Genomic DNA, 55197 nt, shown 5'->3' on the forward strand with positions numbered 1-55197 from the left:
ACCAGCGCATCGTCGAACTCCTCGAACAGGATCTGCACCACCCGCTCAAGCTCGCGGTGCTTGGCTGGCGGTAGATGATCGATATCGCTGCGCATGGTCTCCTCACCCTGTAGGGCTTGATCGTGGATGGCAAGTCATTGGCATGGCTCATCATGGCCAGAAACTTCGCCAGAACGGATCGGGTTCGCGTTCTGCCTCGCCGAGATGGTGGGGCGGCAGGACCAGGTCAGCTAGCCCCGCCGCCTGGGCGGGGCTAGCAGCTAGCGACGCTCAACGGCATTTCGGCATGACAAAGGCGGAACAGCGTCGGCACGATGGGCGCGTCACGGTTGATACCCGCAACGCCCCCTAGTGCACCGATCGCGTCGAAACGGCCTGCGACAACGGCGAGAAAGTGTGCGTCGCGTTCTCCCCAGCCTGCTGCGATTGCAAAGCGATGGGCGTCGTTGCTACCCCTGCCGGCATATCTGCCGACGATGTGCGCGATCTAATGACCGCTACCGCCGAGCATCGCTTCAGCCGCTTGAACCGCTTGCCTGCCACTATCGGATGGCTGACGGATAATGGCAGCTGCTACACCGCCAGAGCGACCCGCCCCTTCGCCCGCGAGATCAACCTCAGGCTCCGGCAACACCTATGGAAATCCCGCAATCCAACGGCATTGCCGAGGCGTTCGTGCGTACCATAAAGCGGGACAACATCCGCGTCGCCGAAAAGTCCAACGCCCGAGCCGTGATTAGCCAACTGCCCAGCTGGTTTCACCATCACAACACCGTCCACTAGGATCGGAATGGCGGCGACCGCACCCATGAACGCGCGCTGCAGGTGGAGATCGAGGCGTATGATACGCTGAAGGGATCGGCAGTGTTTGCTTGAGGGGTTGGGTCAGGGTGCAAGGCAGCGGCTCTGCTTCCGACCCCTTTTCGGACATCGGACGAGAGCCCATACTGGTCGCTAATGATGAACAGTGAAGCAGCAGACAGTCTCTTAGAGTAGCTTTCTCGATGGTCTAATGCCTCTTTGTTGCACAACAAAAGGCAACCGCTGCAGAACTGCCACCAATTACAGCGCGGAACCTACGCCTAGCTACATTGTCTATACGCTGGGCTGGGTGACACGGATATTGCCAGAATGGGAGAACCATTGAATTGCCCTATCCCTCCCAAGCTATACGAGCTCTACCACGAAACCAATGGAGTGAGGCTTTTTTGAGGGTTAAGTTAGTGTCGGTAGTTTGGTCAACTAACTCTGCCGCGATCCCGCGAAAGCGGCACCCATTTTCATTGAATAGCACAATCTGACCTTCCGGTCAGTGCACCCGGACTAGCATGATAAAGGATACTTCCGGATAGGTGGGGTGTCGTTCCTTCGGCAGGACTAAATGATATGCGGGCTTAATGATCAGATTGCCAATTTATACGCAGAGACGGGAATGCCTCTGCGGCACTTCCGGGACATCTTTGATTGCCTATAGAGCTTCGCGCGGGAGATGGGGCAGTTCTGGACGGCAGAAGGTGACTGTATCGGCGAGTGGGAAACCATTGACCATTTGCTGCTGGGGACGGGCGGAACGGTTCAGTGACCGTTTCCCATTCAGTGGCTGTCTAACCGGGTTGCTCGCTAAACGGGGAGGGTTCGGTTCCGGTAGGGAAGTACTCTTTTCTTTCTGCGGCTGACGCCGCTCCCTCCCTCTCCGGGAGGCTGGAGACGGAAGGGGCGCGCCGCGAGGGGGTGGGGCGGGTGAGGGGTCAGCCCTCCGCCGCGATCCGCTTTGCCACGGCTTCCAATTGTTCGGCGACCTTGCCCCAGCCGGCTTCGAATCCCATTGCCTCGTGCTGCGCCTTTGCCTCCTTGGTCCAGTGGCGGGCCCAGCCGCGATAGCGGGTGCGTTCGCCATCGGGTTCAAACTCGAATCCCCCGACCATGAACGGCCCCTGTGGCTGCCAGTCGGTCGTCAGCGCGTCGGTAAAGACGATGCGGCGTTCGGGCACGACCTCCAGATAGATGCCGTCGTTCGGCATCACCTCGCCATCCGGGCCATACATGGTGATGGCGGAGCGGCCGCCGGGGCGCAGGTCCATTTCGACCACCTCTGCCCGCCAAGGTGGCGGGCAGAACCATTCGTTCAGATGATGGGTATAGGCGCGCCACAGGGCGGCCACGGGCGCGTCGAGCACGCGTTCGATGCTGAGTTCGTTCGACATGGGGTCGCTCCTATTTCGCGCCGACGATCGAAAAGGCCGCGCCCTGCGGGTCGGTGCCGATCAGGATGTAATCGCCGCCGGGAATCTCGCTGGGGCCGAACAGGACCGTGCCGCCGCCAGCCTTTACCCGTTCCTGTGCCGCGTCGATGCCCGTTACATGGATGTAGTGGCTCCAGACGGGGCGGGGGGTGGCCGGCTGAACCGGCATGATCGCGCCCATTGGCTTGCCGGCGACAGGGCCGATCATTTCGTACAGCCCGGCCGGTCCCATATCCATGGTGTCGAGCACGACCCAGCCGAACAGCGCGCCGTAAAAGGCGAGCGACCGCGCGGGATCGGCGGCGGCCAGTTCGTTCCAGGCGAAATGCCCGGCCGGGCCGTCATGCCCGCCGAACGCCTTGCTCACGCCGCCCTCCACGCTGCCGCGCATGATGTAGAACATTGCGCCGTCGGGATCGGCGCAAAAGGCGAAGCGGCCGACGCCCGGAATATCCTGTGGTCCCATATGCACCGCGCCGCCATGCTGCCGGACCAGCGCAGCGGTGGCATCGACATCATCGACGCTGATATAGCCCAGCCAGCATAGCGGCATGGGATTGCCCGGCATCGCCATGAACCCGCCGACATCCTCTCCGTTCATGGCGAACAGCCGGTAATCCATGCCCTCCTGACCCGCAGGCCGTGCCTGCCAGCCGATCAGATCGCCGTAAAAGGCCGAAGCGCCGTCGGCGTCGGTGGTAATCAACTCGTACCAGAGCCAGCTTCCGTGCGGGTTGGTCATGCTTCCCTCCTGTGCTTCGGTTCAGCCCCGGTTATCGACGAACGGGGTAAATCCGCCCCAGAACATCCGTTTGCCGTCGAACGGCATGTCCGTGGTGGCATTCCCCTGCGACTCCTCGTCCGCCATCACGGCGGCCCATCCGGCATCGCGCGTCGCCTTGTCCGGCCAGACGATCCACGAAAAGACGACGGTTTCACCCTCCACCGCCTTGACCGCCATCCAGAAATCGGTGTGCTCGCCCCTGGGCACATCCTCTGCCCATGCCTCGACCACGTGCAGCGCGCCGTGGCGGCGGAACACGCCGCTCATCCGGGTGGCCAGTTCCTCATATTCCTGCCGCCGCGCCTCTGGAACGGGCAGCACGAAGCCGTCGATATAGGTCATCCATCCTCTCCTTGTCCGTCGTGTCCGCGACCCGGTCCGCGATCCGTCGGTGGCGCCCCCCCGTCACCGACCGAAACCCTCCGTTTCATGACAGATCGAATCGCTTGCTTGATGACTGTGCGCCCATAAGTTAGATAAAACAACCATGAAGTTAGAAAAACAAACTAATCTGCCGCCTCCAGGCCAGAAGCGATGGTATGACGATGGCTGTGGCACCGCATTGGGGCTTGAGCTGATTGGCGAGCGATGGTCGCTGCTCATCGTCCGGGAACTGATGTTCGGGGGACGGCGATTTTCCGAACTGCGCGCCGGTTTGCCGGGGATCAGCGCCAATGTGTTGACCCAGCGGCTGGAGGGGCTGGAACGGGTCGGCATCGTGACGCGCCGCAAACTGCCGCCGCCTGCGTCGGTGCAGGTCTATGAACTGACGCCCTGGGGGCTGGAGGCGGAAACGCTGATCCAGGAACTGGGTCGATGGGCGGTGCGATCCCCGCTGCATGACCCCACGCTGCCGCTGTCGGCGGCATCGATCATGATGAGTTTCCGCACCATGTACGACGCGGACCGGGCGCGGGGCGAGGCGGCAAGGATCGGCTTTCGCATCGGCGCGGAGGCGTTTGTCGTCAGCTTTGACGGCGCAGGCCCGATGACGCAGCGGGCGGAGCCGGAGGGGTGCGATCTGGTCCTGATCGCGCCCGACGCCATGGCGCTGGCCGCGATCGTTTATGGCGACGTGCCGGTTGCGGATGCGGAGGGTGCGGGCATGGTGGCGGTGAACGGCGACCGCGACTTGTTGGCCCGGTTTATCGGCTGGTTTCCGCTGCCGGCCAAGATCGACGCTTGACCTTGGCCGCCCGGCTTCCCACTGACAGCGGGCAACAACGGAATGATCATGGCCAGCATCCCCAACACCCAGCCCGACAGCCGCGACACGATCCTGATGAGCGCCCCCGACAAGATGGTGAAGGCGCGGGACGTATTCGGCATCGACAGCGACATGGAAGTGCCCGCGTTCAGCGAAGCGGACGAGCGGGTGCCCGATCTCGATCCCGCTTATGTGTTCGATCCCGACACCACGCTGGCGGTGCTGGCCGGTTTTGCCCACAATCGCCGCGTGATGGTTCAGGGCTATCACGGCACCGGCAAATCGAGCCACATCGAACAGGTAGCCGCCCGCCTGAACTGGCCGTGCATTCGCATCAACCTGGACGCGCATATCAGCCGCATCGACCTGATCGGGCGCGACGCCATCGTGCTGAAGGACGGGCAGCAGATTACCGAGTTTCGTGAAGGGCTGCTCCCCTGGGCGCTGCAGACCCCGACCGCGCTCGTCTTTGACGAATATGATGCGGGGCGCCCCGACGTGATGTTCGTCATTCAGCGCGTGCTGGAGACGGAGGGCAAGCTGACCCTGCTCGACCAGAACCGGGTGATTCGCCCGAACCCCTGGTTCCGCCTGTTCGCCACCGCGAATACCGTCGGCCTTGGCGATACCAGCGGCCTGTATCATGGCACGCAGCAGATCAATCAGGGCCAGATGGACCGGTGGAACATCGTCGTCACCCTGAACTACCTGCCCGCCGCAACAGAGGCACAGATCGTGCTCGCCAAATCGGGCGAATATGACAAGCCCGGTGGCAAGGAAGTGGTCGAGAACATGGTCCGCGTGGCCGACTTGACCCGCCGCGGATTCGTGAACGGGGACATTTCCACCGTGATGAGCCCGCGCACGGTCATTACCTGGGCACAGAATGCGCTGATCTTTGGCGATGTCGGTTTCGCCTTCCGCCTCAGCTTCCTGAACAAATGCGACGAGGCGGAACGCCCGCTGGTGGCGGAATATTATCAGCGCGTGTTCGGCAAGGACCTGCCCGAAAGCGTGGTCGGCAAGAGCTGACGTGCGGCCGAGCGAACCGCTTGGCGACCACCGCATGACACCCTATGCCTGATGGCATGGTGCAGCGTTCGATCCTGATCGTCGGCGGCGGCGCGGCGGGCTGGCTGACCGCCGCCTATCTGGCCCGGCATTTCGATCTGGCGCGTAATCCGCGCGTTGCCATCACCGTGCTGGAATCGCCCGATATCGGCATCATCGGGGTGGGTGAGGGCAGCTTTCCCACCATCCGCAACACGTTGCGCTTTCTGGGCGTAGACGAGGCCGCGTTTGTCCGCCGGTCCAGCGCGACGTTCAAGCAGGGGATCCGGTTCGACAACTGGCTGCACGCCCCGGCGGGGGGACGCCAGCACAGCTATCTCCACCCGTTCGAAGCGCCGTTCGATGCGGAGGGCAATCAGAGCCTGGTCGAATACTGGCTGTTGGAGGACGCGGGCACGCGCCCGCCCTTTGCCGAGGCCATGACGATCCAGAACCGCGTGGCCGCCGCCCAGCGTGCGCCCAAACAGGCGGGCGAGGGGGATTTCGAAGGGCCGCTCAGCTACGCCTATCATTTCGACGCCCATCGCCTGGCCGAGGTGCTGGCCGACCGTGCGCGCGAACTGGGCGTCCGTCACTTGAGCGGTGCACTGGCACAGGTGGTGCAGGACAGCGAAAGCGGTGCGATCGACCATGTGGTGTGTGACGCCAACGGTCGGCTGTCGGCGGACCTCTATGTCGATTGTACCGGATTTCGGGCCGAGCTGATCGGCCGGGCGATGGACGCCCCGTTCCGCAGCGTTCGCGACACCCTGTTCGCCAACCGCGCGCTGGCGTGCAAGCTGCCGCACGGGCACCCGGGCGAGCCGCTGGACAGCTATACCATCGCCGCTGCCCATGCGGGCGGCTGGATCTGGAATATCGGCCTTGCCGGCGCGCGCGGGCTTGGCTGCGTCTATTCCGGCGACCATCTGGACGAGGATGCGGCGGCGGCCGTGCTGGCGACCTATACCGGCGGGCGCAGCCGCGATGTGGAAGTGCGCAGCATCGGATTCGATGCCGGTTACCGGACGACGCCCTGGGTAAGGAACTGCGTTGCGGTCGGCCTGGCCGGCGGGTTCCTGGAGCCGCTGGAATCGACCGGCATGGTGATGATCGAAACCGCCGCCGCGATGATTGCGGAGCTGCTACCGCTCAACGGCCCGGTGGCCGGTCCCGCCCGCCGGTTCAACGAACGGATGCAGGCGCGATACGACAATACGGTCGCGTTCCTGAAGCTGCATTATTGCCTGGGCCAGCGGCAGGAGCCGTTCTGGCGCGATAATGTCGATCCGTCATCGGTGCCCGAACGGCTGCGCGAATTGCTGGACGAATGGCGTTACCGGCCGCCCGGCCGGTTCGACTTCATCCTCGACCTCGATAGCTTTGCCTGGTTCAACTATCAGTACATCCTGTACGGCATGGGCTTTGCGACGGATCTGTCGCCGCTGAGCGGGGACTATGCGGATCAGGAGGGCGCACGGCGGCAGTTTGAGCGGATCGCGCGCTATGGCGCCCGTGCCGCCCGCGAACTGCCCGGCCATCGCGAATTGATCGACAGTTTTCACGCCGCCTGACGGCTGGACCGACGGCGCATCCGGTTCAGGATGCGGGCATCGGTGCCCGATCGTCGCCATCGCCAAGGCTGCCCAGTTCCCCGCTGGCGCGGGCCTGGCGGCCATAGACCAGTTCGAACAGCGGCCCTGCCATCACGGTCGTGACGATCGCCATCAGGACCATCATGGCGAACAGGGTGGGGCCGATAATCCCCTTTTGCAGGCCGATATTGATGATGATCAGCTCCATCAGGCCGCGCGCGTTCATCAGCGCGCCGATCCCCATGGCGGTTCGGTTGTCCTCCCCCGCCAGCCGCGCGGCCAGCCAGCACGCGCCGAATTTTGCCGCGATGGAAACGGCCAGGATGCCAAGCGCGATGAGCAGCAGCGTGGTGTTGTTCACCATGTCCAGCCGCGTGTTCAGCCCCGAATAGGTAAAGAACATCGGCAGCAGGAACACCACGGTCATGGGTTCGACCTTGCGCTTCAACTCCTCGACAAACCGGCCCCGCGGCATGCATGCGCCCAGCAGGAATCCACCGAACACGGCATGGATACCGGCCGCATCCATGACGAAAGCGGACAGGGCATAGAGCATCAGCGTGACGGACAGGATGCCGTGGCTCATCTGCCCCTGCCGCTCGATAATGGTGCCCAGCGGGGCAAGCAGCCGGCGCCCGAACAGCAGCATGAACGCGGCGAAGCTGACACCGCCGATGATGGCCAGCAGGGCAACGCCCGGCCCGCCGCCAAAGGTCGCCAGCACGATGGCCAGGATGCACCAGGACGCGGCATCGTCGAACGCGCCCGCGGTCAGCGACAGGGTGCCGAGCGAGCTGTTGGCCAGCCCGCGTTCGTTGATGATCCGAGCCAGCATGGGGAAGGCGGTCAGCGCGATGCATGCGCCCATGAACAGCGTGGCGTTCAGCCTGCTGATCCCGTCGGCGAACAGGCCGGGCACGGTCAACAGGAACGGCGTGATCAGGAACGCGAACAGGAACGGTGCCCCGATCCCTGCCGCCGAAACCCCGGCGGCGCTTTTCGCCTTGGACTGGAAATGGTCAAGCCGCAGCGTCGTGCCGACCAGAAACATGTACAGGCCGACCCCGAACTGCGCGCCGACATACAGGACGTTTCGCGTCTCCTTTGGAAACAGCGCGCCCTGAATGTCGGGAAAGAGAAGGCCGAACAGCGACGGGCCAAGAATGACGCCCGCGATCATTTCGCCCACCACCTGTGGCTGGCCGAACAGCCGCCGGGCCAGCCAGCCGACGATGCGGCAGGTGGCGAGGATGACCGCGATCTGCAGGAAGAAGTGGATGGAATAGTCGGAAGGTGCAAAGCTCTTGGCCGCATCGACCGCAGGACCGTGCGCGTTCAGCACATCCCCCGCAACCCGCCACAAATCCGCGAACCAGTCCGCGATCATGCTCCCTCCCAAGCCTTGTATCCGAGCCGCCCGACCCCTGCCGGGCCGGTGCGCCGATGCTTGGGCCATGCCCGGGGTTAACCTGCAAGACGGAAAGTTCGCTGCACAGGCCGGCGGAGGAACGATTTCGGGTGATGGATGATGCTTTGTTGCCGGGCCGCCACATTGTAGTAATGTAGGTTCAATTTATCGCTATCATCAGGATCGCCGGATCAATGAAGCTGATCACAGCACGCGCGTTCAATCAGGATGTGACCGCCGCCAAGCGACTCGCCCTGGCCGAGCCGGTGTTCGTCACCGATCGCGGCCGGCCGACCCATGTCCTGCTGTCCATCGCCGCCTATCGCCGGATGGCGGGGGAGGAGGACATCGTCACCGATCTGCTGGCGGCAGATCCGGGCGCGGCGGCGCTGGACGCTGCCCATCTGGCCGCAGCAATGCGCCCCGCGGGCTGACCGGTCATGTTCCTGATCGATGCGCCGATCCTGCTCGCCCTGCGCGAAGCCCGGCGGGGCGGGTCGTCCGCAGTTTCCGCCTGGGCTGGCCGGACGCCGCGGCACCGCATGTTCGTGTCAGCAGTGACGCTGATGACGCTGTATCGCGCGGCGGCAATTGCGGGCGACCGGTCGGCGGCAGAGGGCGTGGCCTGGCGCGAATGGCTGGACGGGCCCGTGTGCACCGCTTTCGATGGCCGCATCCTGCCGGTGGACCCGGCCGTTGCCCGGCGGCGGGCCCGGCTGGCGCTGAGTGATGATGCCGACGCCCTGATTGCGGCAACCGCGCTGGAACACGGATTGACCCTCGTGACCGGACGGACGGCCGCATTTCGGGGCGCGCGCCTGAAACTCCTCGATCCGGCGCGTCAGGACATGGAGGGCGATGGCGACGAGGGCGACTGGCAACAGGCCGCGCGCAGCGGCTCCCGCTGGCTGAAAACCCTGTTCGTGCGGGGATGACCGGCGGCGTCGACGCCCCCGTCTGGTCGGTCCTTGCCGGTCGACATCAGACCGGCCTGCGGTTAGCCGTGCCATCCTTGGGAGGCAGGAGCGCACATGATCAGAGCCGTCATCGCCGCAATGTCATGGCTGGTGCTGGCTGCGCTGGCGACCGATGATGCAGCCGCGGAGCATGCCGTCCCCAAATCGCCCGGATGGCAAATAGCCTATGAGGAGGACATGTGCCTGTTGTCGCGCGCCTATGCGACAAAATCGGGCGAGTTGGTGTTTGGTATCCAGTCGACCATGCCGGGTACGGAAATGGTCGGGCTGCAAATCGCCACTGAAGGCATGAACAGCCGGCAAAAGGCACGCCAGCTGGCCACAATCAGCGTCCCGGGCCAAGATCAGGTCTGGCAGGGAGAGATCACGATATGGCCTGTGCCAAAGCTCAAACAGACCCTGATCATGGGCACTGTACCGCGAACCTTGTTGACGCAGATTGCGGCGGCACAGGAGGTGACACTTGCCGTCGCTGGTCAGGAGCGAGTCACGCTCCCCATTTCGGCTGCCAGCCAGGCACTGAAGGCGCTGGCGGCTTGCGAGGCCGATTTTGCAAAGATGCTGGGCATTGACGCGACCCAATATCTGAATGTCAAAACGCCTGCAGAGCCGGTCAAGTCTGTCGGCGACTGGATCCGGTTCGAGGATTATCCGAAGTCCGCCCTGCAAGCCGGCGTGGGCGGAGCAGTCTCGATCCTTTGGGAAATCGATAAAGAGGGCAAAATTGCCTCGTGCCGGACGATCAGGACATCCGGGCGCGAAGACCTGGACAAGGCCGCCTGCGATGCGCTTATGAGGCGGGCGCGGTTCAGCCGGCCGGCACTGGATGCCGCCGGCAATCCGGTGGCAAGTTATGGCACGCGCCAGGTTGTCTGGACGATGCCCTGAAATCCGAAATCTGCTCATCGCTCGTTCAGTTGTTCCAATCCATCGTCGAATGGAGAGGAGAGGTGGGATGATGGCACGGTTGGCGATGGGCGTTTGGATCGCACCGGCGGCAATGCTGCTGACGGGGTGCACCTTTCCGGACATGGAGCCGCAGGGTTATGCCCCGCCCCCGGCTGTCGGCGAGTTCGGGCAGGATGCGGCGGACTATGCCTGGATCGACCGGGCGGATGCGCTGTGGGATGCGATCGGTCAGGCGCCGCCGGATTTCACGCTGGCCAGCGGCGATGGCGACGATCAGTGGGTCTGGGTCACGGCCGACGGCTATTGGGTGATTACCGAGCCGGTGGGACGCGATGGCGTGCGCGGCTATTATTTCGAACCCGGCGCAACCCTGCCGTTTCTGGTCCGCGATGTGGATACCAGCTATGGGTTTACCGGCGATCGTCTGGCAGTGGTGTACGGCCGGGACGGCCGCGTTTCCGATGCCATTCCCTCACCGGTGGAACGGGCGGACGCGATCGGCCTGTTGCGGCGCGGTGCGATGCTGCGCGAGGCGGCTGACGGGCAGGGGCGGCGTGGCCGGGTGCAGCCGGAGCTGTGGGCCGGCAGCGCGCCGATCCTGTGGAACAGCTTTGCCACCTGGGACTTTGGCTATGCCGCTGATCCGCTGTGGGGCAGCTATCGCAATTCGCCCCGCAGCCGCGCCGACCGCGAACGCTGGCGGTTCGAACGTGAGGAGCGCCGCGCCCGTGCCGAGGCGTTCCGCGAGTGGCGCGGGCGTCAGTTCATGGGCGATCCGCCGCCAATTCTGGCCCGGCCGGGCCGGCCGCGTCCCGACGGTCGGCCGCCCCGGCCCGGCGATGGCGCCGGTGCCGGATCGCCGCCGCCGCCGCTTTATGCCAATCCCGACCCGGTGCGTCGCCCCGTGCGGCGCGAGGATGCGCTGCGCCCCGACCGGCCGGAACGTGCTCCGATCATCCGGCCGGCCCGGCCGGTGACCCAGCCGGGCGCGGCAGATGCCATTCAGCGGCAACCGCGTCAGGAACTGCCGGGCCGCCGCCCCGCGCCGGTTGCCGGACAGCCCCAGCGCCAGCAATGGAATGCGCCGCCGCCCGCCGCCGCCACAGGCCGGGCGCAGCCGACCCGGCCGCTTTATTCGCCGGATCGGGCGGCCGGGCGCGCGACCGGGCGGCCAACGACACCCATGGTCCGTCCCGTCGCTCCGTCGCAGAGCGCATCGCCACCACCACCACCCCCGCCGCACGCGGCTCCCCCGCCGCCACCGCCGCCGCCCAAGATCATGGAAGCGCCCACCCTGTCGCCGGAATTGCGGGCGGACTGAACGGGCCCGACGGGGCGACACCATTTCGGGGCATCCCGGCGGTTCCTCCGTCAAAAAGGCAGGATGCCGCGATATTGTTCCAGCGGCGGCGCGCCGGGGACGGCGATACCCTGGTTCAGCAGGAAGATGTGGCGGACAATCTCCGCCTGTTGTTCGATGCCGTACCGGTCCAGCGTCCAACCAGGTTTCAAGGTGTAGCTGTACCGGCAGAACGGATGGCGGCGCAGGGGCAGGAACATGCCCTGCTGATGCTGCCACACATGTACCAGTTCGTGGACGAACAAGCCCTGCAGATGCGGGGCCGCACAGCCGAAATCCTCGCAATAAAGCCCGCCGCCGGGATGGAAATGGATCGTGCCCAGCGGCGCCATGGTGACGCGGCGTGGCTGAAAGAACGCCCATTTGCGGTTGGCGACCCGGGCCGCGCCATAATCCAGTGCATCGCCAAAGACGGTGCGGGCGAGCGCGATTTCCTGATCCGTCAGCGGCCGGGCGGGTCCGCCCATGTCAGACCCTGTCCTCCGCCAGGTCGATTTCGCGCACGCCGCGTGCCTGGCGCGCGGCATTGACGCGCTCGCGCAGCGCCTCTCGCCGAGCGCGGGCGCGTGGGATGTCGCGCATCACCAGCGGGCCGGTGGCAGTCGTTTCGTCCGACGATCCGATGGTCAGCGTGCCGATATCGACCATCTGGTTGAGGATGGTGAAATCGATCCGCACATTCTTGATGCGATAGAGCTCGATTTCGTCGATCGACTTGGCAATGATCCCCTGACGCAGCACCAGCCGGTCGGCGGTCACTTCATAACCCGTGCCGATATTGGCCAGCCAGCGCAGGGTGATCAGGACCAGTCCGGTCACCAGCGCCACGGGGCCGAGCCACGCGGCGCCGGTCATCATGCCCTGCGCCTGGAAATAGAAACTGACCAGCAGACCGCCGAGGGTCAGGGCCAGCGTGCCCCATCCCGCCAGCGTGCCCAGCAGCCAGCCACGCGTCGATGAACGGAACCGGTCAATCGTATCGGCCATGCTTGCCCCCCGTTTTCAGTCAATTTGCCGGTGCCGGATCGCCCGCACCGACCAGTTTTGCCTCAACCTCGACGGTGCTGCCATCTTCGAATTTCAGGGTCAGCGGTGCCGATGCACCGGGCTTTGCCTCCGGCTTGATGTCGAACAGCATGGCGTGCTTGCCGCCCGGTTCGAACGACAGCGTGTCGCCCGACGGGACCGGCACGTCGGCCACCGGTGCCATGCTCATCGCGCCGCTTTCCGACTTGATGCTTTCATGCAGTTCGGTGCGCCCGGCGATCGGGGTGCTGATGCCCACCAGCGTCTTTGCCTCTCGCCCGGCGGTAAAGCGGAAATAGGCAGCGGCGGGTCGCCCCTCGACCGCGGGCAGGCGGACCCAGGCATCGCTTGCCTCGGGCGCCGGTGGTCCGCCACAGGCGGCCAGTGCAAGGACGAGGGCGGATGCCAGCGGGGCAAGGATTCGACGGACCATTAACGATACTCCCAGTTCGGGATTCACCGGTAACGTTCGGCAAATCTTGCGGCAAGCCAAACCCCGCCTATATCGCCTTCAGTGAACCGAGCGGTCCGGTCAGGGATGGACAGGATCGATCATCAACTGTTTGAACTTTCGGGGGCTTACGAGGAGCTATGGGTAAAGTAATCGGTATCGACCTCGGCACGACCAACTCGTGCGTCGCGGTGATGGAGGGTGGCAAGCCCAAGGTGATTGAAAACGCGGAAGGTGCGCGCACCACGCCGTCGATCGTTGCGTTCGCAAAGGATGGCGAGCGGCTGATCGGTCAGCCTGCCAAGCGCCAGGCCGTGACCAATCCCGACAACACCGTGTTCGCGGTGAAGCGGTTGATCGGTCGGCGGTTCGACGATCCCATCACCAAGAAGGACACCGAACTGGTCCCCTATTCGATCGCGCGCGGGCCGAATGGCGATGCGTGGGTCAAGGCGGGCGGCGAGGATTATTCGCCGAGCCAGATCAGCGCCTTCATCCTTCAGAAGATGAAGGAAACGGCAGAGAGCTATCTGGGTGAAACCGTCACTCAGGCGGTCATCACCGTGCCGGCCTATTTCAACGATGCCCAGCGTCAGGCGACCAAGGATGCCGGCAAGATTGCGGGCCTTGAGGTACTGCGCATCATCAACGAGCCGACGGCAGCCGCACTCGCCTATGGCCTGGACAAGAACGAGAACAAGACGATCGCGGTCTATGACCTGGGCGGCGGCACGTTCGACATCTCGATCCTGGAAGTCGGCGACGGCGTGTTCGAGGTGAAGGCGACCAATGGCGACACCTTCCTGGGCGGCGAGGATTTCGACAGCAAGCTCGTGCAGTTCCTTGCCGGCGATTTCCAGAAGGCCGAAGGCATCGACCTGACCAAGGACAAGCTGGCGCTGCAGCGGCTGAAGGAAGCGGCGGAAAAGGCCAAGATCGAGCTGTCGAGCGCAGCGACGACCGAGGTGAACCTGCCCTTCATCACCGCCGACCAGAACGGTCCGAAGCACCTGGTCAAGAGCATCAGCCGTGCCGACCTGGAGCGGCTGGTCGACGACCTGATCCAGCGCACGCTGGAGCCGTGCCGCAAGGCGATGCAGGATGCCGGCGTCAAGAATGACGGCATTGACGAGGTTGTCATGGTCGGCGGCATGACCCGGATGCCCAAGGTTCGTCAGGTCGTGAAAGACTTTTTCGGCAAGGAGCCGCATGTCGGCGTCAACCCGGACGAGGTCGTTGCGATCGGCGCGGCCATTCAGGCCGGCGTGCTGCAGGGCGATGTCAAGGACGTGCTGCTGCTCGACGTCACCCCGCTGTCGCTGGGCATCGAAACGCTTGGCGGCGTGTTCACGCGCATGATCGACCGCAACACCACGATCCCGACCAAGAAGAGCCAGGTTTATTCGACTGCCGACGACAATCAGCAGGCGGTGACCATCCGCGTCTTTCAGGGCGAGCGCGAAATGGCGGCGGACAACAAGCTGCTCGGCCAGTTCGACCTGATCGGCATCCCGCCGGCCCCGCGAGGCGTGCCGCAGATCGAGGTGACGTTCGACATCGACGCCAACGGCCTGGTCAACGTCAGTGCCAAGGACAAGGGCACCGGCAAGGAACAGCAGATCCGCATCCAGGCATCCGGCGGCCTGTCGGATAGCGACATCGAACAGATGGTGCGCGATGCCGAACAGTTCGCCGAAGACGACAAGAAGCGGCGTGCATCGGCCGAGGCAAAGAACAACGCTGAAAGCCTGATCCACACGACGGAGCGTCAGCTGGCCGATAATGGCGACAAGGTCGATGCCTCGCTGAAGGCCGAGATCGAGGGTGCCATTGCCGAAACCAAGGCGGCCGTGGACAGCGGCGATGCCGAAGCGATGACGCAAAAGGCGCAGGCGCTGGCGCAGGTCGCCATGAAGCTGGGCCAGGCGATTTACGAGAAGCAGGCGGCAGCCGAAGCCTCTCCGTCGGCGGACGATGCGTCCGGTCCGAAGGAGGACGTGGTGGACGCTGAATTCTCCGAAGTGGACGACAACAAGGCCTGACGGCCGGTGCAGCGATCCTCGGCTTCGTTCCGACCGAACAGGGTTAGCAATAACCCCATGTTCGAACCGGGCGGAGCCGGGGCGCGCTGGATGGAGTTTCGTCCATGACCACCCAGATCGATTATTACGAGCTGCTCGAATGCGAGCGCGGCGCCGACGACAAGACGATCAAGGCCGCCTATCGTAAGCTCGCCATGAAATATCACCCCGACAAGACCGGGGGCTGCAAGGATTCCGAGGCCAAGTTCAAGGCGGTTTCGGAAGCCTATGAAGTCTTGAAGGACCCGCAGAAGCGGGCCGCCTATGACCGATATGGTCATGCCGCGTTCCAGCAGGGCGGCGGTGGCGGGCCGCAGGATTTCAGCGGGTTCAGCGATATTTTCGAAAGCGTGTTCGGCGAATTCATGGGCGGCGGCCGCGGTGGCGGTGCACGCAATGGCCCGCGCCGGGGCGCCGACCTTCGCTATGACATGGAAATCAGCCTGGAAGAGGCGTTCCATGGCCATGCCACGCAGATCACCGTCGACGTCACCGGGACGTGCGAAAGCTGTTCCGGGTCGGGCGCGAAGCCGGGCACTGCGGTCAAGACCTGCGGCACCTGTGGCGGCGCGGGCAAGGTGCGGGCGCAGCAGGGCTTTTTCGTCGTCGAGCGGACCTGTCCGTCCTGCCATGGTCAGGGTCAGGTGATCAGCGATCCGTGCCCCGCCTGTCGCGGCGAGGGCCGGGTGGATCAGACCAAGACGTTGCAGGTCAACATCCCGCCCGGCGTTGACGAAGGCACGCGCATCCGCCTGTCAGGTGAGGGTGAGGCGGGCGCACGTGGCGGGCCGCCCGGCGACCTGTACATCTTTCTGCACATCAAGCGGCACGCGATCTTTGCCCGCGAGGGAACGACACTGCACGCACGCGCGCCGATCAGTTTCACGACGGCGGCGCTGGGCGGTGAGATCGAGCTGCCCGGACTGGACGGGGACAGCATCGTCGTCCGCGTGCCGGCGGGAACCCAGTCGGGCCGCGAGGTGCGCCAGCGCGGTGCCGGGATGCCGGTGCTGCAGGGGCGGGGGCGCGGCGACCTGGTCGTGCACCTTCAGGTCGAAACGCCGACCAAGCTGTCGGCGCGGCAGCGGGAATTGCTGGAGGAATTCCGTGCGACGGAAACCGGGGAGGAGTCCCCGGAGGCAAGCGGGTTTTTCGAAAAGCTGAAGCGCGCGGTTAGCGGATAATCCGCTGACCCGTCCCGCTCGCTCGCGCGGTCAGCCCTGCGGTCTGGCGGCAGCCCTCCGGTCTAGCTCGGCGAGCGCAGCACTGGCGTTGGCATGGCCGGCGATCTGCGCGCCCTTCAGCCACTTTCGCGCGCCGTCCATGTCGCTCGGGCCACCCTGACCACGGGCAAGCATGGCGGCCAGGTTGAACATGGCGTCCGCATCGCCGCGCTGGGCCGCAGCATCGAACCATTGGCGTGCGGCCTTCAGGTCCTTTGGCAGAACGGTGCCCTCGTAAAACATCGTGCCCAGCGCATTCTGTGCCTGTGCATTCCCGCCAAGCGCCGCTTCCTTGTAGAACAGGGCGGCACGCTGAACATCGCTGGGCATGGCCGTGCCGAACTCATTGGCGCGGCCCAGCGCAAACAGGGCGTCGGCATTGTCGTTGCGCGCGGCGAGCTTTAGCCAGTTGATCGCCTTTGCCGGGTTTGCCGGAACCCCGTCCGAACCGGACAGCAATAGCTGCGCCAACGCGACTTGCGCATCGGGATGGTCGAATTTTGCGGCCTTTTCATAATATTGGGCAGCGCGCGCGGCATCCGGGGCCACACCGATGCCGTTCAGATACACGTCGCCCAGCGCCTTTCCTGCGCCGATATGACCAACATCCCAGGCCCGTTCCAGCCAGCGCCGCGATTCGGCGAGGTCCCTTGGGATGCCCCGAAACCCGATGCGGTAGATATTGGCCAGCATGATGGACGCCTCGCCCATTGCCGTGGTCATTTCTGGATAGCGGGGGTCGAATTGCGGGGTGTCGGAAACCGGGCTGAACGGCAGCGTCGCGGCCTTTTTCAGCCAGCGCACGCCCTCTTGCGGGTCGGATTGCGGGCCAAGGCCCTGCAACAGGATCTTGCCGATATACAGCGTCGCCTCCTCGCCGCCGTCACGCGGCTGAAGCTTGCGTTCCGCCTGCCGGAAATAGTCCAGCGCCTCGCGATATCGGCCCTGATCGAACAGCGCGAGACCCATGGGCAGCGAACGGTCGCGATTGGCCTGCTGGCTGCGGGCCAGGGCAAAGCCCGTGTCCCGGCCCGATGCCCTGCTTGCGGGGCTGAATGCATCCGGAAAATCAATGTCTTCCTGACTGACCAGCCGAGCGCCGCCCCGCTGCAGTGCCGCCCGGCACGCCGCAATCCGGTCCTCCATCGGCGCCGTCCCGGCCACCGTCTCGCTGTCGTTGTTGGCCCGCGACGAAACGCCGTCGACAGCCGTCCCCCCGACGCCGAACCGCCGCTTGCCCAATTCCGGCAGTGCGGATCCTTCGGGTACGCTGGGCGGGGCGCTGTAATCGGGACTGCGCGGCAGGCGCACGGGTGCATAGGGGAAAAGGTCGCCGCCGGCGCTTGTCACAACCGCGTTCGCAAACCCGTCGCGCGCCAGCACTTCGCACGCGGTGGAGCGCGGCGCTTCGGCCGGGATGGGGCGCTGACCCACAATGGTAATATCGGGCAGAACCTCTCGGCGCGGCGCATCCTGGGCTATCGCGCCTTCCGCCAGAAACCCCGCGGCGGCCGCAAACGCAACCAAGCCAGCATATCGCGCCATGGGTCAGCCCTTCCGTACCAAGTCTTGGCGAAAGGCTATCATGCAGCGGCCTGTTGGCAACCGCCCTCGTTCAAGCGGCGGTTTGCCGGAATTCATGCCTGAGCGGGGCGCTTTTCATAGTTCCAGCGCATCAGCATCCGGCGCAGTTCCGGCCAGTCATGGATTGCCCAGCGATCGGGGCGTTCAATGCCGATGATCCGGTCGCGATGGGTGTCCACCCGTTGCCATTCCAGCGGGCCATTGCTGGGGATGCAGTGAAAGGCGATGACCGGAGGGTTCAGGGGGTCTTCGCCCTCGTCGACGATGACGGCCAGCCGCTCGCTGGCCAGCCGCACCATCGCGCCCGGCAGGAATGCGCCCAGCATCCGGACAAAGACCGTCACCAGCGAGCTGTCATATTCGTCGGGACTGCCGCGCAGTTCGTCGATGAGCTGGGCGGCGGTCAGCGGCTGGGCATAAGCGCGGGGCGACGTGCCAGCATCGAAGGAATCGCAGATGGCAGCCACGCGCGCGCCAAGCCCGATTTCATCGCCGCGCAGGCCATAGGGATAACCCGACCCGTTCAGTCGCTCATGATGCTGCAACACCGTCTGCAGCACGAAATCCGAAACGCCGCCGGCCTCTGCCAGCATCTTGCAGCCCATTTCGCAATGCCGCTTGACCGCAGCCTGCTCGTTTTCGTCCAGCGGTCCTTCCTTGGCCAGGATTTCCGCCGGAACCGCGGTCATGCCGATGTCGAGCAGCAGCCCCGCCATGCCGAAATCGGAAATTTCCTCGGCGGTCAGGCGCAGTTCGCGAGCCATGCTGATCATCAGGCCGCTGGTGCCGATCGCATGGAAATAGACGGCCTCGCTCGCGTCGCGGAGGCGGATCAGGCTGGGCAATGCAGTTGCGTTGCGGTTCAGTGAGGCGGCAACCGCGTTTACGATGGGGACAAAGGCCGTTGCATCGATTGCGTCCCCGCCGCGCGCGCAGGCAAAGGCATAGGCAATTGATTCCCGCGCGAGATCGATGATCTCCTTGGCGCGCGCCAGTTCTTCGGCGCGGCTGGCCGGCTTTGCCCGCAAGTGCAGGCTGGGCGCCTTGCCGAATGATGGTTTGCGCGGTGCCGCAGCATTCTTGCTTTGCGCCGCCAGTTGTTTCCAATCGGAGATGTTGAGCAAGCTTTCCATGCAGCGGATTTATCCGCAGTTTCTTCACGAACCGTTACGGCAGCGATTTTTGGCGCAGGATCGAATTCGGTGTAGACGGCAGCGGGGTCCGGTGGGGGAACGACGCGCAATGGCCGGTTCGGCGATCAGGCACGACAGTGACGGTTGGCGGCCACAGCTGGACGGACTGCGAGCCATCGCGGTCGCCATGGTGCTGTTCACGCATCTGTGGGACACGGGATCGATCGCCGGATCGATCGGCGTTCGGCTGTTCTTTGTCCTCAGCGGATTTCTGATCACGCATATGCTGGTGGACATGCGGGCGAGCGATGCCGCGTTCAGCACCGGTCCGCGCGCCTGGCTGGTTTTCTTCGCGCGGCGGGCGCTTCGGCTGTGGCCTGCCTATTATCTGTTGCTGGCGGTGATCCTCATCGTGAATGTCCAGCAGGTCCGCGACAGTGGCTGGTGGCACGTCCTGTACCTGTCGAACGTCTATTTCGGGTTCAAACAGGGGTTCGAGCCATGGATCATCGGCCCGTTCTGGACGCTGGCCATTGAACAGCAATTCTATCTGATCTGGCCGTTCCTGATGCTGATCCCCCGCCGCCGCTGGTTGCTGTCCATCGCTGTTGGCGCGGTATTGGCCGCCGTGGCGTGGCACCTGGCGACCGACCGGTTCTGGCCCGGTCATTTCGGCAAGTACATGCTGTTGCCCGCATCGATTGACGCGCTAGGCGCGGGTGCGGCGCTCTCGCTGGCCTGGCGGCAGGGCGGGGTGCCGCGCTGGCTGATCGTGCTGGCAATCGCCTCCGTCCCCGTCATTGCGGCGCTGTTCGTGACGGGGCTGACGGATTGGCCGCTGACCATGATCAGCCTGCCGCCGATGATGCTGGCCGTCGCGCTGTGCCATCAGGGGATGGGCGGGCCACTTGGCGCATTGCTGTCCAGCCGCCCGCTGACCGCGATCGGCAAGGTCAGCTATGGCGTCTATCTTTATCACCTGTTCGTCATGGCGGCGCTGACCCGGCTGGCCGGCGCGGCCGGATATGCCCTGTATCCCGGCCCGGCCCTGTTCGTGGCGGGCGGCGCAGCGACGCTGATGGTCGCTGCGCTATCCTGGCGATTGGTCGAAGCGCCTGCCAACCGGCTGAAACGGCATTTCCGGTTCGGCCAGCCTCAACCCGCGGCGGTCGCTGCCTGATCCCCGAACACGCGGGCAAAGATCGTATCGACCTGAGCCAGGTGATAATCGAGGTCGAACCGCGCCTCGATCTCCTCTGTGCTGAGCGCCGCCGACACTTCCGGATCGTTCTTCAGCAGGTCCATCAGCGACAGCGCGCCGTCGGATTCCCACACCTTCATCGCATTGCGCTGAACCAGTCGATAGCTGTCCTCGCGGCTCAGCCCGGCTTGCGTCAGCGCCAGCAGCACGCGTTGCGAATGGACGAGGCCGCCCATGCGGTTGAGGTTTCGTTCCATCCGCTCGGGATAGACGACCAGCTTGTCGATCACGCCGGTCAGGCGGCCAAGCGCGAAATCCAGCGTGATGGTGGCGTCCGGGCCGATATAGCGTTCGACCGAGGAATGGCTGATGTCGCGTTCGTGCCACAGCGCGACGTTTTCCAGCGCGGGGGTGACATAGCCGCGCACCATGCGGGCCAGGCCGGTCAGGTTTTCGGTCAGCACCGGGTTGCGCTTGTGCGGCATGGCCGACGAGCCTTTCTGACCGGGCGAGAAATATTCTTCCGCCTCCAGCACCTCTGTCCGCTGCAGATGCCGAACCTCGGTCGCCACGCGCTCGATCGAGCTGGCGATGACGCCCAGCGTGGCAAAGAACATGGCATGCCGATCGCGCGGGATGACCTGTGTCGACACGGGTTCGACGGTCAGGCCCAGCTTGTCAGCGACATAGGCCTCAACGCGCGGATCGATATTGGCAAAGGTGCCGACCGCACCGGAAATGGCGCAGGTGGCAATGTCCGCCCGCGCCGCAACGAGACGCGCCCGGTTGCGGTCGAACTCGGCATAGGCCTGAGCCAGCTTGAGGCCGAAGGTGACGGGTTCGGCATGAATGCCGTGGCTGCGCCCGATGGTTGGCGTGAACTTGTGCTCCATCGCCCGGCGCTTGATTGCAGCAAGCAGGGCATCAAGGTCAGCGATCAGCAGGTCGGCAGCGCGGGCCAGCTGAACCGCCAGCGTCGTGTCCAGCACGTCTGAACTGGTCATCCCCTGATGCATGAAGCGCGCTTCGTCGCCGACCTGTTCGGCGACCCAGGTGAGAAACGCGATCACGTCATGCTTGGTCACCGCCTCGATCGCGTCGATGGCGGCCACGTCGATCGCGGGCCTGGTCGCCCACCAGTCCCACAGCGCCTTGGGGGCCGATTGCGGAACCACGCCCAGATCGGCGAGTGCCTGCGTCGCGTGCGCCTCGATCTCGAACCAGATCGCGTAGCGCGCTTCCGGCGTCCAGATGGCGGTCATTTGGGGGCGGGCATAGCGGGGGACCATCGGGCGTCCTTCTGATTGCAATTCTGGCGGGGAGAGAATGGGGCGGAAATGCGGCTCGTCGTGCCCAGCACTCGGAATCCGGGCGAACCGGCCCGTAGCAAAGCCGGTCCGCGCGGGCAATTCGCAGCCAAATGATCCCGTCGCCGTTGGTTGTTCAACAGCTTCGGCTGTGCCGGCCGGTTCAGCTGATTGCCCCCAATTAAGGCAGGACCGGCCGGTTCGGAATTCAAAGAATGATGTTGAAGGAGCAATCCCATGTTGAAGACCATCATGCTGGCCGGTGCGGCCCTGATCGCTACCCCTGCAATTGCGCAGGACATGCAGCAGGCCCCGGCCGATCCCGCTGCGGGTACGGCGCAGACGGCCCCTGCCCCTGAGCAGACCGCCCCAGAACAGGCCGCCCCCGCGCAGGATCAGCCCGCAACGACCGCGGACCAGGTGGCGCAGGTGATCGACGCCGACTGGGCCAAATATGACGTGGATGGCAATAGCGAGCTGAGCAAGGAAGAGTTCGGCACGTGGCTGGGCACGCTGCGTAAGGCGAGCGAGCCTGGCGCCGACCTTGCCTCGGCCGAAATGCAGGGATGGATGGGTCAGGCATTCGCCGCGGCCGACGCCGACAAGTCGAGCTCGGTCAGCAAGCCCGAACTGACCAAGTTCCTGTCGCAGTCCGCCTGAACCAAGCAGGGCGCGGGGGTTCCTGTAACCGGGAACCCTTTGTCCCCCCGCTGGTTTTCATGGTCCCGAACGGATTGAAAGGAGTGTCCCATGGGTGAACTGACCGACAAGCTGGCAGCAGCTGGCAACAAGCTCGCCGGGAATGCCAAGGAAGCGATTGGCAAGGCGACGAACAATCCCGAACTGGAAGCCGAGGGCAAGGCCCAGCAGCTGAAGGGTACGGGCCAGGATATCGCCGGCAGCGTCAAGGGCGCGATGGGCGACAAGATCTGATCGTTCGTCACGACAATGGAAAAGGCGGTGCCGGAAACGGTGCCGCCTTTTTCGTATCTCGTGCGGCCGTAGACTTCAGATCAGCCCGTTTGCCCGCATGCTGAAATGCCCGTTTCGCCCGATGATCAGATGATCGTGCACGCTGATGTTCAGCGGCTTGCCCGCGGCGATGATCGCTTTGGTCAGGTCGATGTCCGCCCGGCTGGGACTGGGATCGCCGGAGGGATGGTTATGGACCAGAATGATCGCCGCCGAACCAAAATCGAGCGCCCGTCGGATGACCTCGCGGATATAGACGGGCGCCTCGTCGATGGTCCCGCGGCCAAGCTCGTCATCGAGGATCAGGGCATTGCGGGTATTCAGGTGCAGGACGCGCACCTGTTCCACCTGAACATGCGCCATGGCGCCGCGCAGATAATCCAGCAGCGCCTGCCAATTGGACAGGACGGGCCGGTTTTCCACCTCGCTGCGCAACGTGCGGACCAATGCCGCGCGCACGATCTTGATCGCTGCGGCCGCCGCATCCCCCGCACCGTCGACCTGCCGGATCGATTCCACGTCAGCCGCCAGCAAGTCGGGCAGGCTGCCGAATTTGGCCAGCAGACGCTTTGCCGTCCCCTTGGTGTCGCCGCGCGGCTGAGCGGTTGCCAGCAGATATTCGACCAGTTCATGGTCGTGCAGGTCCCGCCCTTCGGATGCAAGCAGCCGCTTTCGCAGCCGCTCGCGGTGTCCGGTGCCGTCGGTTCCGGGATCGTTCATCCCCCAGCGGTAGCACAGGTGGCGTCGGCGGCAAGCCGTGCTAACCCGGACGCGTGATAACGATCGCCAACCATCCCAGTGCATTGGCCTGCCGGGCAAGCCTGCCCCGATGCCGGGCCGGAGCGGTGCGGCGGTCGTGAGCGAGCCCGAACCGTTCGACCTGAACATGGGTGCTGCGCCCGCATCGCCGCGCCGGCGTCGTCTGCTGCGACGGTCGGCACGGATCGGCGCCGTGACAGGCATCATCCTGTTCGCGGCGGCTGGCATCCTGTGGAGCCAGCGTCGGCCGATTGCCGACGGGTTCATCCGCGACGCCCTGATCCAGCGGGGCGTGCCCGCCCGGTATACGATTGCCGATATCGGGTTCCGGACGCAGCGGATCACCAATCTGGTGCTGGGCGACCCGGCCAATCCCGACCTGACCGCCGATTGGGCGGAAATCGACCTGAGCCTGGGCTTTGGCGAGCCGGAGGTGGTGGCGGTGCGCGCCGGCAAGGTCCGGATGCGGGGCAAAGTGGTGGGTGGCAAGCTGACGCTGGGCACGCTGGACCGGCTGATGCCCGCGCCGTCGGGCGAGCCCTTTTCCCTGCCGCGAATCGCACTGGCGATCGGGGACGGGCGTGCCCGGATCGACACTGCACAGGGACAGGTTGGCGTAAAGCTGACCGGCGCGGGTCGGCTGGACGACGGATTCCGAGGCAGGATTGCCGCAGTGGCGCCCAAGGTCACGTCGGGGCCATGCCGCGCGGCGCGGATGACGCTGTATGGCGATATCCGCATCACTGCCCGCCAGCCCAGGTTCGACGGGCCGCTTCGCATCGCGGGCGCGCGGTGCGACACCACCATGCTGGGCGCGTCGTCCGTGGCGGTGAAGGTTGCGCTGAACGAACGGCTGGACCGGTGGCGCGGTGAGGCGGGGCTGATGCTGGGCGCGCTGAACGGCCCGCGCGCTTCGCTGCGCACGCTGACTGGCACCGTCCGGTTCGATGGCGGCCCCGGCGCAACGGGCGGCGGCATGGACCTGTCCGCATCGGGGATCGCGACCGATCTGGCATCGGCGGGGCAGGCGCGTGTCGTCGGGCAATACAGGGTCGGGAATGCTCAGGCGCTGGATGCGCGGCTGACGCTGGACGGGGTGCGGGCGGACAACGCGGTCCGGCGGCAGATTGCCGCCCTGCGCGGCAGTGGCACGGGAACGCCGGTCGGGCCGCTGATGGATCGACTGACGGATGCGCTGGGCGCGATGGCCAGCGACGCGATGGTTGCCGCCGATCTGGCAGTGGAGGCAAAGGGCGGTGCCGTTTCGGGGCAGCTCCGGCGGATGACGCTGAACGCGACCAGCGGTGCGCGGCTGTCGCTGACCGATGGCGATGGCGCGCGTTTTTCATGGCCGGCGGGTGGCCTGACCCTCAACGGCATCGTCGCGTTCGGCGGCGGCGGCCTGCCCGATGGGCTGATCCGCCTGAATCAGGTGCGGCCGGGCGGGGCGGTGACGGGGCAGGCGGTGATCGCCCCCTATCGCGCGGGGGATGCCAGCCTGGCGCTTAATCGAGTGGCATTCCAGCTGGCCGAAGGACGCGCGCAGATGACGGGCGCTGCGGTGCTCAGCGGGCCATTGCCCGGCGGGCGCGTGGATGGCCTGTCGCTACCCATCGATGCACGCTTTGCCGATGGGCGGTTGACGGTCAATCCCGGCTGCGCCCCGCTGGCGTTCGAGAAACTGATGGTCAGCACCCTTACGCTTACGCCGGCGCGAATGACCCTATGTCCCACGGATGGCGCCATGCTGCGGCTTGCCGATGGCCAGGTGGCGGGCGGCGTGTCGACCGGCGCAGTGCGCCTTGCCGGATCGCTGGGCGGTGCACCGCTGACCGTCGATGCAGCACGCGGCCGTTTCGACCTTGCCGCCAGCCGGTTTGCGCTGGGCCAGCCCGCGCTGGCAATCGGTACGCCGGATCGGGTCAATCGCCTTGCCGCAGAAACGCTGGACGGAGCGATTGCGGACGGCGGCGTGTCGGGCCGCTTCGTCGGCCTGAACGGACAGATTGCGCGCGTGCCGCTGATTCTCTCCAACGGGGCGGGCGAATGGCGCTTTGCCGATACGGCGCTGACCGTCAGTGGCGGCCTGACCGTCAGCGACGATGTAAACGCGGTCGAGCCGGGCCAGCCGCCGCGCGAACCCCGGTTCAACCCGATGGTCAGCAACGACATCCGCCTGACCCTGGCCGACAGCAAGATCCTGACCACCGGCACGCTGACCCTGCCTGGAGGGGATCAGACGATCGCTGCCGTCACCATCCGGCACGATCTGTCGCGCACGGTCGGCGATGCCGTGATCGATGTGCCGGGCATCCGCTTTGCCGAAAGGGGCCTGCAGCCGCGCGATCTGACCGAGCTGGCATTCGGCGTCGTCGCGGCGGTGAAGGGCGAGGTCAACGGGCGCGGCACGATCAACTGGACCGGCCAAGGGGTGACCAGCGGCGGCACGTTCCGGACCGATAGCCTGGACCTGGCGGCGGCATTCGGCCCAGTCACCGGCCTGTCCGGCGAACTGCGCTTTTCCGACTTGTTGTCGCTGGAAACCGAGCCCGGGCAGGTGGTTCGGCTGGCCGAGGTCAATCCCGGCTTTCCGGTGCGGGACGGGCAAATCCGGTATCGCCTGCTGGCCGGACAGAAGGTGGCGATCGAAGGCGGGCGCTGGCCGCTGGCGGGCGGGGCCATGGTGCTAGAGCCGACCGTGCTTGATTTCGCCAGCACCGCGCCCAAGCGGATGGTGTTCCGTGCAGAGGGCGTCGATGCCGATCAGTTCCTGCAACAGTTTGATTTCGACAATCTGGACGCCACAGGCACGTTCGACGGGGTGATCCCGGTGCTGTTCGATGCCAGCGGCGCGCGGGTCGAGGGTGGGCGGCTGGCGGTGCGGCCGGGCGGCGGCACGCTCGCCTATCTGGGCGAACTGAGCGAGGAACAGCTGGGCGCATGGGGCGATTTCGCGTTCCAGGCGCTGCGCGCAATCCGCTATCGCGAGCTGGAACTGGCGCTGAACGGGCCGCTGGCCGGCGACATGATCACCGAAATCCGCTTTGCCGGCGTCGCTCAGGGCGCAGGGACGAAGAGCAATTTCCTGATCCGGCGGCTGGCGCGATTGCCGCTGGTGTTCAACATCCGCATCCAGGCGCCGTTTCTGCAACTGATCGATTCTGCCAAGTCGATCTATGATCCGTCCAACCTCGACGTGCCCACCCTGTTGCGCGAACAGGCAGAGCGCGAGGCGCAGGCGCGCGGCATAATCGCCTCGCCTATGCCACTGCAACCCGGTATTCAGCCAACAGAAAGCGAGAAGATGCCATGAGTGCAACGGTTGGCGACGGCGTGGTGCCGCCCGCAGCGAAGGGAAAGGGCCGGATTGGCTGGACGATGATGGCGGCGGTCGCGATGGCTGGCCTTGGCGGTTGCATCACCGTGAATGCACCGGACAAGCCGATCGAGATCAACCTCAATATCAAGATCAGCCAGGAAATCGTGTATCGCTTTGACGGCGATGCCAAGCGGCTGATCGACGAAAATCCGGGAATCTTCTGATGGGAACGGCGATGGACAGGACGGGCATGAAAATCACCGCGGCGCTGCTGGTGCTGGCGGCGGCAGGTTCGGCCGGGGCGGCGCTGGCTCAGGCGCGCGATCCTGCCTATGCGGCTGCCCGCGCGTCGGGGCAGGTGGGCGAGCAGCCGGACGGCTATCTGGGCGTTGTCGGCAATGCGCCCGCTGATGTCCGCAAGATGGTGAGCGACATCAACCTGCAGCGCAAAAAAGCCTATACCACCCAGGCGCAGGCCGAGGGCGGGACGGTGGAACAGCGCGGGTTCGTCACCGGCTGCAACCTGATCGCGCGAACGGCACCGGGCGAAAAATACATGGATCCGGCGGGCGCGTGGCAGACGCGGGGGTCGGGCGCCCCGATCCGCGATCCGAAGTGCATCTGAACCCGATCGCATAGCTATGCAGCGCGTGCCGCCCGTTTCCCGCCGGCCGCGCTGACCCCGGGCTGCGGCCGTCAAATCCCACCTGTTGACTCAGGGGTCCCCCCTTCCTAAACGGCCCCTGCCTTGGCGGGCCGGCGCCCGGCATTGGCGTTCCTCCGACCCCCACGGGCAACAGAAGGACGCAAATGACCGATCGCAGGCCCGGACTGGACCCCCTTGGCGAAGATGCGCGGCTGGATTCGCTCGAAGAGCGGCTTCGGCGGGCGCAGGCCGAGGAAGCGGTGCGGCGCGGCGAAGCACAGCCCGACAAGGGCGAGGCGGATACCCGGATGGGCAACCGCGTGCTGGCCGAGCTGATCGGGGGACTGGTTGGGGGAGCCGTTATCGGGTGGTTGCTCGACAGCTGGCTGGATACCTCGCCGTGGCTCCTGCTGGCGATGCTTGCCCTTGGGGTGGCGGGTGCCTTCAGGAACATCATCCGGATTGCGAACCGGCGCTCGAAATAATTTCGGGCGCCGCTTTATAACTTGGTTCTTTGACGGGAATGGCGTCCAAGGGAATGGCTGGGGCAGTGGCTGAAGAAGCAGGCAAGATCGACCCGATGCACCAGTTCCAGGTGCAGGCGATCGGCGACCCGTTGTTCACGGTCGGCGATGCGGCGATTTCATTTACCAATTCCGCGGCATGGATGCTGATCGCGCTCGTCGCCCTGTGGGTGTTCGTGATCGGCGGCGCGAAGGGGCAGATGGTTCCCGGCCGCTGGCAGATGGCGGTGGAGGGCTTTACCGGCTTTATCGGCAACCTGCTCAGCGCCAATATCGGTCCGGCGGGCAAGAAGTACGTGCCGTACGTCTTCACGCTGTTCATGTTCATCCTGTTTGCTAATGTGCTGGGCCTGCTTCCGCTGGGCTTGGTTGGCGTCCATCCGTTTACCTTTACCAGCCATTTCACGGTGACGGGCGTGTTCGCCATCGTGAGTTTTGCCATCGTGCTGGCGGTCGGGTTCGGCAAGCATGGCCTGAAGTTCTTCAAGCTGTTCGTGCCGCACGGCACGCCGATCCCCGTGCTGCTGCTGGTCGTGCCGATCGAGATGATCTCGTTCCTGGTGCGGCCGTTCAGCCTGGCGCTGCGACTGTTCGTCGCGATGACCGCCGGACACATCCTGCTGAAGGTGCTGGCCTATTTCATCGTCAATTCGGTGAATGCCGGTGCCGGTCTGGGCGCGGCGGTGGGCATCCCCAGCTTTCTGCTGATGGTTGGCGTATCCGCGCTGGAACTGCTGGTGGCGGGGGTGCAGGCCTATGTCTTTGCGCTGCTGACCAGCCTTTACATCAACGATGCCGAGCATCTGCACGAGCATCACTGATCCCTTTTTCGTCAAACACCTGATTATCCCTAAGGAGTGAATTCAATGGAAGCTGATGCGATCAAGCTGCTGGGTGCCGGTCTGGCTGCCATCGGTGCCGGTCTGGCCGCGCTGGGCGTGGGCAATGTGTTCGCCGCGTTCCTGGAAGGCGCGCTGCGCAACCCGTCGGCCGCGTCGAGCCAGCAGGGCAACATGTTCATCGGCTTCGCCGCCGCCGAACTTCTGGGCCTGCTCGCGTTCGTCGTCGCGGTTCTGCTGATCTTCGTCGCGTAATTCTGCGCGACGGACGATGACCGGGCCGGAATCCTTCCGGCCCGCAGGATACGGGAACGCATTGAATGCCTCAAATCGCGCAACTCAGTGATCTTGGCTATCTGCTGTCGCAGGTGCTGTGGATCGTCCTGATTTTCGGTCTTGCCTATGTTCTGGTCGGCCGCGGGCTGGTGCCCAAGGTGACCAAGACGATGGACGCGCGTGACGCCGCCATTGCTGCCGATCTGGCAGCGGCAGAAAGCGCGCGGATCCAGGCCGACGCGACCGAGGCGCAATGGCGAGCCAAGGAAAATGCCGCGCGCGAAGCTGCTCAAAAGCTGATCGCAGAGGCAAAGGCATCGGGTGCCCGGTCGACCGAGGCTGCGCTGGCCGCCGCCAATGGTGCCGCCGAGCAGAAGATCGCCGAGGCAGAGGCGCGGATCGCCGCATCGCGCGATGCAGCGGTTGCCGAAGTCGAAGGCGTTGCCGCCGATGCAGCGCGCGATATCGTCGCCCGGCTGTCCGGCGTCAGTGTAACCGAGGAAGCGGCGCGGTCCGCGGTGAAGGAGGCCATTCATGGCTGAAGCAGCGCATGGCGGCGTGACCGCGACGACCGAGGCTCATGGCGGCGCGGCCGAACATCATGCCGATCCGACGGCCCTGTTCCTTGACCCGACGGGTTGGGTCAGCCTGGCCATGGCGGTCTTCCTGCTCATCCTGCTGGTCAAGGGCGTGCCCGCCCTGATCGGTGCGATGCTGGACAAGCAGATTGCCGCCATCCTCACGCGGTTGGACGAGGCCAAGGCGCTGCGCGAGGAGGCAGAGCGTCTGCGCGACGATTATGCCCGCCGGATTGCCAATGTCGAGGTGGAGACCAAGGCAATGGTGGAAAGCGCGCGTGCCGAAGCTGACGCGCTGGTCGTCAAGGCGCAGGCCGATGCCGATGCGCTGATCGCGCGCCGCGCCCGCATGGCCGAGGACAAGATCGCCGCTGCCGAGCGTCAGGCGCTGGCCGAAGTTCGCGCGACCGCTGCCGATGCAGCAACGCGCGCAGCCGGTGCCATCATCGCCGCCAATCACGGCGCCGATGCCGACAAGCCGCTGGTCGATCGGACCATCGCCGGCCTGTCGCGGCTTAACTGACCCCGATCCCATCATAATTTCGTTGCGCCGTCCGGGTGCAACGGGCACGGGCGGCGGCATGACCCGCCGCCCGATCGATTCCAGACTTGTGGTTCTTGCATCAGGGTTTCTGATCCTGACCGCAGCGATCGTATCCACGATCATGCTGGTCCGCGACCAGCGGGCAGCAAACGAACGCGTGCTTCACGCGCTGCAGGTTCATGACCGCATCGGCAGCATCGTTTCCATTATTCAGGATAGCGAAACCGGAGCCCGCGGCTTTGCGCTGACCCGCAATCCCGAGTTTGCCGAGCCGTTCCTGGTGGCGCGCCGCCGACTGCCGGGCGAACTGAACGAACTGATCAAGGCGGTTTCCGACAATCCGGAGCAATTTGCCCGCGCACGCCAGCTTCGGGTGCTTGCCGAACAAAAGATCAGGATTTCGACCCGCATCGTGGATGCCGCCCGGATGGGGGGCATAATCGATGCCGCAGCCGTCGTCCGGGAGGGCGAAGGCAGGCGCGTGATGGACGAGATCCGCGTGCTGAGCGGCGAGATGAAGGATGTCGAGCGCGGCCTGCTGCGTCAGCGCGACGATGCGGCGGATTCGCGTACTCGCCTAGTTCTTGGCTGGCTGGTGCTCAGCGCGTTTGGAACCCTGTTGCTGGGGGCGTTTGTCCTGCGCCAGCTGCAGCGGCGGCTGGAGCAGGCGAATGATGCGCGGGATCAGCTGGCGGCCGCCAATCAGCTGCTGATCGAAGAGGCAGGGGCGCGCGAAGAGGCACAGTCTCAGGTTCGCCAGCTGCAGAAAATGGAATCCATCGGCCAGCTGACCGGCGGGATCGCGCACGACTTCAACAACATGCTGGCCATCGTCACCGGATCGCTGGAACTGGCCGTCCGGCATCTTGGCACCAATCCGGAACGGGCCGGGCAGATGATCGGCAATGCGCAGGAGGGCGCGAGGCGGGCGGCAGAGCTGACGGCACGTCTGCTCGCCTTTTCCCGCCAGTCGCCGCTTGCGCCGCGGGCGATCGACGCCAATCGCCTTGTTGGCGGAATGTCCGAATTGCTGCGCCGGACGCTGGGCGACGGCATCCGCGTCGAAACGGTGCTGGCCGGTGGCCTGTGGCCCTGCCTGATCGATGCCGGGCAGCTTGAAAACGCCATCCTGAACCTGTCGGTCAATGCGCGCGATGCCATGGGCGAGGGCGGGCGGCTGACCATCGAGACGGCGAATGCGCATCTCGACGACGCCTATGCCGCGGAACATGCCGAAGTGACGGCCGGGCAATATGTGATGATTTCGGTCAGCGATACCGGCAGCGGGATGCCGCCAGAGGTGATCCAGCGGGCATTCGACCCATTCTTTACGACCAAGGGCGTCGGCAAGGGCACCGGCCTTGGCCTCAGCCAGGTCTATGGCTTTATCAAACAGTCGGGCGGCCATGTAAAAATCTATTCCGAGGAGGGGATCGGCACGACGATCAAGCTCTACCTGCCGCGCCACTTCGGCCAGGTTGCCGCGCCCGCCCCGGGGATCGAGGGCGGGGATCAGCTGCCCCATGCCCGCGATGGCGAAGTGGTGCTGGTGGTCGAGGATGAGGAGCGGGTGCGTCGGATGTCGGTGACCGCGCTGGAGGAACTCGGCTATCGCGTGATCGAGGCCGCCGATCCCCATCGTGCGCTTGCATTGCTGGACCAGCGCGATCGCATCGACTTGTTGTTCACCGACGTGATCATGCCCGACCTGAACGGCCGGCTGCTGGCCGAGGCCGCGCGGGAGAAGCGGCCCGGATTGCCGGTGCTCTACACCACCGGCTATACCCGCAACGCCATCGTCCATAACGGGATGCTGGATCATGATGTTGCATTTCTGGCCAAGCCGTTCACGATGCGGCAGCTGGCGGAAAAGGTCCGGCAGGTGATCGACGGAGAAGCCGGCTGCGCCTGACGCCGGTCGTCAAGAACAGGGGAGAGAAGCGTGCCGATGATGACGCTTGCGGTGATGCTGGCGACGATGCCGGTGGTTCAGGATCATTCGGCGCATGGTGGCAAGCCGGCGACGACGCCTGCGGCTTCCGTCGCCCTGTCCCTGGATACGCCCGTCGAGACGCTGGCGGCCAACCCGGCGTCCAAGGCCGTGCTGGACAAGCATTTTCCCGAAATGCTGAAGCACCCGATGTATGATCAGTTCAAGCAGATGAGCCTGAAACAGCTGCAGCCGCTGGCGCAGGGTCAGATTACGAACGATATGCTGACCGCCGCCGAAAAGGATCTGGCGGTGATCAAATAAGCGGCGGGATCAGTTCGGCTTCACGCGGGACAGGATGCCGCAGCCATAGGCTTCGGCATAGGGCCGATCCCAGCACGCAAGAAACCCGTCAAGCACGTGCAGGTTCATCGGCCATTGCACGGGCTGAGGCCTGCCCTCCCGATCGACAGGTTTGTACCATTCGGGTCGTGGCAACACCGCCAGTTGCGCCCGTGCCCGTTCCAGCGCGGGCCGGTCGCGGCGGAGGAACGCGATGCTACCATCGACATAGTGGTTCCAGCCGAACGGCGCATCTTCATCCGCGGGCTTGCGGGATTGATCGAACAGGGCGATCGCGGCATCGGTCTGGCCGATATAGGCGCGCATCTGTCCTTCGTGCCATGTCAGGATCGGGTGGTTGACGCCGTGCCGGGTCCGCCAGTCACGGATTAGGTCCGCGGCCTGTGCATCGCAGCCGCGATTGGCAAGCGCACGCCAGCCGCCGTCCATGTCCTGATCGAACGCCTGTTGCGACAGGGCGAGCAGCGCCGCCCGGTCATGGGCGCAATCCGGCGCGACGGGCGTGGCAGGCTGAGCGGACTGGGCGGCCTGGGCGAGCAGGGCAAGGATGAGCAGCATCGTACGAAAGGCTGATGCAGCACCGGGTTTGCGTCAAGCCATGGCTGGCGTTTCCATTGCCGAATCCCTAAATCCCGCCACGTCATGTCGACCCCCAACAGTCCCGACCGGTTCAACGAGGAAAAGGCCGCCTATGCCGTGCGCGGCGCGGAACAGCTCGACCTGGAGGTCGGGGTGGCGGCGATCCGCAACGTCCTGAATACCCTGCCCACGCGGCCCGGCGTCTATCGCATGACTGATGCGCGGGGCGACGTGCTTTATGTCGGCAAGGCGCGGGCGCTGAAACACCGGGTGACCAATTACACCCAGGTCACCCGGCTGTCGAAACGGTTGCAGCGGATGGTCGCGCAGACGCGCGGGATGACGATCGTGACCACGGGCAGCGAGGCCGAGGCGCTGTTGCTGGAAGCGCAGCTGATCAAGCGGTATCGGCCACCCTACAATGTCCTGTTGCGCGACGACAAAAGCTTCCCCTTCATCCTGATCCGGCAGGATCACGACTTTGCGCGGATCCAGCTGCATCGTGGTGCGCGCCGGGCAAAGGGCGATTATTTCGGGCCGTTCGCGGGTGCGGGTCAGGTGCGCAAGACGCTGAATGCGCTGCAGAAACTGTTCCTGCTGCGATCGTGCACCGACAGTTTCTTCAAGACGCGGGACCGGCCGTGCCTGCTCTATCAGATCCGCCGGTGTTCAGCGCCATGCGTCGGGCGGATCAGCACCGAGGATTATGCGGAGCTGGTTGCCGATTCCAAGGCGTTCCTGACCGGCAAATCGACGCAGGTGCAGGCCAAGCTGGGCCAGCAGATGACGGCGGCAGCGGAAGCGATGGATTTCGAGCTGGCCGCCGTGCTGCGCGACCGGCTGAAGGCGCTGACCTTCATTCAGGGCAGTCAGGCGATCCATGCCGACGGGGTGGGCGATGCCGATGTGTTCGCGCTGGCCGCGAAGCAGGGCGTCATCGGGATCGAGGCGTTTTTCATCCGCGGCGGGCAGAATTGGGGCCATCGCAGCTTTTACCCCACGCACGTCGCCGATGTGCCGGAAGACGAGGTGCTGGCCGCGTTCCTGATGCAATTCTATGAGGAAGTGCCGCCCGCGCGGAACGTGTTCCTGGATCGCGAACTGGCCGATGCGGAATTGCTGGCCGAGGCGCTGTGCGAGCGGGCCGGGCACAAGGTGGCGATCAGCGTGCCGCAGCGGGGCGCGCGCCGCCGCCTGATGGAACAGGCGCAGCGCAATGCCGTGGAGGCGCTGGACCGGCGGCTGGCGGAAAGCACGACCCAGGCGAAGCTGCTGGCCGAGGTGGCGGATCTGTTCGACCTGCCCGCGCCGCCGGACCGGATTGAGGTTTACGACAACAGCCATATTCAGGGAACGAACGCGCTGGGCGCGATGATCGTCGCCGGGCCGGAGGGGTTCCGGAAGGGCGGATATCGCAAATTCAACATCAAGCGGAAGGACACCGTGGGCGGCGACGATTTCGCGATGATGCGCGAAGTGCTGACCCGCCGCTTTGCCCGCGCGCAGGAGGAGGACCCGGACCGGGAACGGGGCGAATGGCCCGACCTGGTGCTGGTCGATGGCGGCAAGGGGCAGCTGGGTGTCGCGATGCAGGTGCTGGAGGAGCTGGGCATCGAGGATGTGCCCGTGGTCGGCATCGCCAAAGGGCCGCATCACGGCCGCGAGGGGCGCGAGGTGTTCCACCTGATGGACGGGCGGGAGTTCCAGTTGCCGGTCAACGCGCCGGTGCTGTTCTACCTTCAGCGATTGCGTGACGAAGTGCACCGCTTTGCCATCGGCGCCCATCGCGAAAAGCGGGCAAAGGCCATCGGTGCATCGCCGCTGGACGAAGTGCCCGGCATCGGTCCGGCCCGGAAAAAGGCGCTGCTGATGCATTTCGGCACGGCCAAGGCAGTGCGTTCGGCCAGCCTGGACGATCTGAAGCGGGCACCCGGTGTCAGCGCGGCGGTGGCCCAGCAGGTTTACGATTTTTATCACCCGAATTGAACGCTTTGCCGCTTGCGGGCGGCGGGATGGGCGCGTTACGCTCCCCTGAACGGGGGGTCGATATTCTGCGACCGCCCCGTGGGGGCGGAAATCGGCATGATGTGGGTTCGGGTGTGTTCGTGGCTGGTGATGGCGCTGGCTTGGGTGTCGGCGGCCAATGCGGGTGAGACGATCCGGTATGAGGCCGCACCCACCTGGATCAAGGCTGCCCCTGCATTGAATGCCGCCAAGCTGACCGATGCCGATCCCCCCTTGCAGGTGCGCGACCAGCAGGTCCGGCTGAACGGCGAAGAGGCATGGGTCTATAGCGATCTGGCCACCCGCGCGGCGACGGCGCAGATGCTGGGCGATATCGGCAACCTTCGGCTGGCGTGGAACCCGGATACCGGCGACCTGATCGTCCATTCCGTCGAAATCCTTCGCGGCGGCGAGGTCATCGATGTGCTGAAGGGCGGCCAGAAGTTCGAGGTGCTGCGCCGTGAACAGCGGCTGGAGCAGCGCTGGGTCGACGGGATGCTGACCGCGACGCTGTCGGTTCAGGGGCTGCAGGTCGGCGACGTCCTGAGAATGCGGTTTTCCGAGACGAACAAGGATGGCGCGCTGGGCGGCGGTGTGCAGGCGGCGGTGGCGCTGCCCGCGGAACCGGCCAAGATCGGTTATTCCCGTACCCGGATGATCTGGCCAAAGGACCAGAAGATCGCATGGCAGAGCTATGCCGACGGCTTTACGGCCAAGGCGGTGGCCAATGGCGACTGGAACGAGCTGGAATGGATCGGCACCTTGCCCAAACCGGCGGAGCTGCCCAATGACGTGCCGGTGCGCTTTCGCAAGCTGCCGATCCTGGAAGCGACCAGCTTTGCCGACTGGGAGAGCATTTCGCGGACCATGGCCGCGCTCTACAAGACCGATGGCCTGATCGCGGCGAACAGCCCGCTGGCCGGCGAAGTCGCCCGGATCCGCGCCGCCGAAACCGATCCGCTGAAGCGCGCGGCGTTGGCCCTGATCGCGGTGCAGGATCAGGTGAGTTACCTGTTCAACGGCATGAATGGCGGCAATTACCGGCCGCAGACCCCGGCCGACACGTGGCGGCTGCGCTATGGCGACTGCAAGGCGAAGACGCTGTTGCTGCTGTCGATGCTGCACGCGCTTGAGATCGAGGCGGAGCCGGTGCTGGTCCACAGCCAGCTTGGCGGCCTGTTGCCCGGCCGCCTGCCGATCCCTGCGGCGTTCGACCATGTGATCGTCCGGGCGGAAATCGGCGGCACCAGCTATTGGCTGGACGGCACGAGCGCGGGCGCGCAGCTGGCGGACATGGCTGATGTGCCGCCATTCCGCTTTGCCCTGCCGCTGCGGCCCGACGGGTCGGCATTGATGCCGATCGATGCCCGCGCGCCGGCCCGGCCCCAGTTTCAGGCGGAGGTCGAACATGATCTGTCGGCCGGCATCGACCTGCCCGGCACCTATACCGCGCGGATGACGATGCGCGGGCCGCTGGTCGAACAGCTCAAGGCGGCGCAGGCGCAGGGCAATCCCGACGCGATGGAGCAGATGGCGAATGGCATCAACCGCAGCATCCTGAGCCAGGGTGCGACGATGACCGGTCATCAGATGGCGTTCGACGCCGCGGCGGGGACCGTGACCGTGACCATGACCGGCGTGGCCAGCGGAGGCTGGACGCGTGACGGCGAGCGCCGCGTGCTGGATGTCGACAAGACGGTTTCGTCGATCACCTTTTCGCCGGACCGGTCGCGGACGGCGTGGCGCACGCTGCCCGTGGCGACGGGCGATGCCGAACATATGGTGTGGCGCCAGCGGGTGAAATTGCCCGGCAAGGGCCGCGACTTCCGGCTCGACGGCGATGTGGAATTGCCCGCGACGCTGGCCGGGCGCAGCCTGTCGCGCAAGGCCGCGATCGGCAATGACGGCTGGCTGGTGATCGAGGACGAGATCAAGTCGACCGGCACGGAGATCGCGGTCGCCGACATTGCGGCCACGCGGCAGGCGATGGCGCGGGCCGGCAGCCGCTCGCTCAAGCTGATCGCGCCAGCCGCAACGCCGCCCCAATGGCAGCAGGTTCAGGCCGCCAAGCAGGCCAACGCCTTTGCCCCCGTGCTGGCCGCCTATGCCGCCGCGATCAAGGCAAAGCCCGACAAGCGCGAGCCGCTGACCAACCGTGCGGATTTCTATGCCACGCTGTTGGACTGGAAGGCGGTGATCGCCGACCTGAACCGCGCGCTGGCGATCGAAACGGACGCCGACCTGTTGCTGTGGCGCGCGCGGGTCCATCAACTGATGAAGGATGACAACAAGGCGCTTGCCGATATTCAGGCCGCGCGCGCCATCGATCCGGGGTCGTTCGGCGCGGTGAGCGCGCTGACCATGCTGCAGATGCGGATCGGACAGGGCGATGCCGCGCTCGAACTGCTGGACGAGCGCATTGCCGAGGGCGGCGAGGACAAGGCCGGTTATCTGTCGCACAAGGCCGATGTGCTGGCGGAAATGGGTGAGATGGACCTGGCGCTGGCAGCGATGGACGAGGCGCTTGCCGCCTCACCCGGCGACCCGGACCTGCTGAACGGCCGGTGCTGGCTGAAGGGTACGCGCAACGTCGCACTGGATACCGCGCTGAAGGATTGCACCAAATCGATCGAACTGAACGACTATCCGGCATCCGCATTGGACAGCCGCGCCATGGTTTATTTCCGGCTGGACCGGATGGACGATGCGCTGGCCGATCTGAAGGCCGCGATGGACCTGTCGCCCGATATGCCCGGCAGCCTGTATCTGCGCGGCATCATCCAGCGGCGTCAGGGCAAGATGGCCGAGGGCGATGCCGATCTGGCTGCCGCCCGGATGCTGTCGCCGCGCATCGACGAGGATTATGTGCGGTACGGCATCAAGCCGTAACCACCGGGCCATCACAGAATAACGGAACCGGTTCGCCCGCCCATCTTGGCACATTCTTTACCCCCCGTCGGGTAGGGCGGGGGCATGGCAACCGATGTTTTTCTGACCATCGATACGGAGCTTTCCTGGCGGCAGCACCGGGCGGGACACGACCTGCCCGCGATTGTCGCCCGTTCGCTGGAACCGGCGGGGGTCGGGATCGCCCATCAGCTCCGCTGCCTGAACGATCATGGTCTGAAGGCGTGTTTCTTTATCGACCCCATGCCGGCCATTCCGTTCGGGCTGGACCCCATCCGGCGCGTCGTGGACGCGGTATTGTCCGCGGGGCAGGAGGTGCAGCTGCACCTGCATCCCGGATGGACCCGCGCGGTGCCGGGCGATGGCGGCGCTTCGCATGCACCGTTCAACCTCATTGATTATGCCGAGACGGAACAGGCGCAGTTGCTGGGCGGGGCGATCGACCTGATCATGGCGGCGGGCGCGCCGCGCCCGGTGGCGTTCCGGGCGGGCAGCTATGCCGCGAACGATGCAACGCTGCGTGCGCTGGCCAGCCACGGCATCCGCTATGACAGCAGCCATAACGGCGCCGCTGCGCCCGCGCCCAGTGCCATCGACCTGCCGCCGACCCGGATATCCCCGATCGAGCATCAGGGCGTGATCGAAGTGCCGGTGACGGTCATCGAGGACGCGCCGGGGCATTTGCGGCATTTCCAGATCTGTGCGCTGTCGGCGGGGGAAATGCGCGCGGCAATCGGCCATGCGCTGCACGCTGGGCATCAGGCAATCACGATCGTCGGCCATAGTTTCGAACTGGCCAACCGGGCCGGGACCCGTGCCAATGGCGTCCATGTGCGCCGGTTCGACGCGCTGCTGACCATGCTGGCTGACCTGCGCGAGATGCTGCCCACCCGTCATTTCGCCGAGCTGCCCGAATGGCGGCTGGATGCCGAGGACCGGCCGCTTGGCCCCGATCCGCTGCGCACGGCATGGCGGCAGGCGGAACAGCTCTGGTCCAACTGGGTGGAGGAGCGCGCGGCGTGAAGGCGGTTGCCATCCAGTCGGGTGTGCCGCTGATCGCACCGTCGCCGCTCTGGCCAGTGCAGTTTCAGGTCGGTGCGCGCACGATCCTGACCGTCAGGCGGCGGCTGTCGCGGGTGCCGCTGGGTCTGGACGCGGTACTGGCCGATGCCGCGCCCGTGCTGCCCCCGCTGCTGCCGGGCGAGCATGGCTATCTTGTCACATCGCTGCCGGTGCAGCATGCCGCCGCCCTGACATCGGCGGGCGCCGGCCTGCTGGTTTGCGAACGGCAACGGTACACGCGCTTTCACACCGACCTGTCGATCGGGTTCGACGCCTGGTTTGCCGCCCTGTCCGGCAACACGCGGTCGGGGCTGAAACGCAAGGAAAAGAAGCTGGCGGCGGCGGGCAGGGTGCGGATCGAGCGGTATCGCAGCCCGGCCGAGGTCGCCGCCTTTCACCCGCTGGCCCGGCAGGTGGCTGCGCGCACCTATCAGGAACGATTGCTGGACGCGGCATTGCCCGCCGATGACGGCTATCAGGCGGAAATGCTGGCCCTGGCGGCGGCGGGTCGGGCGCGGGGATGGATCCTGTTCATCGACGACTGGCCGGTCGCCTATCTGTGGTGCCCGGTCAGCGACGGCATCGTCCGGTACGAGCATGTCGGCCATGATCCCGCGTGGAACGACTGGTCGCCGGGCAGCGTGCTGCATCTGGCGGCGATGCGCGACCTGTTCGCCGAAGGGACGCTGGTCCAGTTCGATTTCACCGAAGGGGAGGGTCAGCACAAGCGTCAACTGGCAACCGGGGGCGTTGCCTGTGCCGACCTGTTGCTGTTGCGGCCGGGCCTATCCAATCGGGCGCTGATCGGCGCGCTTTCCACCTTTGACGGTGGTGTGGCGTTTGCCAAGCGGGCGCTGGGCAGCGACTGGGCACGGCGGCTGCGGCGTTGACCCCCCGCCCCTGATCGGGGAGGACGAGGGCCGATGCACCTGATCGCGCCTGCCACCATCCTGTCGGTTCGCCTGCATGGCGAGCATGGCGCGATCGTGCGCGGGCTGACCGAGGAGGCGGGCGTCGTTGCGGGCTATGTGCGCGGCGGCCATTCGCGCCGGCTACGCCCGATCCTTCAGCCGGGAAACCGTATTGCGGGCGAATGGCGCGCGCGAACGGAGGATCAGTTGCCTGGCATGACCGCCGAGCTGATCCACAGCCGGGCGCCCCTGTTCGCCGAGCCGCTGCCCGCCGCCGCCATCGACTGGGCAACGGCGCTGACCGCCGCGACCCTGCCGGAGGGGCAGCCCTATCCGCGCCTGCACGCGACGCTCGAGGCGTTATTGACCGCGATCGAGGCTGCGCCCGCCGCGCGCGGCTGGGCGGCGGCGCTGGTGCGATATGAGTTGCTGGTGCTGGGCGAGCTGGGCTTTGGCCTCGATCTTCGCCAATGCGTTGCGACCGGTACGACCGAGGATCTGACCCATGTCAGCCCCAAAAGCGGCGGTGCGGTCAGCGCGGCAGCGGCGCAGGGGCTGACGGACCGCCTGTTGCGACTGCCCCGGTTTTTGCTGGATGGCAGCGCGGCCGATTGGCCGGACATTCTGGACGGCCTGCGCCTGACCGGCCATTTCATCGCTCGCGACCTGATGATCGGCCGGGGGCAGGATGCGATCGCGGCGCGGGACCGGCTCGTCGATCGGATCAAGCGCGCGGTTGCGTGACCGCAGAGCCGCCGCTAGTCGGCAGGCCGCAAGATTGCTCAGGATATCGGGGATTGTTCGGATGACGTTGATCGCAGTGCTGCCGGGCGACGGCATCGGGCCGGAAGTGACGGCAGAGGCGGTCCGCGTGCTGACCGCGCTCGATCTGGGCCTGACGTTCGAGGAAGCGCCGGTGGGCGGCGCGGGCTATGATGCCGATGGCCATCCGCTCCCTCCCGCGACGCTGGACCTGGCCCGCCGGGCTGACGCGGTCCTGTTCGGCGCGGTCGGGGACACGCGCTATGACGGGCTGGAGCGGCGGCTGCGCCCGGAACAGGCGATCCTGGGCCTGCGCGCTGCCCTTGGCCTGTTCGCCAATCTGCGCCCGGCCCGGCTGTTCAGGGGGCTGGAGGACGCATCCACCCTGAAGCGCGAGGTGGCCGAACGGATCGACATGGTCATCATCCGCGAGCTGAACGGTGATGTCTATTTCGGTGAAAAGGGCATGCGCACCACCGCCGATGGCCGGCGTCAGGGCTATGACGTCATGGCCTATGCCGAGGACGAGGTGCGCCGCATCGCCCATGTCGGCTTTCGCACGGCACAGGGCCGCAAGCGCCGGCTGTGTTCGGTCGACAAGGCCAATGTACTGGAAACCAGCCAGTTGTGGCGCGACGTGGTGATCGAGGTGGCGGCCGAATATCCAGACGTCGCGTTGAGCCACATGTATGTCGACAACGCCGCGATGCAGCTGGTTCGCGATCCGGGTCAGTTCGACGTGATCCTGACCGGCAACCTGTTCGGCGACATCCTGTCGGATCAGGCGTCGATGTGCGCCGGATCGATCGGGATGCTGCCCAGCGCCGCGCTGAATGATAGCGGCAAGGGGCTGTACGAGCCAATCCATGGTTCTGCGCCGGATATTGCGGGACAGGGCCGGGCCAATCCGTGCGCGACGATCCTGTCCGCCGCGATGATGCTGCGCCATTCGCTGAACCGGCCCGATGCGGCCGACCGGATCGAGGCGGCGGTGGCCAGTGCGATTGCCGGGGGCGCCCGCACGGCGGACCTGGGGGGAACGCTGTCCACCCGCGCCATGGCCGATGCGGTGCTGGCCGCGCTGTAATCCTGATGCCCGATGCCCTTCACCTCGCCATCGTCGTTCCCGTGTTTAACGAGGCGAAGAATGTCCCGCGCCTGATCGAACGGCTGGATGCCGTGCTGGGCGAGAGCGGGTGGGAGGTCATTTTCGTCGATGATGACAGCCCCGACGGAACGGGCGATGCCGCCCGCGCCATGGCTCGGCGCGACCCGCGGGTGCGCGTGATCCAGCGGATCGGGCGACGCGGCCTGTCCACCGCCTGTATCGAGGGGATGTGTGCGACCGCTGCGCCCATCGTCGCGGTAATGGACGGCGATCTGCAGCATGACGAAACGCTGTTGCCGCGCATGTTCGAACTGTTGTTCGATCAGCCGGACCTGGACCTGGTCGTCGGTTCCCGTTTTGTCGAAGGCGGCGGGACGGGCGAGTGGGACCGGGATCGCGTCGCCAAATCCGCCCTTGCCACCCGGCTGGCGCGGCAGGTGATCAAGGCGGACCTGTCCGATCCGATGAGCGGGTTTTTCATGATCCGCACGGCCATCGTCCGTCAGCTGGTGCCCAGCCTGTCGGGGATCGGGTTCAAGATCCTGCTGGATGTGATGACGGCCAGCCCCAGGCCGCTGAAGTTTCGGGAGATGCCCTATGTCTTCCGCACGCGGGATGCGGGGGAAAGCAAGCTCGACCATGTCGTGGCGCTGGAATATCTGATCGCGCTGTATGACCGGATGTTCGGCCGGTGGGTGCCCGTGCGCTTTGTCCTGTTCGCGGGCGTGGGCGCGATGGGCGCGCTGGTCCACCTGACTATCCTGTGGTTGCTGCATCAGGCGCTGGGGGCGGGTTTTCTGGCAGCGCAGATCGGTGCGACGCTGGTGGCGATGACGTTCAACTTCTTCCTGAACAATCTGCTCACCTATCGCGACCGGCGGCTTCGCGGCACGCGGCAACTGATTGACGGCTGGGTCAGCTTTTGCGTGATCTGTTCGGTGGGGGCGATTGCGAATGTCGGGGTGGCGGCGTTCCTGCATGGCGCGCAGCAGGGCGCCTGGGCGGTGCCCGCGCTAGCCGGGGTCGCCGTGGGTGCGGTGTGGAACTTTGCCCTGTCCTCGCGCTTCACCTGGGGTCGGTACGGGCGGCGCGCGGCCGGTTGACGCCAGCTGGCCGGTGACATCCAGCGGTTAAGGCCCTGAGCATTGCTCGCCACCCGCCCGGTGCCATAGCGGCGCGGAAGGCCATGGGAACGCGCAACGCGCTTGACCTTGGCCCCCGCCGCCCGGCAAAGCGGATGCCATGAAGCGTTATACTGGCCAGGACCGATCCATTACCCAGCACTGGCGCCCGGCGACCCAGGCGGTGCGCGGCGGCACGGCCCGTTCCGAATTTGGCGAGACGTCCGAGGCGCTGTTCCTGACCTCCGGCTATGCCTATGACCGGGCAGAGGATGCCGCGGCACGCTTTGCCGGCGAACAGGCGGGCATGACCTATTCGCGGCTGCAGAATCCGACGGTCGAAATGCTGGAACAGCGTATCGCCCTGCTGGAAGGTGCCGAGTCGTGCCGCGCGACCGCCAGCGGCATGGCGGCGATGACCGCATCCTTGCTGTGCCAGTTGCAGGCGGGCGATCATGTTGTCGCCGGCCGCGCGCTGTTCGGGTCGTGCCGCTGGCTGACCGACACGCTGCTGCCCAAGTTCGGCATTCAGACCACGATCGTTGATGCCCGCGATCCGCAGCAATTTGCCGACGCGACCCGGCCGAATACCAAAGTCTATTTCTTTGAAACGCCCGCCAATCCCACGATGGACATCGTCGATCTGCGCGCGGTGTGCGGCATGGCGCGCGAACGCGGCATTACCAGTGTCGTCGACAATGCCTTTGCCACGCCTGCATTGCAGCGGCCGATGGCATTCGGCGCGGATGTCGTCGCCTATTCCGCGACCAAGATGATGGACGGGCAGGGGCGCGTTCTGGCCGGGGCGGTGTGCGGCAGCGAGGACTTCATCCTGAACACGTTGCTGCCGTTCACGCGCAACACTGGCCCCACCCTGTCGGCGTTCAACGCCTGGGTGGTGCTGAAGGGGCTGGAGACGCTGGATCTGCGGATCCGTCGCCAGTCGGAAAATGCGCTTGCCGTCGGCCGTTTCCTGGAAGGACGGGTGCCGCGCATCAATCATCCCGGCCTGCCCAGCCACCCGCAGCACAGTCTGGCGATGAGCCAGATGGACATGGCCGGATGTATCTTCAGTTTCGAGGTGGATGGCGGCCGGGCCCAGGCGCACAGCCTGCTCAACGCGCTCGCCCTGATCGACATTTCGAACAATATCGGCGATTCCCGCTCGCTGATGACGCACCCTGCATCCACCACCCATTCAAGCGTGGCCGAGGAAAAGCGGCTGGAAATGGGGATTACGGAGGGAACTCTCCGCCTGAATGTGGGTCTTGAGGATCCCGCTGACCTGATCGACGATCTGGATCAGGCATTGCGGGCGGCGGGATTGTGAAATCGCTGTTCAACCAGTCGGCGGAGACCAATGGCGTCATCGTCCGGGTGGCGGTCAGCTTTCTGCCCGAACAATCAGAGCCGGATCGCGGCCGCTGGTTCTGGGCCTATCACATCCGCATCGAGAATGAGGGCAAGCACGCGGTGCAGCTGCTCACGCGGCGCTGGGTCATCACGGATGGGCGCGGGATGCGCCACATGGTCGAGGGCGAGGGCGTGGTGGGCGAACAGCCGCTGATCGAACCGGGCGCCAGTTTCGATTATGTCTCCGGCTGTCCGCTGACGACGCCAACCGGGCATATGCAGGGCAGTTACCAGATGCTGTCCGCCGGCGGGGATGAGTTCGATGCCGAGATTCCCAAATTTGCCCTGATCGCACCGGCGGTGACGGGGTGATCGCATGAAGCGGACGCACCTGCCCCTGAATGGCCTGCGCGTGCTGGATGCCGCCGCGCGCCACCTGTCCTTTACCCGTGCGGCAGACGAGCTGGCGGTGACGCCCGCCGCTGTCGGCCAGCAGATTCGCGCGCTTGAGGATACGTTGGGCGTTGTCCTGTTCCGCCGCACTGCCAAGGGGCTTGAGCTGACGCCGGAGGGCGCGGCGGGGCTGGAGGCGCTGCGCATGGGCTTTCTTCAGTTCGAAGAGGCGGTGCGCGCCATGCAGGCGGGGCAGTCGTCCAAATCGCTGACCATCGCCGCACCGCGCGACCTGGCTGAAAAATGGCTGCTGCCCCGATTGTCGGAAATCGCTGCGGCCGATCCTGACCTGCGCTTTCACCTGGTCACTGCGGCCGATGCCATCGAATTTACCGAGGCCAATCTGGACCTGGCCGTGCGCTGGGGTGAGGGGCCGGGCGAGCATGAGGGCGAGGCGCTGGAGTCCGACGGCATGGTGACGGTCGAGCGGCCCGGCGGCGGTGCGGACACCCGCATTTCCTGGCCTGGGTGCCTCAATGAGGAAAGCGTTTCGCGCATCCTGGTCGGCGATGCGGGACTGGCGGTGGACGCAGCGGCGGCGGGCATGGGGCGCACGACTGTGCCGGAAATCATCGCCCGCGCTGATCTGGCGGCGGGCCGCGTGGTGCAGACGGGCGATCCCAAACCCTATCGCATGGGCTATTGGCTGGTTGCGCCATTGCCGCAATGGCGGCAGGCCAAGGTGCGCGCGCTGGTCGATGCGCTGGCGCAATAAGGATCGATTGATTGACTGATTTCCCGACGCTCGAAAGCGAGCGGCTGACCTTGCGCAAACTGGCGATCGAGGATGCCGATGCGCTGCTGCCGGCCTTTTCCGACGACGCGCAGATGCGCTGGTGGTCGCATGCCCCGATCCGCGAGGCGGCGGCGCTGCGCGAGCATCTGGCACCGCGGATCGACAATGACGGCTGGCGCGCCTTTGCCATCGTGCTGAAGAGCGAGGCGCGGGTGATCGGTATGGTTTCCGTCGGTGAACGGCGGCAGGGGGGTGTCGGCGAAATCGGCTACATGATCCTGCCCGGACTGGTCGGTCGCGGGCTGGCGCGCGAGGCCGTGGCCCGGTTTCTGGACCACCTGTTCTTTACCGAAGGCAAGCGGCGGGTGTTCGCCGATACCGATCCCGACAATCTGCCGTCGCGCAGGCTGCTGGAACATCTGGGCTTCAAGCTGGAAGGCGTGCTGCGCGAGGAATGGGAAACCCATATCGGTGTGCGCGATACGACGCTGTACGGCCTGTTGCGGCGCGAATGGACGGCGCGGCGGGGCGATATCGCTGCCTGAACCCGGTTCCGGTATTCGGCCGGGCGGTCAGGGCTGAACCGGGCGACTGATCAGCGTCAGGGCACGGTTCATGATCGCTGCGAAGCGTGCCTCGCTCACTTCTCCGCCGGGATTGTGCCATTGCCCGGTGACCGCGAACCATTGCCCCGATTTCGTCCGTACCAGATAATTGAGGCTGAGCACCCCAGGTTCCGATCCGCCCTTGAACCCCACCCATTCGAACCGGTCGGCGACGCCGGTGCCCGGATGGACGGCAAGAATCGCCATCGCATCGGCCCCGCCGTTGCGGCGAAGCCAGTCGAGCGTGCGCGCCATGTCGGCGGGGCTGGCAAACCATTCGATATCGGTTCTGAGCGGTCCCTGGCCGAACATCGATGCGGTTACCGGCGCGGTCTTCAGTGCGGTTGACTGTTCCGCCATCAGGTTGCGGCGCGCATCGGGCGTCATCCTGTCCCAGTCGGTGGGCACCAGCCCCTGTTTTGCCAGCGCCTTCAGCCGGAACGCCTCCAGCGTGGTGAGGACGGGCAAGGTCCGGTCGCTGTCCCGTACACCCGCCAGCGCAGGGATGGCATCGACCTGTGCCCGGCCAAGGGCGGCGATCAGCGTATCAGTGGCGGTATTGTCGCTGATCGAAATCATCTGCACCGCCAGCGTGTGCAGCGTTACCGGCGACCCCGGTGGCCAGCCCTGCGTCACGCCGCTGGGCAGGGACCGTTCGCCAAGGGGCAGGACGTCGTTCCAGCGTCGCTTTCCCCCCGCGACCTGCCGCGCCGCCTCGGCCAGCACCCACAACTTGAAGGCGGAACCGATCGGTCCTGCGCGGTCGCCCGCCTGATCAATCACGGGGGGCAGCGAGCCGCCGTCCAGCCGCTGGACGAAAAGGCCGGCCGTGCCCGGCAGGCTGGCGACATCCGCCGCGATCCGGGCCGCCGTGTCGCCGCGTGGCTCGGTGTTGACGATCAGCAGGCCCGCGATCCGGCCCGGCTCGTCCGGTTCGATGGCAATGCGGATCGTGGCAATCCCGCGCTCGAACCCGTAACGCAGGGTGGCGCCGTGCGGACCGGCGCTCGTCTGTTCCTCGACCCCGACCGGTGCGCCGATTGCTGCCACCACCTGAGCCGTCAGTGCCCGCCATCGCGCCTCCGGCACCTGTTGCCGGAACTGTTCGGTGAAGCTGGCCGCAAAATCCCCGCCGCCCGTGAACAGCGGCTTCAACGACCCAATGCGCGATTGCAGCCGTGCATCCGGCACCGCCTCCGTTTCCTGAACGATCGGGGCCGCCTGCACACGGGTGGCCGGGCCAACGACGATGCAGGCGGACAGGAGGGACAGCACCAGCGTTCGGCCGGCCCGGAGAACGCCATTTGCCATGCGGTTACGGCGTGTCCTGCTGTTCATCCAGCACAAGGGAGACCACCGAGACGTTGTACTGCGCAATTCTGCTGCTCGTTTTATCAATGCGTCGCTTCACAACCGAAAAGCGTTCGACCACGTAGCGAGCCGTCGCATCAGAGGTAAATGCCTGATATCGGCGGCGTGCGATGTTTTCGGTCAGCTGCGCTGCCCATCGTCCTTTTCGGTTGGATTGCTTCAGGACGTCGACTGCGCCCACCTTGCCATTCATGTCGACCCAGAAGCCAAGATCGGCCCATTCACCCGCATCCGCTGGCCGTAGCGGGACATCCAGATCGGCGGCATAGACCATGGTGAGCGGCGCATTCTTGTTTGCAATGCGATGCTTTTCGATCAGTTGCTCCAGTTGCGACGCGTCGCCCAGCTTGGCGTTCAGGCGGGCGATCAGCAGCTCGGCCGCGATCCGAAAGTCGGCCATTCGTGGATCATCCTGTCGGAGCAACGGCCGCAACTGCCCCTTTACCAGTCCACCGTACCGATTTTGCGGGGTAGCCAGGCCTGCATACATATTGGCAAGCCGGATACGGGCAGTTGCCTCGAGAACGGGATCCTTTTCCTCGATCGCGCGGCGGCGGGCCAGCATGTACATCCGGCCAGCATCCTCCACTCGGCTCGCACGGACCATTGCATCGCCTACCTCGAGTAGCGAGCCAAAGGCGCGTTCTTCATTCCCGCCAAGCGCTCCCTTGAGAGTGGCCCTGGCCTCACGGGCGTGAAAGAGGTCTGCATCGCTATCGCCCATATGACTGGCCACACGGCTGGCCGCGCGCGCCAGCTCCGCGACCGGGCCCGGATCGGTTTTCCGGTGCCGCCGGTTCCGATGCAGCGATGTCCGCATGATCTTCTTTGCTTCGGTGTATCGGCCGGCAATGAAAAGATTTTCGGCCAGCGCCAGCGTGGCGTCAATCTCTTCACCGACCGGACATTGCCGTGCAATGCAATCGGCCAGCATCTTGCGAAGATCATCAATGCTCGATGCGTTGACTGTAATGTCCGGTCCGTCGGGAGCGGGTGCGTCCTGCGCCTTGGCAACAGGTGCCGCGAGAAGCAGAGTGGCAAAGGTCAGAGGGACAATCACACGCTTCATGTACGCCTCCCGATATACGCGAGGCCATCAAGATATCATGGGTTTGACTATGCGTCGATTGCCTCTTCTTCCAGTCTTGCGGCGTTTTCCTGAATAAAGGCAAAGCGATGGGCCGGGTTCGTGCCCATCAGGCGATCAACCAGGTCCTTGACGCCCGCCCGCTCTTCATACTCCTGGGGCAGGGTGATGCGGATCAGGCTGCGGGTCGCGGGGTCCATCGTCGTTTCCTTGAGCTGATTGGGGTTCATTTCTCCCAGCCCCTTGAACCGGGCGACATCGACCTTCTTGCCCTTGAACTCCTTGGCTTCCAGCGCGGCACGATGGGCATCGTCGCGGGCATAAAGCGATTTGGTGCCGCTGGTCAGGCGATAGAGCGGCGGCTGGGCCAGATAGAGGTGCCCGCGCCGCACCAGCTCCGGCATCTCCTGAAAGAAGAATGTCATCAGCAGTGTTGCGATATGCGCGCCATCGACATCGGCGTCGGTCATGATGATGATGCGTTCGTAGCGCAGCTGATCCGGCCGGCAATCCTTGCGCGTGCTACAGCCCATGGCGAGGACCAGGTCGGCGATTTCCTGATTGGCCAGGATCTTGGCACTGGTGGCCGATGCGACATTCAGGATCTTGCCGCGAATGGGCAGGATCGCCTGTGTCTTGCGGTCGCGCGCCTGTTTCGCGCTGCCGCCTGCGCTGTCCCCTTCGACGATGAACAATTCGGTGCCCGCGGAATCATCGGCGGAACAATCGGTCAGCTTGCCGGGCAGGCGCAGCTTGCGGGCGCTGGTCGCGGTCTTGCGCTTGACCTCGCGCTCCTGCTTGCGCTTGAGCCGCTCGTCCATCCGCTCGAGGACATAGCCGAGCAGCGCCTTGCCCCGGTCCATGTTGTCGGCAAGGAAATGGTCGAAATGGTCGCGTACGGCACGTTCGACGAGCTGCGCCGCCTCCGGGCTGGTCAGCCGGTCCTTGGTCTGGCTTTGAAACTGGGGATCGCGGATGAAGACGGACAGCATCAGCTCGCTGCCGGTCATCACATCCTCTGCCGTGATGTCCTTGGCCTTTTTCTGGCCGACCAGCTCGCCGAACGCACGGATGCCCTTGACCAGCGCGGCGCGCAGACCCGCCTCGTGCGTGCCGCCATCGGGCGTCGGGATGGTGTTGCAATACCAGCTGTAGCTGCCGTCGCTCCACAGCGGCCAGGCGACGGCCCATTCGACCTTGCCGGTGGTCGACCCGTCGGGTGCGTCGGGAAATCCCTGTTGCCCGGCAAAGAAGCCGGAAGTCGCGCACTCCCGGCCGCCAAGCTGTTCGCGCAGATGGTCGGCAAGGCCGCCCGGAAACTGGAATACCGATTCCGCCGGCGTATCGTCCGCGATCAGCTCGGCCGCGCATTTCCAGCGGATTTCGACGCCTGCGAACAGATAGGCCTTCGACCGGGCCAGCCGGTACAGGCGAGCGGGCTTGAACGCCATTTCCGGCCCGAAAATCTCCGGATCGGGGGAAAAGGTGACTGAGGTGCCGCGCCGGTTGGGCGTGCTGCCCAGCGCCTCAATGGACCCAAGCGTGACGCCTCTGCTGAACCGCTGGCGATAGAGCTGGCGGTCCTTGGCCACCTCGATCACCGTTTCGCTGCTCAGCGCGTTGACGACGCTGATGCCGACGCCGTGCAGGCCGCCGGATGTGGCATAGGCCTTGCCCGAAAACTTGCCGCCGGAATGCAGCGTGGACAGGATGACTTCCAGCGCGGACTTGTCGGGAAAACGGGGGTGCGGATCGACCGGGATACCCCGGCCATTGTCGACGATGGTCAACCGGTTGCCGGGTTGCAGGCTGATTTCGATGCGGGTCGCGTGGCCTGCCACCGCCTCGTCCATCGCATTGTCCAGAACCTCGGCGGCAAGGTGGTGAAATGCCCGCTCGTCAGTGCCCCCGATATACATGCCCGGCCGCCGCCGAACGGGTTCCAGCCCCTCGAGAACCTCGATGGAGGACGCATCATAGGTGTCGGGGCGGGACGGCGATGCGTCGAACAGTTCGGACATGGCCGACGGTATAGGGCCACGGGAAACAGCGGCGCAAGCGGAACCCCCGGCCATGGCGCACTGTTGCAAATATGCACCAGTGCGACGTGTTTGTCGAAAGCGCATGAACCTTTTTGCGGCCTTCAAACGTAGTTGCCCCCGCATATCCAAACCGGGAGTAAATTTATGCGTTCTATCCTTCTTGCCGCATCGGCACTGTTTGCCGTTGCCTCGCCCGCCATGGCCCAGGAGGTCGAGGAAAAGCCGTTCGACGGCGTCTATATCGGCGGGTCGTTCGGCTACACGGTGCAGAGCAATGACGGCAATGAAGGTGTGACCTTCGACCGCAATCTGGACGGTCAGTTCGGTGACACCATCGTGAACACCAGCAATGTGAACGTGTTCCCCGGCTTTTGCGGCGGCCGCCCGAACGGCAACAGCCTGGCAACCGGCTGCACCGGCGACAAGGACGGAATTGAATATTACGCCCGCATCGGTGCCGACAAGCAGGTTGGCAGCTTCGTCTATGGTGTGGTCGGCGAGTTCGGCAAGTCCAAAGCGTCGGACAGCGTGACGGCATTCAGCTCGACGCCCGCCAACTATCAGTTCACGCGTGAGCTGGACTGGAACGCTGCCGTGCGCGCCCGCGCCGGTTTCGCTGCCAACACCACGCTGTTCTACGGCACGTTCGGCGCCACCTATGGCAAGATCAACAACAGCTTCACCTCGACCAACACCGCAAACGCCTATGAAGGCCGCGGTGAGGACATGGAGTGGGGCTGGCAGGCCGGCGGCGGCATCGAGCAGAAGCTGGGCCGCAACTTCTCGGTCGGCATGGAATATCTCTACACCCGTTTCGACCAGGACGATTATGTCGTCCGCGCCAGCCGTGGAACCGCACCGGCCACCCATCCGTTTGTGCTGGGCAACGCGGCCGGAACCGACTTTGCTCGGACCAACGGCCGGTTCGACACCCATGGTCTGCGGCTGACGGCGGCGTTCCGCTTCTGACGGCCTGCGACCCAGTAGTGTAACGCGTATCAGATCGGGCCGGCTGCGTATCATGCCGGCCCGATCGTCTTTTTAGCCCGGTCACCCGACCAGGCTTGGAATACCGCAGCGAAGGCCGCTCACCCTGACATCGGCTTCGCCATAGCGGATCCCCAGCGTTCCCGTCGCCAGATTGATCAGCCCGTCCAGTGCGGGACCAAGCGTGGCAAGCTGCTCGCCCACCGCAGCGGTCAGCTTTCCGGTGTCCAGCGCAATGAGCCCCGCGATTTCGGCGCGAAAATCGGCTTGCTGGATCAGACCGGCGGTAACGCCCTGAACAGCGGTGCTGCTGGCAACGGTGCGAACCGTCCGGTTATCGACATCCTGTCGATCGAACGTCAGGCGTTGCCATGGCTCGGCCGCGCCCAGATCGATGCGGGCCATGCCGGTCACGTCGATCAGCAGCGTGTCCACGATCCGTGCGCGCGACAGCGGGACGGGGCGGGTGAAATCATCAAAGGCACGGGTATCGGCGCTTGCCAGCGCGATGCTGCCCGGGCTGGGTCGCGTCTCGATCGTCGCGAACTGACCATTTGCCCCGCAATTCAGCCCGGCCAGCCGCGCTTCTGCCGAGGCTAGCTCAACGAACAGCGGCACCCGGGCCGAAGCCAGGTTGGCAAGGCCGGGCAGCGCCGTCGGGGCGATGCGGCTGTCGATCAGCAGGCGGGCCTGAGCGGTACGCAGGATGGGCGCGCCGTGATCGGTGATGGTGATCCAGGGCGATTGTGCGGGACGCTCGCCAATCGCCAGCTTCAGGCTGGTCGCACTCAGGCCGGGCAGCGTCGCGCCCAGGTCGATATCGACCATGTGGCGATCGGATTGCAGCTGGGCTAGCATCGTCACCATCGACAGTGCGTTGACCCGCACCATGCCGATCCCGCCGCTGTCCTGCCCCGACAGCGGCCCTGCGTCGATCAGCGCGCCGAGTTTTTCCCCGCCGCCGCGCACATGGCTGGCCAGCGTGCGGATTCCGGCCGCTGCGGTTGCATCGCCGATGACATCGGCCAGCGCGCCAAGGCTCTGTTCCCCCGTCACTGCCGTATCCAGCACTGCGCCATAGCTGAGGTCGGTCAGGTTGGCGCGCACCTTCAGCGCGTCGAGATAGGCGATCAGGTCGATATCGGCTGCCGCGATCGCGCGGTAATCCAGCGCATTCAGCTGCACATTGCCGCCGGTCAGCGCGGACAGATAGGCGTTGAGCAACCCGTCATTGAGCGATGCCAGCCGCGATCCCACCGAAAATGCAGCATAATCCATGCGCGCCGCGGTTGCCGTGCGGGCAATCGCAACCCCCTGCCGACCAAAGATCCGGGCAAAAAAGGTCGGGCTTTCGCTGGTCAGCGTGACACGTGCGGCGTTGCCACCGCTGGATCGGGCGGCGAAGCGTTCGGCGGCGGGTACTGCCGGATCGGGGCTGTAGGTGCCGGTGGTGACCGCGACCGTGACGGGTGCCGGCGATCCCGCACGGCTGACTGCGGTCTGCGCCTGAGCCGTGGCATTGGCGACGTCGGCGGCCGCGGCCAGCGCAGCATCATCGGCCAGGCCCTGAAGCCGCCTTGTGTCCAGCTGAACCGAACCGATGTCGACGGCCAGCGCGGCCGAACCGATCAACAGCGGCATGGCAGCCCCGATCAGCACCGCGGTCCCGCCCCGCTCGTCGGCAAGGAGCCTGCGGAGCGAGCGCATCAGAGCAGGCCCGCGCGGTGCGCCACCGCCCGGCGGCGGATCAAGCGATCGGGAAACGGGATGACCGGCACCTGCAGCAGCGCGACGTCGCTGGCGTCCACCACGACCTCCACCGTCACGCGGGTGCCGGTTTCGGTGATGCTGCTGGAGACGCGGTTGGCCGCGACGCCGCCGGTGGACGCAGCGCCGGTCGTGACGCTCTCATTCGCCAGCATGGCCCGTTCGCTGGCCGTCATCCCGGCAATGCTTGCGCGGGCAGCGTCATTGGCCAGTTGCTGGGCATTGTGGGCAAGCAGGAAGTACTGGCCATAGCCAAGCATCCCCATCAGGAGCAGCGCCAGCACCGGCAGCAGCAGCGCAAATTCGACCAGCGCATTGCCGCGCCGATCACCGGCGCCTCCGGCACGGGCGCTGCGCAACGCATGGATGGGGCGGACGCGGTTCATGCCGCTCTTTTACCCGCCGGGCTGTTGCCGAGCGGTGACGGGCGCATAGCGGACGAAGCGCGCGATTCGCGTATCGCGCGGTGCGGCTATCCCGCCAGTTCAGGGTGCTGCGACAGGGAAACTACGTATTTCCCGCAGCCAGCATGCCTTTAGCGGACGCGCGGACCGCCATAGGGCATGGGCGGCGGCGGACGCCGGTCGCGCCGGGGCAGCTGCGCCTGATAGGCGTGGCCGCAATGATCGACGCAATAGGGGAAACCCGGATTCACCTTGTCGCCGCAAAAGTGGAAATCCGGTTCGCCGGGATGTCCGATCGGCCATTTGCAGATCTTGTCATTAAGATCGAGCAGCGTCGTCTTGCCTGCAATCGCATCGCTTGGCCGGGCGGGGACCAGGCGTCGGGGCGGGGCGGGCTGCGACGGAGCAGTCTGTTCGCCGGGATTCTGGCGAAGAAAGCCGCCCGGGCCGATGGAGCGCAATTCGGGCTGGGGCTTGGGCTCTGGCGCCACCTTTTCCTGCACGGGTGCGGCGACTGGCGCAGGCGCTGGCGCCTCCGGCTTGGGCAACGGCACCTTTGCAGGCTTGGCAGCCTTTTCCACCGGCGCTGCTGCAGGCGGCGCAGCGGGGGCGGCGGGAGCGGCGGCCGCTGCCGGTGCTGCCTTGGCCGCCTTTGCCTCCGGATCGTTTGGCTTGACCGGCGATGGCCGCGGCTTGAGACCAAGGCGGTGCGCCTTGCCGATCACGGCGTTCCGGCTGATGCCGCCCAGCTCTTCCGCGATCTGGCTGGCGGTCATGCCCGATGCCCACATCCGGGTCAGCGTTTCAATGCGTTCTTCGGTCCAGCTCATTCCAAAATCCGTTCCATCGCCTAACTTGCAGGCGTTATCCCATCCGACTAGGCGAAGGCGCCATGCACGACCAGCCCGAAAATCGTCCCTTTGTCCCGCCCATGCTGCCAGAGCCGGGCGTCGCGGTGATTCGTCAGGTCAACTGGGGTGGCCTCAAGACCCTGTATATCAAGGAGGTGCGCCGTTTCTTCAAGGTGCAGCTCCAGACGATCTGGGCGCCGGCGGTCACCACCTTGCTCTTTCTCATCATTTTCACCGTCGCGCTGGGCGGATCGGGGCGGCAGGTGATGGGCGTGCCCTTTGCAGAGTTTATCGCGCCTGGCCTGATCGTGATGGGGATGCTGCAGAACGCGTTCGCCAATTCCAGCTTTTCGCTGCTGGTGGGCAAAATTCAGGGCACGATCGTCGATTATCTGATGCCTCCTCTTTCCACCGCCGAGCTGCTGGCCGCGCTGGTCGGCGGGGCAGTGACGCGCGCGGTGCTGGTCGGCGGCGCGGTGTGGATCGCGATGGCCGTCTGGGGCGTCGACGTGTGGCCGCGCCATCCGCTGGCGATGATCTGGTTCGGGCTGATGGGCTCCATCCTGCTGGCGCTGATGGGCGTGATGACGTCGATCTGGGCGGAAAAGTTCGATCATGCAGCTGCGGTCACCAATTTCGTGGTCGCGCCGCTCGCCCTGCTTTCCGGCACCTTTTATTCGGTGGAGGCGCTGTCCCCGACGTTCCGCGCGATCAGCCATGGCAATCCGTTTTTCTATATCATCTCCGGCTTTCGCTACGGGTTTCTGGAACGCGCGGATTCGAACGTGACGCTGGGCG

The 55197-nt window shown here is 65.5% G+C and carries 53 protein-coding genes and 1 pseudogene (1 of these 54 only partly in view); 36 read left to right on the plus strand and 18 right to left on the minus strand.

From position 1 onward, the window contains the following. Positions 1 to 783 precede the first annotated feature (783 nt). Positions 784 to 876, plus strand: a pseudogene (locus tag ACNI3Q_RS08155) (molecular chaperone DnaJ); the annotation flags it as partial. 872 nt (positions 877 to 1748) lie between these two features. Here ACNI3Q_RS08155 and ACNI3Q_RS08160 read toward each other — a convergent pair. The 3 genes from ACNI3Q_RS08160 to ACNI3Q_RS08170 are packed head-to-tail and all read right to left on the minus strand — an operon-like array spanning position 1749 to position 3369. Next, the gene (locus ACNI3Q_RS08160; protein ID WP_426275666.1) at positions 1749 to 2204 is read right to left on the minus strand and encodes an SRPBCC family protein; all 456 of its coding nucleotides are present in this window, start codon (positions 2202 to 2204) and stop codon (positions 1749 to 1751) included. 10 nt (positions 2205 to 2214) lie between these two features. After that, positions 2215 to 2985 (minus strand): VOC family protein, encoded by a 771-nt coding sequence (locus tag ACNI3Q_RS08165; RefSeq protein WP_426275668.1) that lies wholly within the window; start codon positions 2983 to 2985, stop codon positions 2215 to 2217. A gap of 21 nt (positions 2986 to 3006) precedes the next feature. After that, the gene (locus tag ACNI3Q_RS08170) at positions 3007 to 3369 is read right to left on the minus strand and encodes a DUF1428 domain-containing protein (protein WP_426275670.1); all 363 of its coding nucleotides are present in this window, start codon (positions 3367 to 3369) and stop codon (positions 3007 to 3009) included. A gap of 145 nt (positions 3370 to 3514) precedes the next feature. Here ACNI3Q_RS08170 and ACNI3Q_RS08175 point away from each other — a divergent pair, with 145 nt between their 5' ends. From ACNI3Q_RS08175 to ACNI3Q_RS08185, 3 genes are read left to right on the plus strand one after another with little or no spacing between them, the layout of a single operon-like run. Further along, positions 3515 to 4213, plus strand: coding sequence for a winged helix-turn-helix transcriptional regulator (locus ACNI3Q_RS08175; RefSeq protein WP_426275672.1), 699 nt, complete (start codon positions 3515 to 3517; stop codon positions 4211 to 4213). A gap of 48 nt (positions 4214 to 4261) precedes the next feature. Next, entirely contained in the window at positions 4262 to 5266 is a 1005-nt protein-coding gene (gene cobS, locus ACNI3Q_RS08180) for a cobaltochelatase subunit CobS (RefSeq protein WP_426275674.1), read from the plus strand. A 56-nt stretch (positions 5267 to 5322) separates the two neighbouring features. After that, on the plus strand, positions 5323 to 6858 hold the full coding sequence (locus ACNI3Q_RS08185) for a tryptophan halogenase family protein (RefSeq protein ID WP_426275676.1): 1536 nt from the start codon (positions 5323 to 5325) through the stop codon (positions 6856 to 6858). A 25-nt stretch (positions 6859 to 6883) separates the two neighbouring features. Here the strand turns inward: ACNI3Q_RS08185 and ACNI3Q_RS08190 are convergent, their stop codons facing one another. Further along, positions 6884 to 8266, minus strand: coding sequence for a cation:proton antiporter (locus ACNI3Q_RS08190; RefSeq protein ID WP_426275678.1), 1383 nt, complete (start codon positions 8264 to 8266; stop codon positions 6884 to 6886). A 215-nt stretch (positions 8267 to 8481) separates the two neighbouring features. Here ACNI3Q_RS08190 and ACNI3Q_RS08195 point away from each other — a divergent pair, with 215 nt between their 5' ends. The 4 genes from ACNI3Q_RS08195 (at position 8482) to ACNI3Q_RS08210 (ending at position 11494) form a co-directional block, all read left to right on the plus strand. Further along, positions 8482 to 8721, plus strand: coding sequence for a type II toxin-antitoxin system Phd/YefM family antitoxin (locus ACNI3Q_RS08195; RefSeq protein WP_426275680.1), 240 nt, complete (start codon positions 8482 to 8484; stop codon positions 8719 to 8721). 6 nt (positions 8722 to 8727) lie between these two features. Beyond that, positions 8728 to 9222 carry a PIN domain-containing protein gene (locus ACNI3Q_RS08200; RefSeq protein ID WP_426275681.1) on the plus strand — a complete coding sequence of 165 codons (495 nt, stop codon included), beginning with the start codon at positions 8728 to 8730 and terminating at the stop codon, positions 9220 to 9222. 96 nt (positions 9223 to 9318) lie between these two features. Further along, the gene (locus ACNI3Q_RS08205; protein ID WP_426275683.1) at positions 9319 to 10152 is read left to right on the plus strand and encodes an energy transducer TonB; all 834 of its coding nucleotides are present in this window, start codon (positions 9319 to 9321) and stop codon (positions 10150 to 10152) included. A gap of 67 nt (positions 10153 to 10219) precedes the next feature. Then, positions 10220 to 11494, plus strand: coding sequence for a hypothetical protein (locus ACNI3Q_RS08210; RefSeq protein ID WP_426275685.1), 1275 nt, complete (start codon positions 10220 to 10222; stop codon positions 11492 to 11494). A gap of 50 nt (positions 11495 to 11544) precedes the next feature. Here the strand turns inward: ACNI3Q_RS08210 and ACNI3Q_RS08215 are convergent, their stop codons facing one another. The 3 genes from ACNI3Q_RS08215 to ACNI3Q_RS08225 are packed head-to-tail and all read right to left on the minus strand — an operon-like array spanning position 11545 to position 12992. Further along, positions 11545 to 12000, minus strand: a complete 456-nt coding sequence (locus tag ACNI3Q_RS08215) for a vgr related protein (protein WP_426275687.1) — start codon at positions 11998 to 12000, stop codon at positions 11545 to 11547. Between the two features lies 1 nt (position 12001). Beyond that, the gene (locus tag ACNI3Q_RS08220) at positions 12002 to 12520 is read right to left on the minus strand and encodes a PH domain-containing protein (RefSeq protein ID WP_426275689.1); all 519 of its coding nucleotides are present in this window, start codon (positions 12518 to 12520) and stop codon (positions 12002 to 12004) included. A 19-nt stretch (positions 12521 to 12539) separates the two neighbouring features. Then, positions 12540 to 12992, minus strand: a complete 453-nt coding sequence (locus tag ACNI3Q_RS08225) for a copper chaperone PCu(A)C (RefSeq protein WP_426275691.1) — start codon at positions 12990 to 12992, stop codon at positions 12540 to 12542. A gap of 158 nt (positions 12993 to 13150) precedes the next feature. Between ACNI3Q_RS08225 and dnaK the strand changes: the two genes are divergently transcribed. Continuing rightward, positions 13151 to 15052, plus strand: a complete 1902-nt coding sequence (gene dnaK / locus ACNI3Q_RS08230; RefSeq protein WP_426275692.1) for a molecular chaperone DnaK — start codon at positions 13151 to 13153, stop codon at positions 15050 to 15052. Between the two features lie 104 nt (positions 15053 to 15156). After that, positions 15157 to 16275, plus strand: coding sequence for a molecular chaperone DnaJ (dnaJ, locus tag ACNI3Q_RS08235; RefSeq protein ID WP_426275693.1), 1119 nt, complete (start codon positions 15157 to 15159; stop codon positions 16273 to 16275). 30 nt (positions 16276 to 16305) lie between these two features. Here the strand turns inward: dnaJ and ACNI3Q_RS08240 are convergent, their stop codons facing one another. Together ACNI3Q_RS08240 and ACNI3Q_RS08245 are read right to left on the minus strand one after the other, a co-directional pair. Further along, on the minus strand, positions 16306 to 17859 hold the full coding sequence (locus ACNI3Q_RS08240) for a hypothetical protein (RefSeq protein ID WP_426275695.1): 1554 nt from the start codon (positions 17857 to 17859) through the stop codon (positions 16306 to 16308). Between the two features lie 92 nt (positions 17860 to 17951). Beyond that, positions 17952 to 19031: an HD-GYP domain-containing protein gene (locus ACNI3Q_RS08245; RefSeq protein ID WP_426275696.1), complete on the minus strand. Its 1080-nt coding sequence runs from the start codon at positions 19029 to 19031 to the stop codon at positions 17952 to 17954. Between the two features lie 109 nt (positions 19032 to 19140). Here ACNI3Q_RS08245 and ACNI3Q_RS08250 point away from each other — a divergent pair, with 109 nt between their 5' ends. Beyond that, positions 19141 to 20211: an acyltransferase family protein gene (locus ACNI3Q_RS08250; RefSeq protein ID WP_426275697.1), complete on the plus strand. Its 1071-nt coding sequence runs from the start codon at positions 19141 to 19143 to the stop codon at positions 20209 to 20211. On the opposite strand, the gene purB is transcribed toward ACNI3Q_RS08250, so the two are convergent. After that, positions 20187 to 21521, minus strand: coding sequence for an adenylosuccinate lyase (gene purB, locus ACNI3Q_RS08255; RefSeq protein WP_426275698.1), 1335 nt, complete (start codon positions 21519 to 21521; stop codon positions 20187 to 20189). The two genes, ACNI3Q_RS08250 and purB, sit on opposite strands and share 25 nt — an antisense overlap. Before the next feature lie 255 nt (positions 21522 to 21776). Here purB and ACNI3Q_RS08260 point away from each other — a divergent pair, with 255 nt between their 5' ends. Beyond that, on the plus strand, positions 21777 to 22199 hold the full coding sequence (locus tag ACNI3Q_RS08260) for an EF-hand domain-containing protein (RefSeq protein WP_426275699.1): 423 nt from the start codon (positions 21777 to 21779) through the stop codon (positions 22197 to 22199). Between the two features lie 90 nt (positions 22200 to 22289). Then, positions 22290 to 22472: a CsbD family protein gene (locus tag ACNI3Q_RS08265; RefSeq protein ID WP_426275700.1), complete on the plus strand. Its 183-nt coding sequence runs from the start codon at positions 22290 to 22292 to the stop codon at positions 22470 to 22472. 75 nt (positions 22473 to 22547) lie between these two features. On the opposite strand, the gene radC is transcribed toward ACNI3Q_RS08265, so the two are convergent. After that, positions 22548 to 23231: a RadC family protein gene (gene radC, locus ACNI3Q_RS08270; protein WP_426275701.1), complete on the minus strand. Its 684-nt coding sequence runs from the start codon at positions 23229 to 23231 to the stop codon at positions 22548 to 22550. 136 nt (positions 23232 to 23367) lie between these two features. On the opposite strand from radC, the gene ACNI3Q_RS08275 reads away from it, so the two are divergent. From ACNI3Q_RS08275 to ACNI3Q_RS08320, 10 genes are all read left to right on the plus strand, one after another. After that, complete coding sequence (locus ACNI3Q_RS08275; protein ID WP_426275702.1) at positions 23368 to 26583, plus strand: intermembrane phospholipid transport protein YdbH family protein; 3216 nt, start codon at positions 23368 to 23370, stop codon at positions 26581 to 26583. Continuing rightward, positions 26580 to 26813, plus strand: coding sequence for a YnbE family lipoprotein (locus ACNI3Q_RS08280; protein ID WP_426275703.1), 234 nt, complete (start codon positions 26580 to 26582; stop codon positions 26811 to 26813). Before ACNI3Q_RS08275 ends, ACNI3Q_RS08280 begins: the two co-directional genes overlap by 4 nt. A 26-nt stretch (positions 26814 to 26839) precedes the next feature. After that, entirely contained in the window at positions 26840 to 27214 is a 375-nt protein-coding gene (locus tag ACNI3Q_RS08285; protein WP_426275705.1) for a YdbL family probable chaperone protein, read from the plus strand. Between the two features lie 185 nt (positions 27215 to 27399). After that, the gene (locus ACNI3Q_RS08290) at positions 27400 to 27720 is read left to right on the plus strand and encodes an AtpZ/AtpI family protein (RefSeq protein WP_260021706.1); all 321 of its coding nucleotides are present in this window, start codon (positions 27400 to 27402) and stop codon (positions 27718 to 27720) included. Positions 27721 to 27815: 95 nt separating this feature from the next. Beyond that, a complete protein-coding gene (locus ACNI3Q_RS08295) occupies positions 27816 to 28580 on the plus strand; it encodes a F0F1 ATP synthase subunit A (protein ID WP_426276644.1) in 765 nt (254 codons plus the stop codon). A gap of 45 nt (positions 28581 to 28625) precedes the next feature. After that, positions 28626 to 28853 carry a F0F1 ATP synthase subunit C gene (locus ACNI3Q_RS08300; RefSeq protein WP_260021707.1) on the plus strand — a complete coding sequence of 76 codons (228 nt, stop codon included), beginning with the start codon at positions 28626 to 28628 and terminating at the stop codon, positions 28851 to 28853. 65 nt (positions 28854 to 28918) lie between these two features. Continuing rightward, positions 28919 to 29416, plus strand: coding sequence for a F0F1 ATP synthase subunit B (locus tag ACNI3Q_RS08305; protein WP_260021708.1), 498 nt, complete (start codon positions 28919 to 28921; stop codon positions 29414 to 29416). Next, complete coding sequence (locus tag ACNI3Q_RS08310) at positions 29409 to 29975, plus strand: F0F1 ATP synthase subunit B family protein (RefSeq protein WP_426275708.1); 567 nt, start codon at positions 29409 to 29411, stop codon at positions 29973 to 29975. Before ACNI3Q_RS08305 ends, ACNI3Q_RS08310 begins: the two co-directional genes overlap by 8 nt. Before the next feature lie 58 nt (positions 29976 to 30033). Beyond that, positions 30034 to 31908 (plus strand): CHASE3 domain-containing protein, encoded by a 1875-nt coding sequence (locus ACNI3Q_RS08315; protein ID WP_426275710.1) that lies wholly within the window; start codon positions 30034 to 30036, stop codon positions 31906 to 31908. A 36-nt stretch (positions 31909 to 31944) separates the two neighbouring features. Then, a complete protein-coding gene (locus ACNI3Q_RS08320) occupies positions 31945 to 32250 on the plus strand; it encodes a hypothetical protein (protein ID WP_426275712.1) in 306 nt (101 codons plus the stop codon). Between the two features lie 9 nt (positions 32251 to 32259). On the opposite strand, the gene ACNI3Q_RS08325 is transcribed toward ACNI3Q_RS08320, so the two are convergent. Then, positions 32260 to 32847 carry a hypothetical protein gene (locus ACNI3Q_RS08325; RefSeq protein WP_426275714.1) on the minus strand — a complete coding sequence of 196 codons (588 nt, stop codon included), beginning with the start codon at positions 32845 to 32847 and terminating at the stop codon, positions 32260 to 32262. 84 nt (positions 32848 to 32931) lie between these two features. Here ACNI3Q_RS08325 and uvrC point away from each other — a divergent pair, with 84 nt between their 5' ends. The 11 genes from uvrC (at position 32932) to ACNI3Q_RS08380 (ending at position 45830) form a co-directional block, all read left to right on the plus strand. Beyond that, the gene (gene uvrC, locus ACNI3Q_RS08330) at positions 32932 to 34854 is read left to right on the plus strand and encodes an excinuclease ABC subunit UvrC (protein ID WP_426275716.1); all 1923 of its coding nucleotides are present in this window, start codon (positions 32932 to 32934) and stop codon (positions 34852 to 34854) included. Between the two features lie 96 nt (positions 34855 to 34950). Beyond that, complete coding sequence (locus tag ACNI3Q_RS08335; RefSeq protein WP_426275718.1) at positions 34951 to 37761, plus strand: DUF3857 domain-containing protein; 2811 nt, start codon at positions 34951 to 34953, stop codon at positions 37759 to 37761. An 84-nt stretch (positions 37762 to 37845) separates the two neighbouring features. Continuing rightward, the gene (locus ACNI3Q_RS08340) at positions 37846 to 38802 is read left to right on the plus strand and encodes a polysaccharide deacetylase family protein (protein ID WP_426275720.1); all 957 of its coding nucleotides are present in this window, start codon (positions 37846 to 37848) and stop codon (positions 38800 to 38802) included. Next, complete coding sequence (locus tag ACNI3Q_RS08345) at positions 38799 to 39731, plus strand: GNAT family N-acetyltransferase (RefSeq protein ID WP_426275722.1); 933 nt, start codon at positions 38799 to 38801, stop codon at positions 39729 to 39731. The genes ACNI3Q_RS08340 and ACNI3Q_RS08345 overlap by 4 nt, the downstream gene beginning before the upstream one ends. 33 nt (positions 39732 to 39764) lie before the next feature. Then, positions 39765 to 40496 (plus strand): DNA repair protein RecO, encoded by a 732-nt coding sequence (gene recO / locus ACNI3Q_RS08350; protein ID WP_426275724.1) that lies wholly within the window; start codon positions 39765 to 39767, stop codon positions 40494 to 40496. 61 nt (positions 40497 to 40557) lie between these two features. Continuing rightward, the gene (gene leuB, locus ACNI3Q_RS08355; RefSeq protein ID WP_426275726.1) at positions 40558 to 41601 is read left to right on the plus strand and encodes a 3-isopropylmalate dehydrogenase; all 1044 of its coding nucleotides are present in this window, start codon (positions 40558 to 40560) and stop codon (positions 41599 to 41601) included. A gap of 5 nt (positions 41602 to 41606) precedes the next feature. After that, a complete protein-coding gene (locus tag ACNI3Q_RS08360) occupies positions 41607 to 42725 on the plus strand; it encodes a glycosyltransferase (protein ID WP_426275728.1) in 1119 nt (372 codons plus the stop codon). A gap of 139 nt (positions 42726 to 42864) precedes the next feature. Then, a complete protein-coding gene (locus ACNI3Q_RS08365) occupies positions 42865 to 44073 on the plus strand; it encodes a trans-sulfuration enzyme family protein (protein WP_426275730.1) in 1209 nt (402 codons plus the stop codon). Beyond that, the gene (gene apaG / locus ACNI3Q_RS08370; protein ID WP_260021722.1) at positions 44070 to 44468 is read left to right on the plus strand and encodes a Co2+/Mg2+ efflux protein ApaG; all 399 of its coding nucleotides are present in this window, start codon (positions 44070 to 44072) and stop codon (positions 44466 to 44468) included. Before ACNI3Q_RS08365 ends, apaG begins: the two co-directional genes overlap by 4 nt. Before the next feature lie 4 nt (positions 44469 to 44472). Next, positions 44473 to 45264 carry a LysR family transcriptional regulator gene (locus ACNI3Q_RS08375; RefSeq protein ID WP_426275732.1) on the plus strand — a complete coding sequence of 264 codons (792 nt, stop codon included), beginning with the start codon at positions 44473 to 44475 and terminating at the stop codon, positions 45262 to 45264. 11 nt (positions 45265 to 45275) lie between these two features. Next, positions 45276 to 45830, plus strand: a complete 555-nt coding sequence (locus tag ACNI3Q_RS08380; protein WP_426275734.1) for a GNAT family N-acetyltransferase — start codon at positions 45276 to 45278, stop codon at positions 45828 to 45830. Between the two features lie 27 nt (positions 45831 to 45857). On the opposite strand, the gene ACNI3Q_RS08385 is transcribed toward ACNI3Q_RS08380, so the two are convergent. Genes ACNI3Q_RS08385 through parE form a run of 3 tightly spaced genes read right to left on the minus strand, consistent with a single transcriptional unit; the run spans position 45858 to position 50369 of the window. Beyond that, on the minus strand, positions 45858 to 47201 hold the full coding sequence (locus tag ACNI3Q_RS08385; RefSeq protein ID WP_426275736.1) for a serine hydrolase: 1344 nt from the start codon (positions 47199 to 47201) through the stop codon (positions 45858 to 45860). Between the two features lie 4 nt (positions 47202 to 47205). After that, positions 47206 to 48330: a hypothetical protein gene (locus ACNI3Q_RS08390; RefSeq protein WP_426275738.1), complete on the minus strand. Its 1125-nt coding sequence runs from the start codon at positions 48328 to 48330 to the stop codon at positions 47206 to 47208. A 47-nt stretch (positions 48331 to 48377) separates the two neighbouring features. Next, positions 48378 to 50369, minus strand: coding sequence for a DNA topoisomerase IV subunit B (gene parE, locus ACNI3Q_RS08395; RefSeq protein ID WP_426275739.1), 1992 nt, complete (start codon positions 50367 to 50369; stop codon positions 48378 to 48380). A 165-nt stretch (positions 50370 to 50534) separates the two neighbouring features. Between parE and ACNI3Q_RS08400 the strand changes: the two genes are divergently transcribed. Further along, entirely contained in the window at positions 50535 to 51359 is an 825-nt protein-coding gene (locus tag ACNI3Q_RS08400) for an outer membrane protein (RefSeq protein ID WP_426275741.1), read from the plus strand. 81 nt (positions 51360 to 51440) lie between these two features. On the opposite strand, the gene ACNI3Q_RS08405 is transcribed toward ACNI3Q_RS08400, so the two are convergent. From ACNI3Q_RS08405 to ACNI3Q_RS08415, 3 genes are all read right to left on the minus strand, one after another. Continuing rightward, on the minus strand, positions 51441 to 53084 hold the full coding sequence (locus ACNI3Q_RS08405; RefSeq protein ID WP_426275743.1) for a TadG family pilus assembly protein: 1644 nt from the start codon (positions 53082 to 53084) through the stop codon (positions 51441 to 51443). Next, positions 53084 to 53530 carry a TadE/TadG family type IV pilus assembly protein gene (locus ACNI3Q_RS08410; RefSeq protein ID WP_426275745.1) on the minus strand — a complete coding sequence of 149 codons (447 nt, stop codon included), beginning with the start codon at positions 53528 to 53530 and terminating at the stop codon, positions 53084 to 53086. The genes ACNI3Q_RS08405 and ACNI3Q_RS08410 overlap by 1 nt, the downstream gene beginning before the upstream one ends. Before the next feature lie 149 nt (positions 53531 to 53679). After that, positions 53680 to 54378 carry a GcrA family cell cycle regulator gene (locus tag ACNI3Q_RS08415; protein WP_426275747.1) on the minus strand — a complete coding sequence of 233 codons (699 nt, stop codon included), beginning with the start codon at positions 54376 to 54378 and terminating at the stop codon, positions 53680 to 53682. Between the two features lie 62 nt (positions 54379 to 54440). On the opposite strand from ACNI3Q_RS08415, the gene ACNI3Q_RS08420 reads away from it, so the two are divergent. Then, positions 54441 to 55197, plus strand: partial view of an ABC transporter permease gene (locus ACNI3Q_RS08420; RefSeq protein WP_426275749.1) — the 5' portion only. Its footprint extends 83 nt past the window's final position; the window shows 757 of its 840 coding nt (coding positions 1-757); the start codon lies at positions 54441 to 54443; its stop codon lies off the right edge, out of view.

Origin of the sequence: Sphingomonas eleionomae (genome assembly GCF_049889035.1) — a bacterium.
Classification (GTDB): Bacteria; Pseudomonadota; Alphaproteobacteria; order Sphingomonadales; family Sphingomonadaceae; genus Sphingomonas.

What these genes read in the sequence shown, in the direction of transcription:
- ACNI3Q_RS08160 (WP_426275666.1), bottom strand. Translation starts at nt 2,204, where the DNA reads ATGTCGAACGAACTCAGCATCGAACGCGTGCTCGACGCGCCCGTGGCC.
- ACNI3Q_RS08165 (WP_426275668.1), bottom strand. Translation starts at nt 2,985, where the DNA reads ATGACCAACCCGCACGGAAGCTGGCTCTGGTACGAGTTGATTACCACC.
- ACNI3Q_RS08170 (WP_426275670.1), bottom strand. Translation starts at nt 3,369, where the DNA reads ATGACCTATATCGACGGCTTCGTGCTGCCCGTTCCAGAGGCGCGGCGG.
- ACNI3Q_RS08175 (WP_426275672.1), top strand. Translation starts at nt 3,515, where the DNA reads ATGAAGTTAGAAAAACAAACTAATCTGCCGCCTCCAGGCCAGAAGCGA.
- cobS (WP_426275674.1), top strand. Translation starts at nt 4,262, where the DNA reads ATGGCCAGCATCCCCAACACCCAGCCCGACAGCCGCGACACGATCCTG.
- ACNI3Q_RS08185 (WP_426275676.1), top strand. Translation starts at nt 5,323, where the DNA reads ATGGTGCAGCGTTCGATCCTGATCGTCGGCGGCGGCGCGGCGGGCTGG.
- ACNI3Q_RS08190 (WP_426275678.1), bottom strand. Translation starts at nt 8,266, where the DNA reads ATGATCGCGGACTGGTTCGCGGATTTGTGGCGGGTTGCGGGGGATGTG.
- ACNI3Q_RS08195 (WP_426275680.1), top strand. Translation starts at nt 8,482, where the DNA reads ATGAAGCTGATCACAGCACGCGCGTTCAATCAGGATGTGACCGCCGCC.
- ACNI3Q_RS08200 (WP_426275681.1), top strand. Translation starts at nt 8,728, where the DNA reads ATGTTCCTGATCGATGCGCCGATCCTGCTCGCCCTGCGCGAAGCCCGG.
- ACNI3Q_RS08205 (WP_426275683.1), top strand. Translation starts at nt 9,319, where the DNA reads ATGATCAGAGCCGTCATCGCCGCAATGTCATGGCTGGTGCTGGCTGCG.
- ACNI3Q_RS08210 (WP_426275685.1), top strand. Translation starts at nt 10,220, where the DNA reads ATGATGGCACGGTTGGCGATGGGCGTTTGGATCGCACCGGCGGCAATG.
- ACNI3Q_RS08215 (WP_426275687.1), bottom strand. Translation starts at nt 12,000, where the DNA reads ATGGGCGGACCCGCCCGGCCGCTGACGGATCAGGAAATCGCGCTCGCC.
- ACNI3Q_RS08220 (WP_426275689.1), bottom strand. Translation starts at nt 12,520, where the DNA reads ATGGCCGATACGATTGACCGGTTCCGTTCATCGACGCGTGGCTGGCTG.
- ACNI3Q_RS08225 (WP_426275691.1), bottom strand. Translation starts at nt 12,992, where the DNA reads ATGGTCCGTCGAATCCTTGCCCCGCTGGCATCCGCCCTCGTCCTTGCA.
- dnaK (WP_426275692.1), top strand. Translation starts at nt 13,151, where the DNA reads ATGGGTAAAGTAATCGGTATCGACCTCGGCACGACCAACTCGTGCGTC.
- dnaJ (WP_426275693.1), top strand. Translation starts at nt 15,157, where the DNA reads ATGACCACCCAGATCGATTATTACGAGCTGCTCGAATGCGAGCGCGGC.
- ACNI3Q_RS08240 (WP_426275695.1), bottom strand. Translation starts at nt 17,859, where the DNA reads ATGGCGCGATATGCTGGCTTGGTTGCGTTTGCGGCCGCCGCGGGGTTT.
- ACNI3Q_RS08245 (WP_426275696.1), bottom strand. Translation starts at nt 19,031, where the DNA reads ATGGAAAGCTTGCTCAACATCTCCGATTGGAAACAACTGGCGGCGCAA.
- ACNI3Q_RS08250 (WP_426275697.1), top strand. Translation starts at nt 19,141, where the DNA reads ATGGCCGGTTCGGCGATCAGGCACGACAGTGACGGTTGGCGGCCACAG.
- purB (WP_426275698.1), bottom strand. Translation starts at nt 21,521, where the DNA reads ATGGTCCCCCGCTATGCCCGCCCCCAAATGACCGCCATCTGGACGCCG.
- ACNI3Q_RS08260 (WP_426275699.1), top strand. Translation starts at nt 21,777, where the DNA reads ATGTTGAAGACCATCATGCTGGCCGGTGCGGCCCTGATCGCTACCCCT.
- ACNI3Q_RS08265 (WP_426275700.1), top strand. Translation starts at nt 22,290, where the DNA reads ATGGGTGAACTGACCGACAAGCTGGCAGCAGCTGGCAACAAGCTCGCC.
- radC (WP_426275701.1), bottom strand. Translation starts at nt 23,231, where the DNA reads ATGAACGATCCCGGAACCGACGGCACCGGACACCGCGAGCGGCTGCGA.
- ACNI3Q_RS08280 (WP_426275703.1), top strand. Translation starts at nt 26,580, where the DNA reads ATGAGTGCAACGGTTGGCGACGGCGTGGTGCCGCCCGCAGCGAAGGGA.
- ACNI3Q_RS08285 (WP_426275705.1), top strand. Translation starts at nt 26,840, where the DNA reads ATGAAAATCACCGCGGCGCTGCTGGTGCTGGCGGCGGCAGGTTCGGCC.
- ACNI3Q_RS08290 (WP_260021706.1), top strand. Translation starts at nt 27,400, where the DNA reads ATGACCGATCGCAGGCCCGGACTGGACCCCCTTGGCGAAGATGCGCGG.
- ACNI3Q_RS08295 (WP_426276644.1), top strand. Translation starts at nt 27,816, where the DNA reads ATGCACCAGTTCCAGGTGCAGGCGATCGGCGACCCGTTGTTCACGGTC.
- ACNI3Q_RS08300 (WP_260021707.1), top strand. Translation starts at nt 28,626, where the DNA reads ATGGAAGCTGATGCGATCAAGCTGCTGGGTGCCGGTCTGGCTGCCATC.
- ACNI3Q_RS08305 (WP_260021708.1), top strand. Translation starts at nt 28,919, where the DNA reads ATGCCTCAAATCGCGCAACTCAGTGATCTTGGCTATCTGCTGTCGCAG.
- ACNI3Q_RS08310 (WP_426275708.1), top strand. Translation starts at nt 29,409, where the DNA reads ATGGCTGAAGCAGCGCATGGCGGCGTGACCGCGACGACCGAGGCTCAT.
- ACNI3Q_RS08315 (WP_426275710.1), top strand. Translation starts at nt 30,034, where the DNA reads ATGACCCGCCGCCCGATCGATTCCAGACTTGTGGTTCTTGCATCAGGG.
- ACNI3Q_RS08320 (WP_426275712.1), top strand. Translation starts at nt 31,945, where the DNA reads ATGATGACGCTTGCGGTGATGCTGGCGACGATGCCGGTGGTTCAGGAT.
- ACNI3Q_RS08325 (WP_426275714.1), bottom strand. Translation starts at nt 32,847, where the DNA reads ATGCTGCTCATCCTTGCCCTGCTCGCCCAGGCCGCCCAGTCCGCTCAG.
- uvrC (WP_426275716.1), top strand. Translation starts at nt 32,932, where the DNA reads ATGTCGACCCCCAACAGTCCCGACCGGTTCAACGAGGAAAAGGCCGCC.
- ACNI3Q_RS08335 (WP_426275718.1), top strand. Translation starts at nt 34,951, where the DNA reads ATGATGTGGGTTCGGGTGTGTTCGTGGCTGGTGATGGCGCTGGCTTGG.
- ACNI3Q_RS08340 (WP_426275720.1), top strand. Translation starts at nt 37,846, where the DNA reads ATGGCAACCGATGTTTTTCTGACCATCGATACGGAGCTTTCCTGGCGG.
- recO (WP_426275724.1), top strand. Translation starts at nt 39,765, where the DNA reads ATGCACCTGATCGCGCCTGCCACCATCCTGTCGGTTCGCCTGCATGGC.
- leuB (WP_426275726.1), top strand. Translation starts at nt 40,558, where the DNA reads ATGACGTTGATCGCAGTGCTGCCGGGCGACGGCATCGGGCCGGAAGTG.
- ACNI3Q_RS08360 (WP_426275728.1), top strand. Translation starts at nt 41,607, where the DNA reads ATGCCCGATGCCCTTCACCTCGCCATCGTCGTTCCCGTGTTTAACGAG.
- ACNI3Q_RS08365 (WP_426275730.1), top strand. Translation starts at nt 42,865, where the DNA reads ATGAAGCGTTATACTGGCCAGGACCGATCCATTACCCAGCACTGGCGC.
- ACNI3Q_RS08375 (WP_426275732.1), top strand. Translation starts at nt 44,473, where the DNA reads ATGAAGCGGACGCACCTGCCCCTGAATGGCCTGCGCGTGCTGGATGCC.
- ACNI3Q_RS08385 (WP_426275736.1), bottom strand. Translation starts at nt 47,201, where the DNA reads ATGGCAAATGGCGTTCTCCGGGCCGGCCGAACGCTGGTGCTGTCCCTC.
- ACNI3Q_RS08390 (WP_426275738.1), bottom strand. Translation starts at nt 48,330, where the DNA reads ATGAAGCGTGTGATTGTCCCTCTGACCTTTGCCACTCTGCTTCTCGCG.
- parE (WP_426275739.1), bottom strand. Translation starts at nt 50,369, where the DNA reads ATGTCCGAACTGTTCGACGCATCGCCGTCCCGCCCCGACACCTATGAT.
- ACNI3Q_RS08400 (WP_426275741.1), top strand. Translation starts at nt 50,535, where the DNA reads ATGCGTTCTATCCTTCTTGCCGCATCGGCACTGTTTGCCGTTGCCTCG.
- ACNI3Q_RS08405 (WP_426275743.1), bottom strand. Translation starts at nt 53,084, where the DNA reads ATGCGCTCGCTCCGCAGGCTCCTTGCCGACGAGCGGGGCGGGACCGCG.
- ACNI3Q_RS08410 (WP_426275745.1), bottom strand. Translation starts at nt 53,530, where the DNA reads ATGAACCGCGTCCGCCCCATCCATGCGTTGCGCAGCGCCCGTGCCGGA.
- ACNI3Q_RS08415 (WP_426275747.1), bottom strand. Translation starts at nt 54,378, where the DNA reads ATGAGCTGGACCGAAGAACGCATTGAAACGCTGACCCGGATGTGGGCA.